The 43714-nt window shown below is 60.9% G+C and carries 32 protein-coding genes (1 of these 32 only partly in view); 12 read left to right on the top strand and 20 right to left on the bottom strand.

Annotation, left to right across the window (positions count from 1 at the left end; all coding sequences use genetic code 11):
• The first annotated feature begins 311 nt into the window (after positions 1 to 311).
• From M2447_RS09125 to M2447_RS09105, 5 genes are all read left to right on the top strand, one after another.
• Positions 312 to 14003: an autotransporter-associated beta strand repeat-containing protein gene (locus tag M2447_RS09125; protein WP_277558355.1), complete on the top strand. Its 13692-nt coding sequence runs from the start codon at positions 312 to 314 to the stop codon at positions 14001 to 14003.
• Between the two features lie 185 nt (positions 14004 to 14188).
• Positions 14189 to 14971, top strand: coding sequence for an ATP-binding cassette domain-containing protein (locus tag M2447_RS09120; protein WP_277558354.1), 783 nt, complete (start codon positions 14189 to 14191; stop codon positions 14969 to 14971).
• Positions 14968 to 16197 (top strand): ABC transporter permease, encoded by a 1230-nt coding sequence (locus M2447_RS09115; RefSeq protein WP_277558353.1) that lies wholly within the window; start codon positions 14968 to 14970, stop codon positions 16195 to 16197. The genes M2447_RS09120 and M2447_RS09115 overlap by 4 nt, the downstream gene beginning before the upstream one ends.
• 124 nt (positions 16198 to 16321) lie before the next feature.
• Positions 16322 to 16639: a hypothetical protein gene (locus tag M2447_RS09110; RefSeq protein ID WP_277558352.1), complete on the top strand. Its 318-nt coding sequence runs from the start codon at positions 16322 to 16324 to the stop codon at positions 16637 to 16639.
• Positions 16640 to 17256: 617 nt separating this feature from the next.
• Positions 17257 to 18171, top strand: coding sequence for a diaminopimelate dehydrogenase (locus tag M2447_RS09105; protein ID WP_277558351.1), 915 nt, complete (start codon positions 17257 to 17259; stop codon positions 18169 to 18171).
• Between the two features lie 50 nt (positions 18172 to 18221).
• Here the strand turns inward: M2447_RS09105 and M2447_RS09100 are convergent, their stop codons facing one another.
• Complete coding sequence (locus M2447_RS09100; protein ID WP_277509229.1) at positions 18222 to 18665, bottom strand: hypothetical protein; 444 nt, start codon at positions 18663 to 18665, stop codon at positions 18222 to 18224.
• Between the two features lie 340 nt (positions 18666 to 19005).
• Here M2447_RS09100 and M2447_RS09095 point away from each other — a divergent pair, with 340 nt between their 5' ends.
• A complete protein-coding gene (locus tag M2447_RS09095) occupies positions 19006 to 20034 on the top strand; it encodes an outer membrane beta-barrel protein (protein WP_277558350.1) in 1029 nt (342 codons plus the stop codon).
• 264 nt (positions 20035 to 20298) lie between these two features.
• Complete coding sequence (locus M2447_RS09090; protein ID WP_277558349.1) at positions 20299 to 23184, top strand: DUF748 domain-containing protein; 2886 nt, start codon at positions 20299 to 20301, stop codon at positions 23182 to 23184.
• A gap of 6 nt (positions 23185 to 23190) precedes the next feature.
• Here M2447_RS09090 and M2447_RS09085 read toward each other — a convergent pair whose 3' ends face one another.
• Positions 23191 to 23886 carry an NAD-dependent deacylase gene (locus M2447_RS09085; protein ID WP_277558348.1) on the bottom strand — a complete coding sequence of 232 codons (696 nt, stop codon included), beginning with the start codon at positions 23884 to 23886 and terminating at the stop codon, positions 23191 to 23193.
• 117 nt (positions 23887 to 24003) lie between these two features.
• Positions 24004 to 24540, bottom strand: coding sequence for an NAD(P)H-dependent oxidoreductase (locus tag M2447_RS09080; RefSeq protein WP_277558347.1), 537 nt, complete (start codon positions 24538 to 24540; stop codon positions 24004 to 24006).
• Between the two features lie 246 nt (positions 24541 to 24786).
• Here M2447_RS09080 and M2447_RS09075 point away from each other — a divergent pair, with 246 nt between their 5' ends.
• On the top strand, positions 24787 to 25011 hold the full coding sequence (locus M2447_RS09075) for a hypothetical protein (protein ID WP_277509223.1): 225 nt from the start codon (positions 24787 to 24789) through the stop codon (positions 25009 to 25011).
• Between the two features lie 24 nt (positions 25012 to 25035).
• Here the strand turns inward: M2447_RS09075 and M2447_RS09070 are convergent, their stop codons facing one another.
• Positions 25036 to 25659: a plasmid pRiA4b ORF-3 family protein gene (locus M2447_RS09070; RefSeq protein WP_277509222.1), complete on the bottom strand. Its 624-nt coding sequence runs from the start codon at positions 25657 to 25659 to the stop codon at positions 25036 to 25038.
• Positions 25660 to 25869: 210 nt separating this feature from the next.
• Positions 25870 to 25992 carry a hypothetical protein gene (locus M2447_RS09065; RefSeq protein WP_277558346.1) on the bottom strand — a complete coding sequence of 41 codons (123 nt, stop codon included), beginning with the start codon at positions 25990 to 25992 and terminating at the stop codon, positions 25870 to 25872.
• Between M2447_RS09065 and M2447_RS09060 the strand changes: the two genes are divergently transcribed.
• Both M2447_RS09060 and M2447_RS09055 read left to right on the top strand, forming a co-directional pair.
• The gene (locus M2447_RS09060; RefSeq protein ID WP_277558345.1) at positions 25991 to 26212 is read left to right on the top strand and encodes an addiction module protein; all 222 of its coding nucleotides are present in this window, start codon (positions 25991 to 25993) and stop codon (positions 26210 to 26212) included. The genes M2447_RS09065 and M2447_RS09060 overlap by 2 nt on opposite strands.
• Positions 26209 to 26505, top strand: coding sequence for a type II toxin-antitoxin system RelE/ParE family toxin (locus M2447_RS09055; protein ID WP_277558344.1), 297 nt, complete (start codon positions 26209 to 26211; stop codon positions 26503 to 26505). The genes M2447_RS09060 and M2447_RS09055 overlap by 4 nt, the downstream gene beginning before the upstream one ends.
• A 12-nt stretch (positions 26506 to 26517) precedes the next feature.
• Here M2447_RS09055 and M2447_RS09050 read toward each other — a convergent pair whose 3' ends face one another.
• From M2447_RS09050 to M2447_RS08980, 15 genes are all read right to left on the bottom strand, one after another.
• On the bottom strand, positions 26518 to 28044 hold the full coding sequence (locus M2447_RS09050; RefSeq protein WP_277558343.1) for an NADH-quinone oxidoreductase subunit N: 1527 nt from the start codon (positions 28042 to 28044) through the stop codon (positions 26518 to 26520).
• Between the two features lies 1 nt (position 28045).
• On the bottom strand, positions 28046 to 29587 hold the full coding sequence (locus M2447_RS09045; protein WP_277558342.1) for an NADH-quinone oxidoreductase subunit M: 1542 nt from the start codon (positions 29585 to 29587) through the stop codon (positions 28046 to 28048).
• Between the two features lie 40 nt (positions 29588 to 29627).
• The gene (locus tag M2447_RS09040) at positions 29628 to 31199 is read right to left on the bottom strand and encodes an NADH-quinone oxidoreductase subunit M (RefSeq protein WP_277558341.1); all 1572 of its coding nucleotides are present in this window, start codon (positions 31197 to 31199) and stop codon (positions 29628 to 29630) included.
• 142 nt (positions 31200 to 31341) lie between these two features.
• Positions 31342 to 33432: a proton-conducting transporter membrane subunit gene (locus M2447_RS09035; protein WP_277558340.1), complete on the bottom strand. Its 2091-nt coding sequence runs from the start codon at positions 33430 to 33432 to the stop codon at positions 31342 to 31344.
• Between the two features lie 157 nt (positions 33433 to 33589).
• The gene (gene nuoK / locus M2447_RS09030; protein WP_277558339.1) at positions 33590 to 33907 is read right to left on the bottom strand and encodes an NADH-quinone oxidoreductase subunit NuoK; all 318 of its coding nucleotides are present in this window, start codon (positions 33905 to 33907) and stop codon (positions 33590 to 33592) included.
• A gap of 93 nt (positions 33908 to 34000) precedes the next feature.
• The gene (locus M2447_RS09025) at positions 34001 to 34531 is read right to left on the bottom strand and encodes an NADH-quinone oxidoreductase subunit J (RefSeq protein ID WP_277558338.1); all 531 of its coding nucleotides are present in this window, start codon (positions 34529 to 34531) and stop codon (positions 34001 to 34003) included.
• A 306-nt stretch (positions 34532 to 34837) separates the two neighbouring features.
• Positions 34838 to 36070 (bottom strand): NADH-quinone oxidoreductase subunit NuoH, encoded by a 1233-nt coding sequence (gene nuoH / locus M2447_RS09020; RefSeq protein WP_277558337.1) that lies wholly within the window; start codon positions 36068 to 36070, stop codon positions 34838 to 34840.
• A gap of 234 nt (positions 36071 to 36304) precedes the next feature.
• A complete protein-coding gene (tnpA, locus tag M2447_RS09015) occupies positions 36305 to 36760 on the bottom strand; it encodes an IS200/IS605 family transposase (protein WP_277558336.1) in 456 nt (151 codons plus the stop codon).
• Between the two features lie 314 nt (positions 36761 to 37074).
• On the bottom strand, positions 37075 to 37839 hold the full coding sequence (locus M2447_RS09010; protein WP_277558335.1) for a 4Fe-4S dicluster domain-containing protein: 765 nt from the start codon (positions 37837 to 37839) through the stop codon (positions 37075 to 37077).
• Between the two features lie 151 nt (positions 37840 to 37990).
• Positions 37991 to 39085, bottom strand: coding sequence for an NADH-quinone oxidoreductase subunit D (locus M2447_RS09005; RefSeq protein WP_343215389.1), 1095 nt, complete (start codon positions 39083 to 39085; stop codon positions 37991 to 37993).
• Positions 39086 to 39264: 179 nt separating this feature from the next.
• Positions 39265 to 39930, bottom strand: a complete 666-nt coding sequence (locus tag M2447_RS09000; RefSeq protein WP_277558333.1) for an NADH-quinone oxidoreductase subunit C — start codon at positions 39928 to 39930, stop codon at positions 39265 to 39267.
• A 37-nt stretch (positions 39931 to 39967) separates the two neighbouring features.
• The gene (locus M2447_RS08995; protein WP_277558332.1) at positions 39968 to 40855 is read right to left on the bottom strand and encodes a hypothetical protein; all 888 of its coding nucleotides are present in this window, start codon (positions 40853 to 40855) and stop codon (positions 39968 to 39970) included.
• Positions 40856 to 40876: 21 nt separating this feature from the next.
• Positions 40877 to 41476, bottom strand: a complete 600-nt coding sequence (locus tag M2447_RS08990) for an NADH-quinone oxidoreductase subunit B (RefSeq protein WP_277558357.1) — start codon at positions 41474 to 41476, stop codon at positions 40877 to 40879.
• A gap of 235 nt (positions 41477 to 41711) precedes the next feature.
• Positions 41712 to 42089, bottom strand: a complete 378-nt coding sequence (locus tag M2447_RS08985; protein ID WP_277558331.1) for an NADH-quinone oxidoreductase subunit A — start codon at positions 42087 to 42089, stop codon at positions 41712 to 41714.
• 162 nt (positions 42090 to 42251) lie between these two features.
• Positions 42252 to 42818, bottom strand: a complete 567-nt coding sequence (locus tag M2447_RS08980; RefSeq protein ID WP_277558330.1) for a hypothetical protein — start codon at positions 42816 to 42818, stop codon at positions 42252 to 42254.
• 84 nt (positions 42819 to 42902) lie between these two features.
• Here M2447_RS08980 and M2447_RS08975 point away from each other — a divergent pair, with 84 nt between their 5' ends.
• Both M2447_RS08975 and M2447_RS08970 read left to right on the top strand, forming a co-directional pair.
• The gene (locus tag M2447_RS08975) at positions 42903 to 43262 is read left to right on the top strand and encodes a hypothetical protein (RefSeq protein ID WP_277558329.1); all 360 of its coding nucleotides are present in this window, start codon (positions 42903 to 42905) and stop codon (positions 43260 to 43262) included.
• Positions 43263 to 43382: 120 nt separating this feature from the next.
• Positions 43383 to 43714 carry the 5' portion of a CsgG/HfaB family protein gene (locus tag M2447_RS08970; RefSeq protein WP_277558328.1) on the top strand. It continues 322 nt past the right edge of the window, so only the first 332 of its 654 coding nucleotides appear in the window; the start codon lies at positions 43383 to 43385; its stop codon lies off the right edge, out of view.

The raw sequence follows: 43714 nt of genomic DNA, 5'->3' as shown, positions 1-43714 counted from the left end.
GTGAATGTTGTTTTTCATCACCCAACATCTTGACGAAGTTTTCCTTAGGGCGAAACAGTGCTCTTTCCCCCTCCTTCAATCGCTGTTTTCAGGTTTAAAGGCGGCCTATAACCATTTGTGGAAACGCCACTTCCTAAACGGCACCTTCAAATTATTGAATAAAATTGACAATAATAATGCCAATTATGTGCTTTTGCGCAAACGCGCAACCATGGTTCCCATAATACTGTGGCCGCGCGGATTAAAATAGCGGGGCTTGGCCCCTTTCACGGACGAATTTTTCATCAAGACACAACTTTCATAAACAAACTATGAGTAACAAATCCTCTGCAATTCTCACTGCCTGTATTTTGGCCCTTTGGGGCTTCTCCAGTGCCGTGTTTGCGCAAACCACATCCGGCACATTCACCGGCCCCGGCACCAATTGGAGCGACCCGGCTAACTGGACATCCCCCGACGCACCCGGGGCGGTGGCCGGTGACGCGGCTTCGTTCAGCACAATATCGCCTTCGCTGCTAAACGGCCGTGTCATCCTGCTCGATGCGGGGAATGTCACACTTGGCGAGCTCAACGTCACCGGGCCGAGCTCGTCCGCGTCGCGCACCACGCTCGGGTTTGACGCGGCGGCGGGGAAGTCCTTCATCTTTGATTCCGGCATCGCGGGCACGCCGGCCGAGCTCAATCTTTCGGGCAATGTCAACCTGACCATCAATCCCGCGGTCAGCCTGGGCTCCGACCTTGAGGTCAATAATTTGGGCAATTACGTCAACACGCTCGCGTTCACCAACACCGTCGCAATTGGTGGCAACACACTTTATGTGAACCCCGTGGCGATCGCCTCGACCGTCCGCCTCGGCGGCGCGCTCGCCGGTTCGGGCACGCTGGTCAAGACCGGCGGCGGCACGCTCGTCCTCGCGAATGCCAACACCGCGTTCGCCGGCAAGGTCCGCTTCGAGGCCGGCACGATTTCGCTTGAGGCCAACAACGCCCTCGGCGCGTCGCCCATCGTGGTGACCACCGGCAACGCGAAGGCGTTCGCCGTCATCGGCGCGCGCACGCTTGCCAACACCCTCGCATTCGATGCGTCCGCCGCCAGCCTTGCCGTCAACGGCGGCTCGGGTTCCTCGCTCACGCTTGGCGCGTCCGGCGCGACCACGCTCGGCGCGGCGGCCACGACCTTCAACATCGACGCGAACACCTCGCTCATTTTCGGCGCCTCGCACGCCATCACGGGCGCGGGCTCGCTGGTGAAGGACGGCTACGGCACGCTCACGCTTTCCAGCGGCAACAGCACCTTCGACGGCCTCATCGTGCGCCAGGGTTACGTCAACACGTCGGCGTTCACGGGCGAGCTCGTCCTTGGCGCGGCCTCGGCGGGTAAAAATATTCTCGGCAGCGGCAACATCACGGTCATGGGCGACGACACTCCCGGCGACGAAACCATGCTCACCTTGACCGGCGCCAACGCCAGCGCGCTCGTCACGTTTGGCGGCGGGCTCGTTACCATTTCCAACAACGCCAAGCTGCGAATTGAAAACGCGGGCGTGGCGCTCACCTCCGGCACCATCGATTTCGGCACCGGCGCGCTCAAGGGCAACCTCTTCTTTAACGGCGACGTGACGCTCGGCGACACGGTCATGCTCAACACCACCTCCGCCGTCATCAACCTCGGCAAAAACGTCGCCATCAACGCCGGTTCGCTCGTCGCGGCGGGCACCCCGCTTGTCATGCGTTCCGAGACGGGCGCCGCCCGCGGCCTTACCGTCAACGGCGTCGCCACCATCGCCGATCTCACCGTGTCGGGCACGGGGCTCGTCACGCACACCAACAGCGTCGGCGGCGCCACGACCACGTTTGCGAAACTTTCGTTCATCGACTCCGGCTCGCTCTCGCTTGGCGGTGGTAGCGTCGGCATCGGCTCGCTGTATTTTGACACCGGCGCGCTTGTCGCCGGAGCCGCGACCCAGCTCGACGGCGCGGCGGTCTCCACGCTTGGCGGCGTGAGCAACACGCTCTCGCTCGGCGGTCACGACCAGGCGTTTGGCTCCCTTGCGCTCGCCGCGAACACGCAGTTCCTCATCGACTTTGGCAGCGACGGCGGCTCGACGGCGACAGCCCTCGGACTCGGCAACACCACGCTCGGCGCCAACTCGATCCTGAAGTTTAGAAACTACAGCGCCGGCGGTTCGTTGACGGACGATCTCATTACCACGCTCAACACGCTTTCGTCCGGGGAGCTTTCGCAAGTGTGGTTCTACGGTTACAACAAGGGCGCGGAGTATGACTCGGGCAACCTCGTCCCCATCGCGGGCAATTACCTTGAGTCTGTGTTCGACAACAAAACCGACGGCCTCGCCACGACGGGCAACTGGAACTGGTTTGCACCCACCAACTGGGTCGGCGACGACGAGTTCAACATCCCAAACTTCGCCGGCGCCAAGGCCACGATCAGCGCCGCGGCGATCGGATCCACCCTCGGCGCCAAAACCGTCAATCTGGGCGGTGGCACGGTCACACTCGGCTCCCTGAGCGTCGATCCCACTGCCCATGCCGGCGGCTATTTTGTTATCAACTCGGGCACCTTTATTTTCGATAATCACGGCGCCGGCGGCACGCTTAAGCAGATAACAGGCGTCAATCTTCAGGTTCCCGCGACCATCGTGCTCAAGGACGACTTGACGATTCACGCCGACAACTACGTCTTGCTCAATGGAATCGTGGCGGGTGACAAAAACATAACCAAGACCGGCGCGGGCACCCTGTATATTTGGAGCAATGCGAAGACGGCGTTTTCCGGGACGTTGTTCTTGGAACAGGGCATCCTGACCTCAAACATGTCGAACCCTTTTGGTCCTGGCGGCGCCGGCGACTGGCTCGGCGCTGGAAGTGTCGTGCTTCGCGCCGGCGTGTTCTACGGCTATAATGGTTACGAAAGGCTGAATTACTCCGGTGCCTTCGGAATCGAGGGAAATGTCGCGCTGCAGCGCCTGAACTTCAACGGCATCGGCGTCGTCAACTTGGATTCGGTTTACTCCCTCAATGTAAACGGGGCCACCACGAACTCCGCTGATTACGCCTCCGTCACCTTTGGCGAGGGAATCGATTTTACGGGCGTCGGTGGTCTGACCAAGATAGGCGGCTACGGCTTGGAAATGCTCGGCGACAACAGCACGTTCTCCGGCGGACTCACGATTAACGCGGGCATACTCTACACGACCATCGGCAGCGATGGTCTGCGCTTGGGCGCGGTTGAGGCCGGCAAGAATTATCTCGGCTCCGGAAACCTTTCTCTTTCGGGCGCCAACTCCATTGCCAGTGTCAATACCGACGGCAACAACGCCCTGTTCCAGGGCGCGGACACCCTGCACACGGCGACCATCGCCTTGAACAACGGTTCCTCATTGCGCTTCACCGGCGACGGCGCTGTCACGCTCGGCGGGGACATGCAGATCATTTCGACCTCGGGCGCGGGCATATTGTCCGTCGCGGGCGACGTCATCTTTGCGGGAGCCACCTACGGCAACGGCACCGACGCCACCCGCTCGCCGACCCTGCGCCTCGACACCAGCACCAACACCACCGGCCAGTCCTACGTGAAGGCCGGCGGCGCGGCCCATGCTGATATCACGAATCTCTCAAACATCGCCAAATACGGCAACGGCATCAGCACCTTCTACCACAACGGCGCCGACGCGGCCAACGTGAACACCATCAAGGCAAATGGTGTTTACGCATACGGCGGCATCCTGCAGCTCGGCAAAAGCGACCAGCTCATCGCCGGCTCCCTCGTGCTGCAAGGCGGCGCGTTCGATGCCAACGACTATTCAAACACAATCTCGACCCTTTACTTGCGCGACAACGGCTCGTTGATACTTGGCGGCACGGGCCGCCTGTCCTTCAGTTCCGCAAACACGAGCTCTAACACGCACTGGAACAGGTCCAAGGTGCTGCTCATCCAAAATGCCGACGGTGTTTGGAACTCCGATGGCACCGGCGCCTATGTCCGGCTGAACTCGAACAATTTCACCGGCGACAACGCCAGCCTGTTGGGCAATATCGCCTTCACCGGATGGGAAGCCGGGGCAAAGATAGAGCAGGGCGCGGACGGTAAATGGTATCTCCTGCCCGACACGGTGGCCGCCCTCCCCACCATTGAGTGGGCGGGTGGCGCGGGCGACGCGAAATGGAGCACCGCCTCCAACTGGCGCGCCAGCCAGATTCCCAACTCCACCACGGCCAGCGTCTCCATCCGGGACATCGACACGAACCTCACGGCCAAAACCATCGACGTGGACGGGAACTACGACCTCAACCACCTCAATATCGAGGCATTCCAGGCCGGCGTGAACTTCGGCGGCTCCGGCACGCTCACCTTCCACGGCACCGGTGCGCTTGAGGACGCCGCCTTCGCCCGCATCAAACACGCCGGCTCCTCCATTCTCACAATCGACAGCGACGTGCGTCTCGCCGCCGACACGGAGCTTGTCGCAAACGTGACGCCCTCGGAAAACACCACGGTGTATTCCGGCTATGTCGTCTGGAACGGCCGGGTTTTCGGAAACAGCAAACTCGTCAAAACCGGCGGCGGCATGCTCCGAATCACCGGTGACAACAAAACCACGTGGACCGGCGGCGTGGAATTGCGCGACAGTAACTTTGTCCAGATTGGCGCCAGCCACGCGTTTGGCTCGGGCGCCCTCGTCATAGGTGGCGCGCTCGAGGACACGCAAACCCTCGAGGCATGGTGGGGCGGTGGCGCGTCCGTCAAGCTGCCCACGGCGGGCGGTGACATCGCCGCCAACCTTGCTGACGCGACCCGCGTCCTTGAAAATGATTGGACGCTCAATGGCAGTCTCAAGCTCCAGCGCGAAACGGACAATGGCACGGGCACGGAAGCCGGCGCCATCACCCACTTGCGCATGACGGGCGACGGCGTTCTTTCCAGCGGCACGCACAACATTAGCGTCTGGGGCGCGAACGGCACCTATTATGGAGGTATCACAGCCGCCGCCGAGGCAAACGACCGCAACAGCTACCAGATGCTCATGCTCGACGGCAACATCAGCGGCGAGGGCGGCATTGCCTTCAACGGTTACGGCGCGCTCATGCTCGGCGGCGCGAACACCTTCACGGGCGGCGTCAGGCTCAACGGCGGGGAAATCAATGTGGCGCACGACCGGGCTCTCGGCGCCTCCTCGGGAACAATTTCATTTGGGAACATGCATAATTCACTTCGCGCATGGAACCCGGACACCAATTCATTGCTCACCGCCGCCGGCAGCACCCGCACCATCTCCAATCCGCTCAACTTTAACGGCAGCAACCAAACCTTCCGCGGTAACTTCACCTTTGACCATTCCGGCACATCGACCTTGGCCGCAACAACGGCGCTTTTTGTTTTCAACGAAATGATCTTCGGCAAGGATCACATAATAGAGGGCGCGGGCAAGCTTCGCAAAGTTTCCTATGGCGGCGGCACGATTCGCCTGCAGGCGCCCAACACCTACTCGGGGGGCACCGACCTCAATGTGGGCATCTTGGAAATCGGCACCGACAGCGTGCTCAACCCCGACGGCACCGTGCAAAGCGGCGCGCTCGGCACGGGCGAGCTTATGTTCTATGACACAAGCGGCATCCTCGCCGCCTATGCCGACGATGGCTCGACTTCGCGAACCCTCTCAAACGCCATCGCCTTTGCCTCCGGCAACAGCGGCTTTATCGTCAGGAAATCGGCTTTCGCCAGCAACACCGCCAGCACCCTCATTCTCGACACGCCGACCATCACGCTCAAGGGCGGCAATTCCTACGCCATCAGCGTGCAGACCGGCGCCACACTCGCCATCAAGTCGCATCTGCTCGACACCAACGATACCAGCGGCTTCACCTCCAGCGGCGCCGGCGGCATCATCGAGCTCTCCAACGCCGCCAACAAAATTACCGGCGGCATCAACATCACCAACTCCGGCACCGTGCGCGCCGTCGCCGACATCACGAGCGACGGCCATGTCACCATCGGCGCCGTGGACGACACCGCCAATTACCTCGGCACCGGCGTCCTCTCCGTTTCCAACGCCAACGGCGCGTTCGAAATCATCACGGAGGGCGTCGACGCCGACAACCCCGCCATTGTCTCCATTGCGAGTTGCGCGGACGGCCAGTCGTCAATCGTCCTCAACAACGGCGGCAAATTCAAGGTCCTCGGCTCCGATGTCGTCACGTTCCTCGGCGACGGCGCGACCCTTGGCAGCACCACCGCGGCCAACCGGGGCACGCTTGTTTCCGCCGGCCTCATTCGGGCGTCCAACGCCACCGTCGGAGTGAAACTCTCCGCGCCCTCCCTCGAAATCAACGGCGGCGTCTTTGCCTTGACGGCTGCCGGCCTCGTCGGCGGCGTGCAGGCGCTCACCCTCGACGACGGCACGCTCCACCTCGGCGGCCACACCCAGGCGCTTGGCGGCGGCATTCAAGTTTCCGGCAACTCCATCATCGACTTCGGCGCCAACACCAGCCTCACCAAGTTCACCACCGGCGACATCTTCTTTGATGCCGGCGGCCAGCTCACTTTCTCCAGCTGGAAGGGCAATGCCATCACCGGCGGCGGCCTCAACCAGATCATCGTCAGTGGCGTGAGTTCCGAGCAGCGTTACGCCGATGTCAGCTTCGGCTCCCAATACGCGCTTGGCGGCAAAACCATAAAGGTTGGCGGCGACTGGGTGCTCGTGCCTTTCGGCATCGCCTATGCGTGGGACGGGCGCTCCGGCTCCGACTGGGGCGACGCGAGCTGGCAAAGCTACGATTCGCTCAGCGGCAACTATTATAACACCAACGCCACGCCAAACCACAAGGGCATGGGCGCGACATTCGGCGCGCTCGACAGTTCGCTCAACGGCAAGACGATCGGCGGCGTCAGCAACATGACGATTGCCGGCATCGGCCTGAGTGTAGTTTCCCCGCACTCATTCACCATCGGCACGGCCGGCGAAGTTATCAATCTCGATAGCGACGGTGGCAACACCTACATCCTCAGCGACGCGCTCTCGCAGGCCTCCATGACCATTGACGCCGGGCTCAACCTCGAACTCGATCGCGGCATTGGGCTAAACAACTTTGTCGTTACTCACGACGGCTCCGGCACCATCACGCTCAACGGCGTTATCGAAGGCAACCAGGCCATGATCAAGCGCGGCGCGGGCACGCTTGTTCTCGCCGGCGCAAACACATTCACGGAGGGCTTCGCGCTCGAATCCGGCCTCGTGCGCATCGCCGCCGACGGCACCGCCATCAACGGCCCCCTTGGCGCGGGCAAAGTCATCCTCAAGGGCGGCGCGCTCGAGGCGCTCGGCGCGGATCGCACCCTTCTGGCCAATCCGCTCGAAATCGCGGGCAGCTTCAGCGTCCTCGGCGACCACCGGCTCACATTCGCCAATGTCGCGACATCCACCGTTTCCACCAGCGCCACCGTGACGATCGACACCAACGCCGCGCTCAACCTCGCCGGCGCGCTCGCCGGCACCGGCACCTTCGCCAAGGCGGGGCAGGGCGTTCTCATCCTCGCGGGCGACAACTCCGCCCACACCGCCGGCATCGAGCTCGCCGCCGGCAAAATCGAGGCGGCCACCAACACCGCCCTCGGCGCCGGCGCCCTCAACGTCACCGGCGATGCGATTCTCTCCAACACCACCGCCGCATCCGTTGCGCTCTCCAACACCATCGTGCTCGCAACCGGCAAGACACTCTCGCTCGAAAACACCGCCACCACCGCGCTCGCCCTCGGCGGCCTCGTCACCGGCGACGGCGCGCTCGCGAAAACCGGCGCCGGCGCGCTCCGCGTCACCGGCTCGAACGACTACGCCGGCGGCACGCAAATCACCAGCGGCAGCCTCGTCGCCCAAAACGCCGCCGCGCTCGGCAGCGGCTCCGTCACCATTGGCGCAACCGGAAACCTCGCGCTCGATTTCAGCGGCACATTTGCAAACATCCTCGCGGGCGGCGGCACCACGCATGTCCAGCAAACCGCTGTCACGCTCACGGCCGACAACAGCGACTATACTGGCGACTGGTTCGTGCACGGCTCGTCGGCGATGACTGTGAGCGCGACTGAAAATATCGGCACGGGCGACCTCCTCCTCGCCGGTTCCCTGTATGTCGCATCATCCGGCAATTTTGTTCTCGGTAACAAAATTGACAGCGCATCCCCTTATACTGGCAACATTTCGCTGTATCTCACCGAGGGCGGCACGCTTTCGTTCGCATCCACTGCGCAGGGCGGCAACTTCAACGGCATCGTCAATATCCACTCCGGCGTCCTCAACCTCGATTCCGTGGCGGGTAATGCGACCAATGGTGTTCTCAGGGACGCCGCGATCTCGCTTGTCAGCGGCACCCTCAACCTCGACGGCGACCAGACTGTGCGCTCCCTGGTCCTCTTTGGTTCTGGCGTGACGGCGGTCGATTTCGGCCAGGAAAAACTCAGCGCAACCGACATCAACATCGTCGGCCCCGCCACGATTGACAGCAACCCGGCCGGCGCGGGCGGACTCCTCTCGCTCGACGACGGCGTCTCCGCCACCATCGCCCAAAGCGCCAATGCCGTGACCGGCGACATCTCCAGCCTCAGGCTCAAAGGCGCGTTGGACAGCACGACCATGCTGAGTAACATCATCCAAGGCTCCGACACCGCTCTCGATCCGACCGCAAAGGCCGTGCACAACTACGCCTTCTCCGCCATGCACGGAGGCACCCACGGCATCTTCCTCAGCAGCACGCTCACCGCCATCGAAATCCAGTCCGGCAAAACCTTCACCCTCGGGCAAACCGACGGCGACGGCGCGCAAGACTTCAAGGCCCTCATCACCCAAGCCGCCGGCTCGCCCGCCAATCTCGCCATTGCCGCGGGCGCCACCGCGGGCGACCTCATCACCCTCGCGCCCGCCGCCGCCTACACCCACACCGGCACCACCACGATCGCCAGCGGCTCCGTCGCGATTGCGGCGAGCGCGCCCCACGCGCTTTTCGCCAGCAGCACCGCGTTCCAAGTTGACTCAGGCGCGACACTCGTCGTCACCAATTCCGTCGCGCTCAACCATCTCGGCGGCGCGGGCAAAATCGCGCTGACCGGCGGCGGCATCACGCTCAACAACACCATCGCCAGCCAATACGACGGCGTCTTTGAGGGCGCCGCGCGCATCGAAAAAACCGGCGCGAGCACGCTCACGCTCACCGCCGCGAGCACCGCCTTCACCGGCACGACCCTCGTCACCGGCGGCACATTGCGCCTCGAAAACCTCGCCGCCACCGGCACCGGCAGAGTCACCGTGGCCTCCTCCGCCGTCCTCGACCTCGCCGACGGCGGCAATTTTGCCAATAACATCGTCGGCAACGGCGCCGCCGTCGTTTCCGAAAACGGCGTCAACCTCATCGGCGCCAACACCATCGCCGCGTGGAATATCACCGGCTCGGGCACCGTCAGCGGCACGCAAAATCTCGGCGTCGGCAGCGTCAACCTCGCGGGCGGACAGCTCGCGCTCGCGCCCGCCGCCGGAGGCTGGACCTTCACCAACACACTTGGCGGCGACGGCACGCTCACGGCAAACTTCGCCGACGCCACCGGCACGCTCGCCTTCGCATCCGGCCTCAACAACGCCTTCACCGGCACGCTCGCCATGCGCGGCGGCCACCTCGCCCTCGACGCCAACGCCGGCTCGCTTCTCGTCAACGCCGCGCTCGTCCTCGGGCAAAACGGCTCCACCGAAATCAACGCCAACCGCACCATCGGCGCGTTGGAAATGGACGGCGGCACGCTCATGGTCGAAACCACGGGCGCGCAAGTCAGCCCGACCGGCACGCTCACCGTCACCGACCTCGTCGCCGGCAGCGGCACCATCAAAATGTCGAAACCCGTCACCGTGGTTGACGACACCGACGTGATCAACGCCCCCTCGTTCTTTGCGCAAACCGGCACCGTCCAGCAAATGATCGTCAACGCCACCGGCAGCGTCACCGGCACGGGCGTGCAACTCGACATCGTCCAATACGACGGCACGCCCGTCTCCGGCAATGCCATCGCCACCGGCATCCGCGACGCATCCAACGCCGTCACCGGCACCGCGCGTTACGACTTCCACGCCGCCGTCACCGGCAGCGGTATCGGCTGGGCCTACGGCCTCGTCGAACTCAGCGCCAACGCCGGCGCGAGCATCACCCTCTCGAATTCCAACGCCTCCCAATCCACGCTCGGCGTGAAACTCACCGGCTCCGGCGGCTACACCATGAGCGGCACCGGCGTGTATTCCATCGGCAACGCCGCCAGCGATTACGAAGGCGCGACCCTCGTCACCGGCGGCACCGTGCGCATGCTCACCGACAACGCCTTTGGCGGCACCCCGCTCCTCGACCTCGCCGCCAACACCGGCGTTGACATGAACGGCAAGACCCAGGCCACCGGCACGCTCAACACCGCCGCCGGCAGCACGCTCGATCTCAACGCCGGCGTGCTCACCCTCGCCAACGGCGGCACCTCGCTCGGCGCGCTCACCGGCTCCGGCACGCTCAACACCGCCGGCCACCTCGACATCCGCGGCGCGAACACCGGCCTCTCCGCCGATATCGCGAACACCGGCACCATCCGCATCGACAACACCGACGGCCTAGGCCGCTCCGGCACGCTCGCCAACGGCAACCTCCTCTCAATCGACACCGCGAGCGGCACCTTCGCCAAGTCCGTCACGGGCGCGGGCAACATCGCGCTCGCCAGCAGCACCGTCACACTGGGAGGCAACAACGCCGCCTTCACCGGCACCTTCGACATCGCCGCCGGCTCGCGCCTCGCCGCCTCCGCCAACGAAAACCTCGGCGCGGCAAACCTCGTCGGCGCGGGTGTTTTTGAAAAACAAAACACCGCGACCACGATCACGCTCACCCACGCCAACAACGCCTTCACCGGCACGACCCTCGTCACCGGCGGCACGCTGCGCCTCGAAAACCTCGCAGCCACCGGCACCGGCGCCATGGTCAACAACGCCGCGCTCGACCTCGCCGCCACGGGCGACTACGCCAGCAACATCACCGGCTCCGGCACCACCTTTGTCACCGCCAACGGCGTCAACATCACCGGCGTCAACACCGGCTCCGCCTGGAACATCACCGGCTCCGGCACCGTTTCCTCGACCGCCAATCTCGGCGCGGGCGACACGCACATCGACGGTCTCCTCGTGGTCAAAACCGGCGACTCATGGCTTTGGGGCAACACCCTCACCGGCTCCGGCACGCTTTCGGTAAACCTCTCCGGCTCGACCTTCTCCTTCGGCTCTTCAGCCGTCAGCCCTTCAGACTATTTCGAGGGCACCGTCACTCTTGCCAACACCACAATGAACCTCGGCGACGACTCCAACGTCACCGCCCTCAAAAACGCCACCCTTCAACTCGACGCCGGCTCCGCGCTCCACACCAACGCGGTCACCGGAACAATCGGCGGCCTCACGCTCAACTCCGGCAAACTCTGGATTCCGAAAAACGGCGTCGATCCCGCCGAAGTCCTCAACGTCGGCACGCTCTCCATCACCGACGCCTCCAGCCTGATCGTGTTTGAAAACTACACCTCCGGCACGCACGCCGCCGTCGAGGTCGGCAAAAACTTCCTCGACCAGGACGGCCCCGACTCCAACGCCACGCTCCTCGTCAAGGCCGGCACGCTCGCCGAGCACGCCTCCCACCAACTCGACATCGTCAAGGCCGACGGCACCGCCCTCTCCGAGGGCCAGGTCATCGACTACGGCAATGTCGAGGCCACCTACGGCTACGCCGCCATCACCGCCAGCGCCACCACCAGCACGGGACACGAAGGCGGCCTCTACTACGATTACGTGCTGCGCCAGCTCAATGTGAAGGACGGCGAAACCCTCGTGCTCACCAGCACCGGCGCGACCGACAACACTCTCAGCGCCGACATTACCGGCCTCGGCGGCGTCACCTACACCACCGGCTCGCTCATCGTGCTCACCGGCTCCAACAGCTACACCGGCACAAGCACGCTCGTCAGCGGCACCGTTCGCGCCGACGCGGACAACGCCCTCGGCAACACCAAGCTCGTCATCGTCGAAATCCCCGCCACCTTCGACCTCAACGGCAACGCGCAAACCATCGCCGAAGGCGGCCAAATCGACGGCCATATCACCGGCACCGGCGCGCTCACCCTCGCCGGCGGCACGTTGACCATCACCAGCGCCAACACCGATTACACCGCGCAAACAGCCATCGGGGCCGCCGCCACCGCGCGCCTCACCGACGCCGAAGGCCTCGGCTCCGCCGACATCCTCCTCGACGGCATGCTCACCTTTGAAACCACCGGCACGGCTCGCAACACGCTCTCCGGCGCCGGCACGCTCCACGTCGCCGGCGGCGAAGTCACGCTTGTCAACTCCAGCACCGATTTCCACGGCACGGGCACCGTCGCCGCCGGACGCCTCGTTGCCGCGCAAATCGACGCGCTCGGCGATGCCGACATCGGCGTCGCATCCGGCGCGGCCTTCGAGCAAACCGGCGTGACCGGCACGCTGCAAAACAACATCACCGGCGAGGGCGCGCACTACGTGACCGGCGGCACCGTCACCATCGCGAACACCGCCTACGACATCGCCGTCACGACGCTCGACCAAAACGCGCAACTCAAACTCGCGCGCGACGCCGTCAACTTCGGCACCCTCAACATGCGCGGCGGCACGCTCCTCTTTGCCAATCCCACCGACACCGCGACGATCGCGACCCTCGGCGACACGTCGGGCCTCTTTGTAATGAACGCCGACCTCGCCGCGCAAACCGCCAACCGACTCGACCTCGTCAACGCCGGCTCCGCCACGCACGCCGTTTACATCCTCGACGCCGGCATCGAGCCGACCGCGCACAACATCTCCATTGAAATCATCACCGCGCAAACCCCCGGCGCCGCCGATTTCGTGATGGCCAACCCCGGCGGCAAACTCGAATACGCCCTCACCTCCATCGAGCTCGTTCGCGGCGACAGCAGCATCTACGCGCCCAATCCGGACAGCTGGTATCTCCTCGACCAGGGCCTCTCGCATTCCGCCGACGCGATCATCAACACCGCCTCGGCCCTCGCCCTCGACTGGGCCAGCTCCCTCGACGCCATCCACACGCGCCTCGGCGACATCCGCTCCGAAACCCTCGGCTCCAAACCTTCCGCCGGCGGCATGTGGTTCCGCTCCCGCGGCTACCGCCTCAACGCCGCCAACGAACTCTCCGGCATGAGCTTCAAGCAATACGGCTGGGGCGTCACCGGCGGCGCGGACAAAGCCTTCGCAACCCAAGCCGGCGTGAACTTCATCGGCGGCTTCATCGACATGGGCAATGTTGACCGACGCCTCGACAACGCCGGCGACGGCAAAACCCGCTCCGTGGGCGCGGGCGTTTACCTGACCATGCTCGGGAACAACGGCTGGTTCCTCGACGGCACCGCGCGCTTCGACCGCTACAACAACGAATTCGACGCCAAGTCCGTGAGCGGCCGCGTCACCCACGGCAAATACAACACCAACGGCCAAAGCCTCTCGCTCGAGGCGGGCCGCCGCCTGCAACGCGCCGACGGCTGGTGGATCGAACCCGGCGTGCAAATGGCGGTCCTCTGGCTCAAGGGCTCCGATTACTCGACGCGGGCCACCGTCGGCCAGCGCGCAATCGACGTGAGCGTTGGCGATTCCGACACCTGGCAATATCGCGCGATGGTTCGCGCGGGCCGCCAGATCCGCGACAGCAAGTGGCACCCCTACGGCAAGTTCGCCGTGGTCGCGGTCGATTCCAACGGAGGCAGAATCACCGCCCACGACAAAACCTTCAAGGCCGACTACGACGGCAGGCGCGTCGAAATCGGCTTCGGCACGAGCTACCGCCTCAGCGACATCAGCCAGTTGTATTTGGATTATGAATACGCCAAGGCCGCCTACTACGACCGCCCCTGGTCCCTAAACCTCGGCTACCGCCGCCTGTGGTGATTTTTGACGCGCGGGCGCGCGCCTTCGCGTGCGCCCGCCGCGCTTGGTTCCAAAGTCTAAATTTGCTCGCAAATGGCATTATGACTTGAACTCTGGGGTTCCCCCGGCGCAGCGTGTGTCAGGATGCCTTGGCTTTTGCTGATCGCGCTTGTCGCATCCGCGCCGCCACCCAATATTTTTCCCCAATGATTGCCGTCCAAAATCTCACAAAGGTATTTCGCGACAAAAAGCGCGGCGAGATTCGGGCGGTCGATGATGTCAGTTTCTCCGTCGGGTCGGGGCGCATCTACGGGTTGCTCGGCGCGAACGGCGCGGGAAAGACAACGACGCTGCGCATGCTCGCCACCCTGCTCAAACCCACCGGTGGCACGGCGATCGTCAACGGGTTCGATGTCACGCGCGAACCGGAAAAAGTCCGCGCAAACGTCGGTTTCATGGCGGCAAGCACCGCGCTCTACGGACGTCTCACGGCGCGCGAAACGCTCGTGTATTTCGGGCGGCTCAACGGTTTGGCGGACGCGGAGATTGGCGCGCGCATCGGGCGGCTTTCGGGCGAGCTCGACATGGATGAATTTCTCGACCGGCGCGTGGATAAATTTTCCACGGGCATGAAACAAAAGGTGTCCATCGCGCGCACGCTCATCCACGACCCGGCGGTCATGATTTTTGATGAACCCACGATCGGGCTCGACGTGATGGCGGCGCGCACAATCGTGCAATTTATCCGCGGTTGTCGCGAGCGCGGCAAGACGGTCGTTTATTCGACGCACGTGATGAGCGAGGTTGAAAAACTGTGCGACTGCGTGGGCATTGTGCACGGCGGCAAATTGCTCGCCGAGGGAAGCGTGCCGGAGTTGCGCGCGCGCCACGGCGAGCAGGACATGGAGGAAATTTTCGTGCGCGTGGTTGGCGGGGCGGACGGGAATCCGGCTTCGGGCGACTTGCGATTGAAGGAGGGCGCGCAATGAACTGGCGGCAAATCTCCACCGTGTATTGCAAGGAGCTGATCGACACGCTGCGCGACCGGCGTTCGCTGATCTCGATGTTTGTCGTGCCAATCGTCGTCATTCCCGTGCTCATGTTTGGCGCGGCGGCGGTCAGCTACAAAAGCGTGCGCAAGGCCTACGAGGAAATCCCGACCGTGATGCTGATCGGCGGCGCGGACTCGCCGCGGCTGCGCGCGGCGTTCGCCGCCGACAAACGCATAAAACTGGTGCCCTTCGCGGATGATTACGCGGCGCGGATCGAGAACAAACAACTGCGCGCGGCGGTTGAGGTGCCGGACGACTTTGACGCGACCGTGGCGCGATTGGGAAAAGCGCCTGTGGTGATGATTTATAATTACGCGGGCGACGTGCATTCCGGCGCGGCGGTGTCGGAGCTGACGCGTTTTTTCTCCGCGTATGGGGACAAGATGGTGCGCTCGCGCCTGGCCGCGAAAAATTTGCCCGCAGATTTTCACCGCCCGTTCACCGTAAAAAGGCAAAACGTCGCCCCGCCCGAAAAAGTGGGCGGCGCGCAACTCGGCGGGCTGATTCCATATTTGCTCATTTTGCTGTGCTTCACCGGCGCGATGTATTCGGCGCTGGACCTGACGGCGGGCGAGAAGGAGCGCGGCACGATGGAGACGATCCTGTGCAGCCCGGTCGGGCGCACGGAACTGGTGCTGGGCAAATTCCTGCTCGTGCTGACGGCGTCGCTGGTGACGGTGGTGTGCACGCTTGCGTCGCTTTCGTTGACGGCGCTTGGCGCGGTGCGCCTGCTCGCGGGCGACGCGGCGGTGCAAGGCGCGAAGGTCGTGGGGGAGGGCGGGCTGGAGATATCGGTGAGCCTGCCGGGATTGTTCGGCGTGTGCGTGCTGGTGGTGCCGCTGGCGGTGTTGTTTTCCGCGGTGCTGTTTTCGGTGGCGCTGTGCGCGAAGAATTACAAGGAGGCGCAGAGTTATGTGTCGCCGCTCATTTTCGTGATCATATTGCCGGCGGCGCTTGCGATGCTCCCCGGCGTGGAGTTGAACGCGAAATACGCCCTCGTGCCGCTCCTGAACGTGGCACTTGTGAGCAAGGAAATGGTCTCGGGAAATTTCCCGATTGGCATGATCGCGCTGATCTTCGGCTCAACCTGCGTATACGCCGCCGCCGCCCTGGCAATCGCCGTGCGGATGTTTAAAAAAGAGAGTGTCATTTTCCGGGCGTGAGGGGTGATCAAGGAATCAATAAATCCTTCTCAGGCGGTTTTTGCCCTTACTCGGGTGAGCGATTGTCAGACGTATCAACGCCATTGACTCCACATGTCTCATTGGCAGCGTTATCTGAAAGAAAATGAAGCGTATATCATTCAAAGCGCGAAAGCCGACATTTGCTACAATCTTTCTATTCACATTTGTATCAGCAGTTGGTGCAGTTTTTTTTACATTCTTAATTCTCTTACCGTTTGCCGAGATTGACCCGAGTCTCACACCATTAACTATTATCGGTGGTATACTTTTAATGATCATTGTTTGGCCACTTATCGTTACCGTCTGGTTTTCGTTCGGCGGCGTGCTCATCTTTGCGCTCATCGGAAAGAAGTGGCGATTGCGATATACTTTTATAGTCGATGACGAGACGGCGATTCAGGAAGAAAAAGAGACTAACTAACAGGAATGAGAAAGTGTGGGGGCTGATAACAAAAGGTAGGGAGAAGGACGGGCCTTTTGACGTTAACGATTATGCGCAATAAATGACTAGGATTCGAGGATGACCCTCGCATTATCCGGCTGCACTTTGTTCGTGACGAAGTGTTTGCGCGATGAAACTGCCGCGCGATGTTTCGGCTTGGACTTGGTCAAGGCGTTGAAAGAATAGTGGCAAGCATGACGCCAAAGGCGTCACACAACTTAGCCCGGGGTGCGCGTAAAGCGCGCAACCCCGGGTTGCCAATAACACGCAGACCGGTGCCCTGTAAGGAGCGCGACAATGTTGCGGGGTTCGTGACGATTTGTTGCGCCCATTCAGGGCGCTGAATTTTAAAAACAAAGCCCCCAGGGTGTCGCAGCCTCCACCCTGGGCTAAGTTGTGGCACGCTTTTGGCGTGCAAAGGCGGCTCATACCCATGCCTCGACGCTAATCCCATGTCTCGACCGGCAAAATCCCACAAATACTCGCCCTTGGCTTCGCTTCTTCTTCGCGCGCGCGGTATTTTGAAAAATAATTGTCGACCGGGTTTTGGTTTTCCCGCGTGACGGCGCGGGCGGTTTTTTGTATGCGTGCGATTTGTGAAAACTCTCAATATCGCTGTCGTGGGTTATGGAAACATCGGTCGTTTTGCGGTCGATGCGGTGCGCGAGGCGCCGGATATGAAGCTGGCGGGCGTCGTGCGCCGCGCCGCATCGGTCAAAAAATCCGCCGTGCCGCCGGAGCTCGCGGGCGTAAAGGTCGTGTCCGACGTGGACGAGCTGGGCAAGGTTGACGCGGCGATTCTTTGCGGGCCGACGCGGAGCATTCCGGAAACCGCGCCGCAGTATTTGAAGCGCGGCATCCACACGGTGGACAGTTTCGACATCCACGGCGAGGCGTTGTGGAAATTGCGCCAGTCGCTCGACAAGGCGGGCAAGGCATCGGGGTGCGCGGCGGTGATCTCCGCCGGCTGGGACCCGGGCAGCGACTCGATGGTGCGCACGTTGATGCTCGCGATGGCGCCGCGCGGGATCACCTACACGAATTTCGGCCCCGGCATGAGCATGGGGCACTCGGTTTGCGCGAAGTCGAAGAAGGGCGTGCGCGACGCGCTTTCGATGACGATCCCCACCGGCACGGGCGTGCACCGCCGCATGGTTTACGTCGAGCTTGAGAAGGGCGCGAAACTCGCCGCCGTCGAAAAGGCGATCAAGACGGACGACTATTTTGCAAAGGACGACACGCGGGTGTTTCAAGTCGAGAGCGTCGATGCGCTCAAGGACATGGGGCACGGCGTGAACATGGTGCGCAAGGGCGTGAGCGGCAGCACGCACAACCAGTTGCTCGAATTCAACATGCGGATCAACAACCCCGCGCTGACCGCGCAAATCATGGTGGCGTGCGCGCGCGCGGCGGCCACGCGGTTGCGTCCCGGCGCCTACACGATGCCGGAAATCGCGCCGATGGATTTGCTTCCGGGCGACCGCGAGACGCTCGTAAAAACGCTGGTCTGAGGCCGCGCTTTTGGGGCGACCTTTGCCGAATTAAATCGACATAAGTCGATTCACGTCGAGCCCCGCACCGATTTCAACTCCGGCAATGCGCAAAGCCACGCGGCGTCCTCGGGCGCGAGCGCTTTCAGCTTCAGGGCGACCACGGGGTCTTGCGCATTTTTTGTGTGGATCTGTGCGAGGACGGGCCGGTCGCGTCCGGCGGGCTGGTCGATTTCCGTGCGGATGATTTCAGAGAAGCGGATAAAGCGGCGAAATCGAAACAGGGTGACGGTTTCGATGCCGTCGGGACGGATTGTAATGCGCTGCGAAAAAACAATGATGATGACGGCGGCGTAAAGAACGACCGGTATGAGCGCGAGAAAGAGGATTATGGGTTGAAAGCCGCGCTGGTTAAAAAGAACCGCCGCGAGCACGAGCAAGGGTGCCAGCGCCACCGCAAAGGATGCAAGCGGCCGCCGGGAAATTTTTAGTGTGCGCGGGAGATCGGTGGTCATGTGGTAAAGGTTGTCTTGAGGGAGGGAAGGGGCGAGGGCGAATTATTTTGGCTCGGTTTTTTGCGAATGGGCGGGCGCATTTAGGGAGATTTTTAAGAAAACATTTTTTGCAAAAAGATTTCAGTTCGTTCTGTGTGTGCGCATTGTGTTGTTGTATAGAGGATTATAAATTTTAAAAAAATCATGCTAAATTTTGAACCCAACTTAATTTTTTGTAACATTTCCTCGACACCTGCTGTCTGAGTTGGCTGTCTCAATGCATCTTGACTTGTTGAGGCAGCAGCGGCGGCTCACCCCGCCAGATTCTCCCTTAATCACTGAAAGAACACCTAACCAAACTATGAACAAGAACATCATCAAAGTTGCCGGTCTGGCTCTCGCCGCCGCTTTTGCTCTCTCGGCCCGCGCCGACGTTGCCATTCACCAGAATGTGAGCGTCTACGGCTACGCCGCAGGTTCCGTCCAATACACGAAGCCCGACAAGGGCAACTCGGATACCGAAATGGATCTCGACGCCGCCAAGCTTGGTCTCGCGTTTAATTTCGCTCCCGTCACCGCCAAGATCAGCGTTTATGCCGATGCCGGTGCCAAGGATCTCTACGTCCTCGAAGCCAACGCCACCTACGATATCGGAAACGGTTTCAGCATCACCGGCGGCCGCTTCCAGAGCTGGATCGGTTATGAAGCGTTCGATATTCCGAACTGCAACTTCATCACCTACGGCACGGACGAGATGGGATGGATCATTCCGAACTTCCACGAAGGCATCCGTTTCGACTACGCCCTCGACAAGATGAGCTTCGGCGTCGCGGTTGTTAACTCCGTCTATAATATCGAAGGCGGATACCGCGGTGATGGCAGCCTCAGCGACGGCTACGGCGTTGAAGGCCACTTCGGCTACAATGACGGCGCTCTCTCCATCGGCGCCACGCTCGCCTACCAGAACACCCGCGATGACCGTGACTATAATTACAATCCGATCCTCTACAGCGATACCTACATCGCCGATGTCTGGGCGCAATATGTCATCAACAACAAAACCACGATCGGTGCGGAACTCTTCTACAGCAAGAGCCGTGAAAACTCCAACTACAACGTCGAGGACTACTACGGCCTTGTGATGGTCAAGCAGCAGTTCACCGAAAAGCTCAGCCTCGCTGGCCGTGTAAGCATGGGACAGGAGAAGATCAAGCTGGGCGGTTCCGGCAAAGGACAATTCTGGAAGCTTTCCGCGCAGCCCTCCTACGCTGTTACCCAAAACCTCAGCGTCGGCGCCGAGGTCAGCTACACCAAGTATGAGAAGATCGCGAAGGATCTTTACGGCAAGAGCAAGTGGTTCGCCGGTGTCCAGGCCGTCTTCAAATTCTAATATAATCCCGAAACGGATTAATATTATTCAGCTTTAAGCAGCGAAACCCCGGTGGCGAAAATGCCATCGGGGTTTTGTTTTATGATATATTGACTCCCCGAGAGTTGCGCGGTTCGCACAACAAGATTAAAGTTGCATTCAATTATGACAGCCCCGGCAAACAGTAACAAAACTCCACGCACCACAGACAAAAACACGCGCCGCCGCTGGCCGCGATGGGCGCGCATAGTTCGCGCCGTTGCAATCGTTGTGGCCGTTCTCATCTTGGCCGGCTTTTTTGTCGCGCCGCCCATCGCCAAAAACATCCTCGAAGAACAGCTCACCAAGCATCTTTCCACGCCACGGGTCACGCGCGTCGCGCAAATCGAGCGCGTCCGCATCAATCCCCTCGCGCTCTCCTGCTCCATCGAGGGCCTTTCCATAACCGCCAGCGGTCGCGATCCGCTCGTCAGTTGGGACAGCCTTCAGGCAAGCCTCGACTTGCGAACGCTAATCTCTCGCGAATGGCGTCTGCGCAAAATTGCGCTCGACGGTTTCGCCGGTCGCATTGCGATCCTGCCCGATGGCAAACCCAACTTTGCCGACCTGATCTCGGACGAAAAAACCGAGCCGGTTGCGTCCGATGAAAACAAAAAATCCGCGCCCCTCCACATCAACGAACTCTCGATTACCAACGCGCGCGTCGACTACTCCGACGCCTCCCTGCCGCAACCCTTCTCCACGCAACTCGGCCCGGTCAATTTCACCGTGCGCGATTTCCAAACCGGCCGCCCCGACCTCGCGCCGGGCGAGTTTTCCGCAACCACCGAGTCCGGCGAAACGCTTTCGTGGCGCGGCAGTCTTGCCGTCGCCCCGGTTTCCTCGCGCGGCGAAATCCGCGTCGGAAACCTCGCCATTAAAAAATACACGCCCTTTTACGGGCACCTCGTTCGCTTCGACGTGACCGACGGCAAGCTCGATATCAACCTGCGCTACGAAGTCGCAGCCGATGCGGACGGCGTCGCCATCCGAACCGCCCAAAGCGACATCGCGCTCCGCGATCTCCAGATATCCGAGCGCGGCAAACCCGTCCCCGCCGTCGGCATCGGTGCGATCGCACTCTCCGAAATCACCGCCGAAATCCACACCGCGCGACCCGCCGCGCCCGTGCTGCGCATCGGGCGCATCGCGTTCGACAACGGCGCCGTCGCGCTGCGCCACGACGCGCGCGGAATCAACCTCGCCGAACTTTTCTCCCCCGCGGCCACCGATTCGCCCGCCTCCGCCACAAGCGCACCCGCCCCCGCCGCGGCACCCGCCCCCGCGCCTGACATAACCGTGGGCGAAGTCGCCGTGCGCGATTTCACCATCAACATCGAGGACGCCACGCTCGACGCGCCGTTGCTCACCAAGGCCGTCATCGACACGATGAGCGCCAAGAATTTCTCACTCGCAAAACTCGACTCGCCCCTCGCGATCGAACTCGCCATGCGCATCGCCGACGAAGGCGAACTCCGCGCCGGCGGCGAACTTGCCATTTCGCCAATGCGCGGAAAAATTTCCGCCGAACTGGGCAACCTTCCCCTCACGCTCGCCGACGCCCACGTCAGCCAGTTCCTCAACGCGCGCATCGAGAAAGGCCGCCTCGCCGTCAAGGCCGCCGCGACCATTGATCCCGAAAGCGGCCTCGCCGTCGCGGGCAGCACGAGTGTCACGGACTTTGCGGTAAAAGACGCCTCCGGCGGCCCGCTTCAATCGTGGAAGACGCTCGCCGTGCGCGAAATCGCCTACGCCGAAAAGCCCGCCGCAAAAATTGCGATCACTGAAATCGCGCTCGACGGCTCCAACACGCAAATAAACATCTCGCCGGACGGCCTGCTCAACATCGCCGCCCTCGCCAAGCAAAGCGAGCCACCGCAACCCGCACCGTCCGCTGAAAACCAAACACTCGCGCCGGCGGCGTCGGCATCCACGGCAAGCGAGCCGCGCCTGCTCGTCACCATTGGCAAAGTCACGCTCAACGGAGGTCGCGTCGCGTTTTCCGACCAGTCAATCGCGCCCGTTGTCAAAATGTCGCTCGACGAAATCAACGGCGCGGTTTCCGGACTCTCCTCGGAAAACATCGCCCACGCCGACGTGGATGTCCGCGCAAAAATCAACGGCGCCGCGCCCGTTTCGCTCACCGGCCAGGTCAACCCGCTCAGCAATGATGTTTATTCCGACCTGCGTTTCGCGATCGACAGCGCCGCGCTTGCGCCGCTCAGCCCCTACGCCGGAAAATACGCCGGGCGCACGCTCGCCGGCGGCACGCTCAATGTCGATGTGAGCACAAAAGTTTCGAAGCGTTTTCTCGACAGCGCGAATGTCATCACGCTCGACCAATTCGAGTTTGGCGAGCACACCGGCAGCCCCGACGCAACCAGCCTGCCGGTCGGCCTCGCCGTGTCGCTCCTGCGCGATCGCAACGGAAAAATCATCCTCGACGTGCCAATCAAGGGCAGCCTCGACGACCCCGAATTCAAATACGGCCGCGCCGTCCGTCACGCGCTCGCCAACATCATCATGAAGGCCGCCACCGCGCCCTTCTCCCTGCTCACCTCCGTGCTCGGCATCGGCGGCAAATCGGACGGCGGCGCGGAGCTCGACCTTTCCCGCGCCGAGTTCCACGCGGGTGCGAACACGTTGAACGAAGCCAGCCAAAAGAAACTCACCCTGCTCGCCAAGGCGCTTGGCGAACGCCCCGCGCTGCACCTCGCAATCTCCGGCGGCTTCGATGCCGACACCGACAGCGCCGCGCTTCGCAGCATCCGCTTTTCAGCCGACCTGAAACAGGAATACCTGAACGAAAACAGCGGTGGACAAGTCTCCGCCGGTTCCACCGACGCATTGCAACTCGCGCCCGCCATCGAAGCCCGCCTTGTTGAAATCCTTTACCGGAAAAAAATCCCCGCGGCGGAACAAGCCCGCGCCGAAACGCCGCCGACACCCGAGGCGATGCGGGCGCAACTGCTCGAAACGATTCGAATCGACGATGATCAGTTGAGCCAACTGGCCGCCGCGCGCGCGGAATCGGTGAGGAGTTTCCTTGTTGATAAAGGAGTCGCGGAATCCCGCGTCACACTTTCCGGCAAACCCGCCACCGGCGCGCTCGCGAGCCTGGAATTGCAGTGAGGCGCGCTACGATACCAATTCCGTCATAAGCTGGCGCACGCCTTCGCTGGCGCCGGTTGTGATGTGACGCACGTTCGGGCGTCCCGATGTTGTTGCCGGATCAATCAGGTAAACCGGCGCTCCGGGCGGCACATGGTCGATGAGACTCGCGGCCGGATACACGACAAGCGACGTGCCTATGATTGCAAATAGATCGGCGCGTCCCGCGAGTTCGATGGCGGGGTCGATCATTGGGACATCCTCGCCGAACCACACAATATGCGGACGCAGTTGGGAGCCTCGCGGGCATTTGTCGCCGATCGCAATATCACGATATCCGATGTCGATGATTGTGTTGCCTTGTTCGCCGGGACCCGCCTGCGTGCCGCGCGCCTGCGTGAGCAAGCCATGCAAATGAAGCACGCTTTTCGAACCCGCGCGCTCGTGCAGGTCGTCCACATTTTGCGTGATTATATGCACGTCAAAATGCTCCTGCAGCGATGCGAGTCCGATGTGGCCCGCGTTGGGCTCGACCTGTTCGAGTTTGCGGCGGCGCTGGTTGTAGAAATCGAGCACGAGCGCGGGATTGCGCATCCATGCTTCGGGCGTCGCGACATCCTCGACGCGATGTCCCTCCCACAAGCCGCCGGCGTCGCGAAACGTCGGTATTCCGCTTTCCGCGCTCATGCCGGCGCCGGTGAGGACAACAAGGGTTTTCTTCATGCGGCCAAAATGGCCGCGCGTGGCGCGGACTGCCAAGTCTGCTTCCGCAAAGCGCGCGATTTTTATTGAAGACAGACTTGGCAGTCTGCGCCAAAACGCGCGATGAAACGGGAAAAATTACCCGATGCGTTTCACAAAATCGACGAAACCACCCGCCTGTTTTTCGAGTCGTTGCACGAGTTCGGCGGACTTGATTTTTCCGGATTCGTTGAGTTCGTTAAAAATGCCCGGAATGAATACGCGCGCGGGAAAAATATGCGCGTCGCGATAGCCGAAAATCGGCTCCAGTTGCTCGACGGCGCGGAGCGCTCCCCACATGCCCGCCGAGATGCCGGTGAACGCGACGGGCTTGTGCTCGAAGCTCTCGGGGAATGGCAGCATGTCGATGAAGTATTTCAGCACGCCGGGAAACGAGCCGTTGTATTCCGGCGTGATGATGTGCAGGCCTTTCGCATCAAGGATGCGTTGTGAAAACGGAGCAAACGAGGCGGGTTTTTCGGTGTAGGAGGCGGGCGAAAAAATCTCCGCAGGAATCTCCGCGATGTCAAAAATCCGCGCGGCTGCATTGTGTCTTTTATAAATTTCCAAAATTTGCGCGGCAACTTTGCGACTATTACTGCCGGGGCGATTGGTTCCACTAATTATTTCGATCATGCTGTATGTATTGCACAGAAAATCGTGATAATCAATTTCGGCACGAAGATAATGCCCGCTGTCCGGACTGGCGGCGCGATACTAATCGCCGGATTGGATTGCGCGGGCGGAGATTACAAAATTTCCCAACATTTGTAATGACAAGGGGATTTACTTTTTGGCGCGCTGAAAGGCAGCATTTACGCGATCAATCTTATCGCGCAAAAATTCACCTGATTTTCACAATAACATTAACCGTAATATACAATGACCACACGCAACCTCGTTCGTATTATTATTTCCACATTCGCGCTCGCGGGCGCCATTTTCGCATTTGCGGGCTGCTCAACCCCGGCGGGTCAGACCGCGCAGCGTGGGCAAAAGGAAACCGACCGGGTTGCCGACGGCATCAACGCCGCCGACAGCACCGTGAACAAAGCTGCGGACACCACCGAGAAAGTTTCCAAGACCGCCAGGCGGTTGTTCAAGTAAACCCGCGGTCGCCCCGGCGCCGCCCTATTCCCCGTCCTTTTTGCCCTCATGCTTGGCGCGTTCCTTTAGCGCCTTGTTGATCGCGTTGATATCGAATCTTTCGGCGTCGTATTCGGGGCCGAGCCATTCGATCCACTCCTGGCCGATCTCGGTGTGCGGTTCCTTGATGCACGCGAGCATGTCGTTGTAAGCCTCCACACCGCCGCAATCCTCCGGCGGACCCGCGCGCTCGCCCGCGACGCACGTCGGAGGGGAGAAATTCTTTTTGCAGGGTTCCGTCTTCTCAACCTGCAACTCCACCGTCCATCCCTCGCCGAAATGATAGCGGTAAAGCGCCATCCCCGCCGTTGCCAGGCCGACGTCCGCAAGCGTCACATCGCGGTCATCCTCAATGACAATATTGTCACGCTTGAACGGGTTTCCATAACGTGTGTTTCCAATGGCAAACTCATGCGTTTGGTAATCGAACCAGTCGAACGCGATCTGGATGGCATCGTGCAACTGGTGCAGCCACATCGATTCGCGCACGGTCAGGCACCGCCAAATGAGCGGCTCGCACCCCGCCACGCGGGCAAGCAGAACCAGCGCCCGGTCGTTGGGTTTCTTTTCGGCTGGCGCGCCGTGTTGGCCGTCAAGGGTTGAGATCATTGAGTTCGGAAAAAATACTCCCGTTAGAAAACCAGCCTCGCGCCGCCGGGCAAATCACAAATCGACGCAATCAAGTTTTGGGACTTGGGGAAAACGCCGCTCCTGATCGCATGCATGATTTCGGGGTGTCACGTTGCATCGCACCCGGCCGGCCGCAAAAAAGCGCGGCCGTGTGGTGCCGCGCTTTTTATTTTTGTCCTTGGGAATATCTTACTTGAACAATCCCAGCACCACGTCCGGCCAGATGCCGAGGGCGATTGTCAGGGCGGCGGCGGTGGCGAGGGCGATGAGCGCGCTTGCAAAGCCGCAAATTACACCCGATGTTGCCCGCATGAACGCGACACTTTCCTCCGAAATAGCACGCCTCACCGCCGGGGAAAAGCTCGCCCTCATGGAAGAGTTGTGGGACGAGCTTTCCGCAAACGAAAACGTCATTCCCATTCCAGCATGGCACAAAAACGCGCTCGCCGAGGATCAGGCGCGTTATGACGCAAATCCGACGGAAGGCGCGGAATGGGATGAGGTGAAAGCGCGCATTACCCGCAAGCCGTGAAACGCATTGTCCGCATAGCCCCCAATGCGGAAGCCGACCTGCGCGCCGCGTTTGGCTGGTATGAGCAGTGCGACGCCGGCCTCGGTTTTGCATTTCTACAAACCATTGAAACGAAACTCGCCGAGCTTGCCCGCGCGCCGCAACTCTTTCGCAAGCGTGCGGGCGCATACCGGCTCGCGACAACGAGGCGCTTTCCCTACGGCATTTATTTTATCTGGGACGAGACCTCGGACACGATTTCGGTAAGGCGGGTGCTGCATTTCAGGCAAAATCCCCGCGCCGCTGATTTGTAAGGCATCTGTTTCTTACTTGAACAATCCCAGCACCACGTCCGGCCAGATGCCGAGGGCGATTGTCAGGGCGGCAGAGGTGGCGAGGGCGATAACTGTGCCTAGCGGGACGCGAATTTTTTCCGTTGAGGCGGATGTGCCGGCGGTGGCGTTTGTCACGAGCGCGGCTTTCAGGATGACGAGATAATAGTAGAGTCCGACGGCGCTCATGGCGATGGCGAGGAAGGCCAGCCAGCCGGCGGGGGACATCAGGCCGTTCAAATAGAGCGCGGCGGCGAAGAGATAAAATTTTCCGAAGAAGCCCGCGAGCGGCGGGATGCCGGCGAGCGAGAGCACGCAGACAAAGAGCACGAGAGCCAGAAACGGACTGCGTTTCCACAGGCCGGCGAGGTCGCTGATGCGCTGGCAGGGCGCCGTGCGTTCGATCGCGGCGAACACGCCAAACACGCCGATGGTCGCGATGCCGTAGGTGAGCGCGTAATAAAACAGCGGGCCCGCCCCTTCGGCGCGCACCGCGATCACGCCGAGGAGCATGATGCCGGCGTGCGCGATCGCCGAATACGCAATCAGGCGGCGCGCGTTTGTCTGCGCGAGCGCGGCGATGTTGCCGAGGAGCATCGAGGCGGCGGATATGATTATGACCGCCATTATCCATCCGGCGGGGCCGCCGAAATTGATCGCGTCGCCTGACACGGTTCCGAGTCCGCTGAAGAGCAGGCGCGCGAAAAACGCGAAGCCCGCCAGCTTCGACGCGGAGGCGATGAGCGCGGCGGCGGGCGCGGGCGCGCCTTGATAGACGTCTGGCGCCCATTGGTGGAAGGGCGCGGCGGCGGCCTTGTAACCGAAGCCGACGAGCACCATCACGAGTGCGACGAGGAGCAGCGGGCTCGGGCCTTGCACGGCGAGAGCGCGCGCGATTTCGGGCAGCACAATCGTGCCGGTCATTCCGTAGATGAGCGAGAAGCCGAAGAGCATGAACGCCGCCGCCATGCCGCCGAAGAGGAAATACTTGAGGCTGGCCTCGGCGGAGGCGCGGCTGGTTTTGTCGAAGCCGGCCATCACGTAGAGCGAGAGGCTCGCGAGTTCGAAGCCGAGAAACGCGATGAGCAGGTTGTTCGACACCGCCATGAGCGAGAAGCCCATCGTGGCGAGGAGCTGGATGGCAACGTATTCGGCGGGGTGTTTGAAATGCGGAGTGCGGAGTGCGGAATGCGGAATGGAACCGGCGATGAGCAGCAGCGTGAGCGCGGACAGGCCGAAGACGCCCAGCCGCACGCCGTGCGCGAGCGTGTCGTAAACAAACGCGCCGTGAAACCAATACGCCGCGTGGCCGACGGGCGGCACGTTTGTGTGGAGCGTTTGGAAAACGGCGGAGGCAAGCGTCACGATTCCGATGAGCACGGCGACGCCGCGTCGCGCGCAATCGGACATGCGGCGCCCGAAGGCCATGTCGTAGCCAAGCGCCAGCAGCAGCCCGAGCGTGAGCGCGATTTCGGGGCGCAGGGCGTAAACGAGTTCGGCGTAGTTGATCGTCGCGTTCATATTACAGGCCTCCTTTCAGTGCGTTCATCGCGGCTTGGAAGGCGGGCGATTCGAGTGCGGGATTTATCCAGTTCAAAAGCAGTCCGGGTTTGACGCCGATGATGATCATCGAGGCGACGAGGATGAGCGCGCCGATTTTTTCGGGCCAGGTTATGGGAGGAAAATCATGCGCGGCGCGCGCCTTCTCCTGACTCCCTTCAAAAACATTCGCTTTTCCGAAGAACGAAACGTGCACGACTTTTAGCGTGAACGCGCCGGCGATGAGCACGCCGCACGCGGCGACGAGCGTCCAGATGTGCGAGGTTTTCCACGCGCCGACGAGGATGCTGAGCTCGGCGGGGAAACCGCTGAAGCCGGGCATGCCCATCGAGGCGAGTCCGGCGAGCACAAAGACGACCGCGGCGAAGGGCATCAATTTGTGCAACGGCATCGCGGTGAGGTCGGCGAGGTTGCGCGTGTGCGTGCGCTCGTAAACCATGCGTCCGACGACGGCGAAGAGCAGTCCAGCGATGATGCCGTGCGAGAACATTTGCAGCACCGCGCCGCCGAGCGAGGCGAGGTTTCCGGCGGCGAGGCCGAGCAGCACGAAACCCATGTGGCTGACCGACGAGTAACCGATGACAAATTTGAAATCCTCCTGCACGAGCGCGACCAGCCCGGCGTAAACAATGCCGATCACCGCGAGCCATCCGATGACGGGCGCGAACGCGGCGTAGCCTTCCGTGAAGAGCGGGATGGCCACGCGCAGGCATCCGTAGGCCCCCAGTTTCATGACGACGCCGGCGAGCAGCATCGACGCCGCCGTGGGCGCGGCGACGTGGCCGGTGGGCGCCCAAGTGTGAAACGGAAACATGCCCGCGAGCACCGCAAAGCCGGTGAACACGAGCGCGAACATGCCGAGTTGTTGCGCGTGCGAAAATTGCGCGGCCACTTGCGCGATCACGGAAAGCGAGAACGAGGGCGCGTAGCCGTTTGCCTTGAGGATCGTCGCCGCCGAGGCGAACGCCCACAGCAGCCCGGCCATGACGAGCGCGCTGCCGATGAACGAATAGAGCACGAGCTTCATCGCGCCGTATTCGCGGTTGGTGGAGCCCCACTTTGCGATGAGGAAGTATTTCGGCACGATGGCGATTTCGTAGAAGACAAAAAGCACGAACGCGTCGGCGCTCAGGAACACGCCGTAAACGCCGCCGATGAGCGCGAGGTAGAGCGCGAAAAACTCGCCGACGTTTTCCTCGATGTTCCACGAAAACAAAATGCCCGCCACGGACGCGATGCCGGTGAGGACGACGAGTGTGAGGCTGATGCCGTCGGCCGCGAGGTGGTAGCTGACGCCGAGCTGCGGAATCCACGGCACGTTGACGAGGGTTTGCAGCGCGGGGCCGGGTGTGAAGTCGAAAGCCGCGAACGCGGTGACGCCGAGCGCGGCGAGCGAGAACACAAGCGCGGTGACGCGCGCGGCGCATTTGCAGCGCGCGCCCGCGACCAGCGCGACAAACGCGCCGGCAAACGACAGGTAAATGGTCCAGGGAAGAAGCGACATGAGTCGAAGAGTGAAAGGTGAAGTGTGAAGAGTGAAAAAATTAAGGCAGGCTGGAGATGCTGGTTGTCCATTGGGCGACCAGCGGGTTGAAGAGCGCGGCGAGCACTTGCGGGACGATGCCGAGCACGAACATCAGCGCGATGGCGGGCACGAGCGGCGCGATTTCGCAGCAGGAAAGATCTTTCATCCCCATCCCCTTGACGTTTTCGCCGACCGGGCCGTGGAAAACTTTTTGCCAGAAGGTCAGCAGGAAAAGAGCGGTCACGAGCAGGCCGAGCGTCGCGGCGGCGGCAAACCACGGCGCGAGTCCGAACACGCCGCGGAAGATCAGGAACTCGCCCGCGAAGCCGTTGAGGCCGGGCAGGCCGAGCGAGGAGAACATCGCCACGCCGCACAGGCCCGCGAAGACCGGGGCGACTGCGCGCATGCCGCCGAAATCGCCGATGCCGCGCAAGCCGCCCGAGCGTTTTTCGAGCAGCCCGACGCAATAGAAGAGCGCGGCGGCGGAGAGGCCGTGGTTGAACATTTGCAGAATCGTGCCGCCGAGCGCGGACGACACCGCGGCGTCGTGGGTTGTTTGCCCCGCCACGCGCGCGACGGCGAAGAGCGCGAGCAGGCAGTAGCTGAGGTGGTTGACCGACGAATACGCGATCATGCGCTTGAGGTCGCGCTGGCGCATCGCGGCGAACGCGCCGAGCACCACGCCCGCGAGCGCGAGCACCATCAGGCAAGGCGCGGCGGCGGCGAGTTGCGCGGGAAAGATCGGCCAGAGGATTCGGATGAATCCGTAAACGCCCATTTTTGAAAGCACGGCGGTGAGAAACATCGACGTGCCGGCGGGCGCCTCCGCGTAGGCCGAGGGCAGCCATGTGTGGAAGGGGAACAGCGGCACTTTTACCGCGAGGCCGAGGAGCACGCCGCCAAACACGACGCCGGGCCAGATGCCGCCGATCTCGGCGAGTTTCGCGACGAGCGTGCCGTCGGCGCCGAGTTGCGCGAGCGCGGTGAAATCGAGCGTGCCGGTGGTGGCGTAGAGCGCGGCGAAACCGAACAGCATGAACGCGCTGCCGCCCATCGTGTAGATGACAAATTGATACGCCGCGCGCGTGGCCTTGGCGGCGTTTGCACCGAACATTTTGATAAGGAAAAACGCCGGGAAAAGGCTCAGCTCCCAGAACAGGAACCAGAGGAAAAAGTCCTGCGCGAGAAACACGCCGAGCGACGCGCCTTGGAGGAGGAGGAAGAGGACGGGGTAGAGATTTGACTCGCGCGTGGCGGGCGCGACGCGCCAGGAGGCGACGAGCGCGGTGGGGCCGATGATGCCGGTGAGGAGCACGAGCACGAGCGAGAGTCCGTCGAGGCCGAGCGAGTAGCGGACGTTGAGCGAGTCGATCCACGAGTGCGTTTCGGTGAGCTGGAGGCCGACGGCGTCGGGGTTGAATCCGCCGGGGAGCACGATCGCGGCGATGGCGTAGATGATCGTCGAGAGCGAGAAGACGACGGCGCCGGCGCGCGAGATGGCGTTGGGTTTGCGCGGATGATGCAGCGCGACCAAAAGCGCGCCGACCCACGGCGTAAAAATGATGAGAGAAAGAAGCGGAATGGAGTTCACGGAAAATGCGGAATGCGGATTTCGGAGTGCGGAATTAATTAACCACGGAGAGCGCGGAGGAGCGCGGAGAGGCGGAAAAGGAGACAGGTTGCATGAGTTAAATTCTTCATTGGTTTGGCTCTGTGTTCTCCGTGGTTAAAAATCAGATGGCGACGATGAGGATTACGATTGCGATGAGACCGGCGAAGCCGAGGGCCATGGTGCGGAGGTAGCCGTGGGCGTCGCCGGTTTGGGCGCGGCTGTATGCCTTGCCGGTTTTGCGGAGGTCCTCGCTCACGGTGTCGAAACCGCCGTTGAGGGTGTTTTCGTCAAACTCGCGGTTCACGCCGCCGGCGAACAGGCCGAGGCCGCCGATCAGGTTTATGAGGCCGCCCCAAACGTGGCGGTCGAACGCGTCGGAGAGCCACGCGATTGCGTCGAAGAGGCGTCCGAAGGTCGCGGCGTAGAGTTCGTCGAAGTAGAGGCGGTTGGCGAGCGCGGTCCAGAGCGCGGGCGCGGCTTTTTCGAGCGGGTCGAGTTCGCCGGTGGTGTTGCGTTTGCGCAAGAAATAATAGAGCGCGCAACCAACGCCGATGCCGAGCGCGACGAGCACAATCGACGTGATCATGAGGCCGGGTTCGGAGAAGATGGAGTGACCGTGGATTTTGTCGGCGGGGATGCCCTCGAGCATCGACTGGAGCCAGGGCCACGCGGGCGTGCCGAGGAAACCGAGGCCGATTGCGCAGACGGCGAGGAGCACGAGCGGCAGGGTCATCGCGGGGCTGTTTTCATGCGCGTGCTCGGAGGCGTGCGAACGGGCCTTGCCGAGGAAAACTTCGCAGACGAGGCGCGTCATGTAGAACGCGGTAAGCACGACGGCGACGAGCGCGACGTAGAATGGCAGTTGCGAGACCGTCCAGCCGTGCGCGGCGTGGAGGATGCCTTCCTTCGACCAGAAACCGGAGAAGAGGAACGGCACGCCGGCGAGCGCCATCATGCCGATGGCAAAGGTGGCGAAGGTGATCTTCATGCGCGGGGCGAGTCCGCCGAGATAACGGATGTCCTGCTCGTGATGCGCGGCGTGGATGACGCTGCCCGCGCCGAGGAAGAGCAGCGCCTTGAAAAATGCGTGCGTGAGAAGATGGAAGATCGCCACGGGCCACGCGCCGACACCGATGGCGAGCATCATGTAGCCGAGTTGGGAGACGGTCGAAAACGCGAGGATGCGTTTGATGTCGTTTTGCGCCACGGCGACGACCGCGCCGAAGAGCGCGGTGATCGCGCCGATGATGGCGACGACGGTGAGAGCCTTGATACCGGTGGAGGAATAAATTTCGAGAGGCGCTCCACTGAGCACGGCATCAAATCCATCACGTAAAATGTTGGCCTGATCCAACGCCATGAGCGGATAAACGCGGGCAATGAGAAACACGCCAGCCGCGACCATTGTTGCGGCGTGGATGAGCGCGGAGACGGGTGTCGGGCCTTCCATCGCGTCGGGGAGCCAGACATGCAGCGGGAACTGGCCTGATTTGCCAACCGCGCCGCAAAAGATGAGGAGGCCGATTGCGGTCGAGACGGCAAGTCCGCAAGGCAGCACGACGGTGAGTGCCCCGAGGACGCTGGTTTCGAGAAACCCGTTGCCGCCGTCATAGAATAGCAGCGTGCCCCCGGCGTTGTAGAGCCAGCAGATGCCGATGAGCAGGCCGAGGTCGCCGATGCGCGTGGTGATGAAGGCTTTTTTCGCGGCGGCCGCGGCGGCGGGTTTTGTGAACCAGAAACCGATGAGCAGATACGAGGCGAGCCCGACGAGTTCCCAGCACACGAAGAGGAGAAGCAGGCTGTTGGAAACGACGAGGCCGAGCATCGCGGCGGCGAAGAACGAGAGGTAGCAGAAAAACTTCGCGGCGTTGGCGTCCTCCTTCATGTAGCCGGTGCTGAAAATAAAAATGAGCGAGCCTACAAACGTAACCATCACGAGCATGAACGCGGTGAGCGGGTCGTTGATGAAACCGAGTTCGAGCGTGGTGGCGCCGAAATCGAGCCAGCGGAAATTCCAAGTGTCGTGCGCGGCGGGATTGGCGAGCGCGCCGCGGAGCGCGAGGCACGAGAGCACGAACCCGGCGGCCATCGAGAGGATCGCGGAGGCGGAGGCGATTTTGCGCGAGCTGCCGCCGCGCGGAAGGAATGTCCCGATTGCCGCGGCGATGAGCGGAAGCAACGGAATGAGCCAGATGTATTTTGCGGAAAGCATGAAGAGTGTTTTGGAAATTTTTCTCGGAGTTAATTAACCACGGAGGGCACGGAGGAGCACGGAGAGGCGGAAAAGGAGACAGGTTGCATGAGTTAAATTCTTCATGGGTTTGGCTCTGTGTTTCTCCGTGTTCTCCGTGGTTGATTGGTTTGAAAAATCAGCCTTTGAGCTGATCGGCGTCTTGCAGGCGCACGTTTTTGTAGTGGCGGTAGACGGCGATGATGAGCGCGAGGCCGACCGCGGCCTCGGCGGCGGCGACCGCGATCGAGAAGATCGCGAAGATGACGCCGGCGTGCGGGTTGCTCGCGAATTGCGGCGAGAAACGCCAGAAGGCGATGAAGTTGATGTTGGCCGCGTTGAGCATCAGCTCGACGCCGAGGAGCACGAGGATGGCGTTGCTGCGGGAGAGCGCGGCGGCGAGGCCCAGCGCAAATAGCAGCGTCGAAAAAATCAGGCAGAGGTGAAGGGCGCTCATGAGGAAAATGTATAATTTAAAATGTATAATGGATAATGGCGCATGCGTCGTCGGTTGCTTTTTCGGATTAGCCGGAGGCCTTCTCCTGATTCTTCATTTTTCATTTTTCATTAGCTTCTCTTCATGAGAAGCGACCACGACGGAGCCGAGGAGCGCGACGGTGAGGAGCGCGCCGACGATGAGGATGGCGGCGGCGTATTGGCCCATGAGTTCGAGGCCGAGCGCGCGCATGTTCACGACGGGCGCGGCGGCGCGCGATGATGTTTGCGGCAGCTCGGTGCCGAGGATTCCCCAGACGACGGCGAGCGCGACGAGCCCGGCGGAGGCGACCCCGGCGACCGCGCGCATCGAGGGCGTGACGGTGGTGTCAACAACGCTGACGGGCGCGCGGCGCGTGAGCACCACGCCGAAGAGAACGACCATCGAGATGGCGCCGACATAAACGAGCACTTGCGCGAAGGCCACGAATTGCGCGTCGGCCCACAGGTAAAACGCCGCGATGCCGACCCAGCTCACGACAAGCAGGAGCGCCGCGCGGATGATGTTTTTCAACGCGAGCGCGACCGCCGCCGAGCCAAGCGTGGCAATGGCGATGAGGATGAAGATGAGAAGCGAGAGGGACATGGAGGAATTTTCGATTTTGGATTCTCGATTTTTGATTGCGCGCTACCGCGCGGGTTTGAATGCGAAGCAGAACAGTGGTTTTAAAATCCAGAATTTCATAAGCGCGTTAGATCTTACTTGGGGGTCGGTTGGCTGGTGTTTAGGTTTCGCGGCGGTGGGCGCCTCTTTGGGGGCTCGATATGGACGAATGCCTCGGCAGGCCCAGCCCAACATCCATTACCCCACCTTCGGGCGGGGTTCCTTTTTCGGATGTGTTGCGGAGCGGTAGCTCCACAATCGAAAATCGAGAATCGAAAATCGAAAATTTCATTGCGCGTATTTGTATTTTCTCGGGCCGAGGCCCTTGCTCATGTGGCGGCCGATGAGGATGAAGGGGACGAGTTCGAGGAGGATGGCGACGGCCCAGCGGACGAGTTGCAGCGGGCCGGCCCAGTCGCCCGTGCGCAGCCAGAACGCGACGACGACGAGGTTGATGAGCGCGAGCGGCACGAGGAGTTTCCACGCGAGGCGCATGAGCTGGTCGATGCGCAGGCGCAAAAGCGTGGCGCGTATCCAGATGAACATGAACATCATCATGAAGAGTTTTATCGTGAACCAGCAGTAGGAGGGGATGAATTGCAGGAATTCGCAGGGGGCGTTCCAGCCGCCGAAGAAGAGCGTCACGCCGAGGCCGGAGAGCGCGAGCATGCCGAAATACTCGCCCATGAAAAAGAGCGCGTATTTGAATCCTGAATACTCGGTGAGGTGCCCGGCGATGATTTCGGACTCGCCCTCGGGAAGGTCAAACGGGCAGCGGTTCGTCTCGGCGAGCGCGGCGATGAAAAACACAATGAAGCCGAAGAAACCCCAGGGTGTGAAAAAATTCCACGCGGGGACGAGGCCGCCGAGCGTCCAGGCGCCTTGCTGGGCGATGATGCCGGGCAGCGAGAGCGTGCCGGCGACCATGACGACGGGCACCGTGACGAGGAGCAGCGGGAGTTCGAACGAGATGAGTTGCGCGAGCGCGCGCATGGCGGAGAGGAGCGAGTATTTGTTGTGCGACGACCAGCCGGCCATGAAGATGGCGAGCTCGGAGGCGGCGCCGGCGGCGAAGAAATAAAGGAGTCCGGCGTCGAGGTTGAGCGCGGTGAAGTGGCGTCCGGCGGGGATGATGGCGAGCGTGAGCAGGCCGAAAAAAACGGTGGCGCAGGGCGCGATGAAGTGCAGGACCTTGTCGGCGGCGGCGGGCACGATGTCCTCCTTGCAGATGGCCTTGACGGCGTCGGCAAAGGGTTGGATCAGCCCGAAGGGTCCGGTGCGGTTGGGGCCGGGGCGGTTTTGAAAACGTCCCAAGCCCTTGCGCTCGGTGACGGTGATCATCGCAAAGAAGAGTCCGTAAAATGTGAGGATGAGCACGATGGCGAGCAGCGCGGTGGTGAGCCAGTGCAGCCAGGGCCATGCGGGAAGGAGGCCGAGTATCCAATCGTGGATGCGGACGGGGAGGTTTTCGGCCCAGTCGGCAAAGGATTTGAACCAGATTGTGGCGGTGAAAGGGTTCATGGGTGCGTGTAAAAAGGTGAAATTTTGCGGGAAAGCGGGCGGGGTGAAAACGAACGGCAAAGTCGCACTCCAGCGTCCGGCGTTTTTGAACGGCAACGCCGTTCTGTCACATAGCCCAAGGTTGCCGCGGCGAAGCGGAGGCTACCTTGGGTAACGGAAAAAATGCCGGCAACCCCAACGGGGTTGTGTCCGGCGCGGGCGCGAGGCGCGGACGCGGAATAATGCGCATGTTGATTATTCCCAAACATAGCGTTCATCCCATTCTATTTTGTGTTTCTGGAGCAGCGCGCGATACTCCTCCTGAAACGTCGTTTTGCGGTGGTGCGCCTCTTGGTTCGCGATGTATTCCTCGACGGCGCCGGTGTTGGATTGGCTGACGGAAAAAACACCGTAGCCCGACTGCCATGAAAAATCATGAAGCGCGGGAAACCGTTCCTTAATCCATAGCGTTGATACGCGCTTCAACTCTTTTACCCAATCGGCAATCGTCATGGTGCGGGCTAATTGCGCCAGCATGTGCGCGTGGTCTTCGACTCCGCCGGTGATGAGCGGCACGCAATCCAGTTGTTTTGAAATGCCGCCGAGGTAGGCGTGGATTTCCGCGCGCGCGCCTTTGTCGCGCAACAATGGCGCGCGGTCTTTTGTCGAAAAGACGAGGTGCGGATATGTGGCGGAAAACGATTGCGACATGGCGGGAGATCAGGCGGCGATGGGCGCGGCGAGAGCGGAGGGACACAACCCCGTTGGGGTTGATGTATTCAATAATCGGATACCCAGGGTAGCCTCCGCTTCGCTGCGGCAACCCTGGGCAAGGGGACGGAAGCCCTTCGGGCTTCCCGTGCGCGAGGGCGGAACGGACGGTTCGGATGCGGCCAGCGCGGGCGTTCCAGGTGCGGCCGGCGAAAGTGTTCCAAGTGCGGTTGGTGAAAGTGTTCCGGGTGTGGCCGACGAAAGTGTTCCGGGGGCGGCCGACGAAAGTGTTCCGGGGGCGGTTGGTGAAATGCTCATTGCGCGGCGGGTGGGTTGAGGGTGGATGGCGCGGCGGGCTTGTCGGCGGTCGGCGCGGACTCGTCGGGTTTGGCGGGAGCCGGAGCCGGAGCGGAAGTGGGGGCAGGCGGCTGGGCGGATTCGGGCGCGGGCGCGGGGGCAGACTTGGCAGTCTGCGCTGCGTCGGCGGGGGCGGCGGGTGTTGCTGCTGCGGCGGCTTTCGCGGCGGCGGACGCTTTTGCAGCAGCGGCGGCCTTGGCGCGCGCCTCGGCTTTGCGTTTTTCCTCGGCGAGGCGGGTGTCCACTTCGGTCGCGTCGACCGGGTTGATTTCGTGGAAGTAGGTGTTGGGTTTTGAGAGTTGCTCGCGGTGCATGAGGAGCGGCTCGTAACGGTCGCGCACGGCGATTTCGTAAATGTTGTCCATCTTGATCGAGTCGAAGGGGCACGCCTCGACGCAGATCTGGCAGCCCATGCACACGCTGTAATCGATGTCGAAGATGCGCGGCTTTTTCATGACCTTGCCCTTTTCGTCGCGCTCGGGGACAATGTAGATGCACTGCGGCGGGCACTCCTTTTCGCAGATGCGGCAGGCGACACAGCGCAGTCCGTCAACCGGATTGTCGCCGTCGTAAACAAGGAACGGGAACGTGCGCGACGCGGGCGGGAGCTTGGCGCGCACTTCCGGATACTCGAGGGTCGTCAACCGCTCGGTCGTGAAATAGCTGCCGACGAGATTTTTCGTCGTTATATAAAAACCTTTGAGTATGCCTAAGCCGAGCATGGGAGGAAAAGGGCTGAAGGGCTGAAGGACTGAAGGGCTGAATCAGCCGTCCTTGAGCGATTGGTTGTAATGGTGGTGATTTTAAAAAGAGTCATGTTTGCCGTGGTTTGATTTCAGTCTTCAGGCTTTCAGGTCTTCAGGTTTTTCCGCGTCAGCGGTCCACTTCCCCGAGCACGATGTCGATGCTGCCGAGCGTGATGATGGCGTCGGCCAGCGTGCCGCCGACGCACATGTCCTCAAGGACGGTGAGGTTGATGAACGAGGGCGGGCGCACGCGGTAACGATACGGGTTGGGCGTGCCGTCGCTGATGAGATAGAAACCGAGTTCGCCTTTCGGGCATTCGATGCGTCCGTAGGCTTCGCCGGCTTTCGGGCGGAGGCCGCGCGACTTGGCCTTGGGGTCGTTGACGGGGCCGTCGGGCAGGTCGCGCATGGCTTGCAGGATGATTTTCACCGACTCGCGCATTTCGAGCATGCGCATCATGTAGCGGTCGTAGGTGTCGCCGTGCTCGCCGAGGGGGACGCGGAAATCGAAGCGGTCGTAGATGGAGTATTTGTCAACTTTGCGGATGTCGTAATCGACGCCGCTGGCGCGGAGGCCGGGGCCGGTGATGCCGGCGGAGATGGCGAGGCCGGGCTTGAGGATGCCGGTGCCCTGGGTGCGCGCGAGGAGGATTTCGTTGCCGGTGAGGAGCGCGTCCTGCTCGTCCATGTAGCGCGCGAAGAGGCCTTCGAGGTAGTGCTTGAGGCGGGCGAGCCAGTCGGCGGGGACGTCGGTGCGGAGTCCGCCGAAGCGGAAGAAATTATACATCATGCGCGCGCCGGTGAGTTCCTCGAGCAGGTCGAGCATGCGTTCGCGTTCGCGCAGGGAGTAGAGGAGCGGGGTGAAGGAGGTGCCGAGGTCGTTGAGGAGAAAGCCGACGAGGCAGACGTGGTTGATGATGCGGCCGAGTTCGCCGAGGATGACGCGGAGGTATTCGCAGCGTTCGGTGGGGGTGATGCCGGCGAGTTTTTCGACGGCGTGCACGTAGGCCCAGTTGTTGGTGAGCGAGGCGAGGTAGTCGAGGCGGTCGGTGTAGGGGACGTTGGCGAGGTAGGAGTTCGTCTCGCCGAGTTTCTCGTGGTTGCGGTGCAGGTAGCCGAAAACGGGCTTGAGCTTGGTGACGATCTCGCCGTCGAGCGAGGCGTTCATGCGGAACACGCCGTGGGTCGAGGGGTGGTGCGGGCCGAGGGAGATTTCGAGCAGGTCGCCGTGGAATTCGTCGTTCACCGCCCGGACAGTTGCTCCGCTTGCGGACGACGGCCCGGCGAAAGGTGAAGTGTGAAAGGTGAAAGGTGAAACCGGACATCCGGTTTCGGGAGCGCTCGTTGTTTTGGGCACGGATGGAGTGGAAAAATTATTCATGCGATGCGTGTGTCTGTTTTTCACATTTCACCTTTCGGCGAGGTGCTGGCTGGAGGTGTCGGATAATGGGCTTTGGCGCGCTCCAGCACCTCGCCGTGAGGCGTGGGTTCCCATTCGTAGTCGTCGGGGCCGGTGTAGTCTTTGCGCATAGGGTGGTCCTTAAATTCGTCCCACATGAGGATGCGGCGGAGGTCGGGGTGGCCGGTGAAAACGATGCCGTAGAGGTCGTAGATTTCGCGTTCCTGAAACTCGCACGAGCGCCAGACGGGCGTGAGCGAGGGAAGGGTGACGTCGTCGGTGCGGTTGGCCGTGCGCATGCGGATGATGACGGGCGCGGCGCTTTTCAACGCGATTGAGTAAAGGTGGTAAACGGCTTCGAGGCAACCGGGCTGGACGCGCTTGATTTTTGTTTCGACGACTTTGTCGGGGCCGCCGGCGGGGTCGGGCTGGGTGGTCTTTACGGTTTCGACGATTTCCTTGTCGGGCCAGTCAACGCCGGTGGCGTTGGAGCAGTAGTCGAGGCGGAGCGCGGGATCGTCGTGCAGGAAGCGGGCGATGTCGCGCGCGGCGTGCGCCACGAGCAGGAGCGAGTGTTGCGCGGAGGGGCCTGGGTTTGTGATGAGCGTGACGGTGCCGGCGCCGAACTTGGCGGCGATGCGGTCACGGATTTGTTCGAGGGTTTCCACGGGAGAAATTGAAAATATTTATGAAACAGGTCAGTTATTAAAACTCACCTTTATGTATATTGTTATTATTTAATAATATTTCCGCGCTATTTTGTTCATTAGCCAATGGAAGTATTGGCACAAACCAATAAAGTTGTTCATCCCATTTTTTTGCATTACAAACCAATACATATTGCTCATTTCTTTTTAGAACAACTTTATATGAACCATTCGAGTTTGTCTGAGTTGTTATTTTGGGAGCGGGTAGGTTTTGGTAATAAAAATCGCCAGAAATAACTAAAGCAATGGACTTTTCAATGCGCTTAATTTCTGTTTTTTTACGCTCTAATACCCCGCCAAGAGGGCTTCCTAACTCATCTAGTCGTTTTTTCCTTTTATTATAATCATCCTTTAATGATTGAGGCCATGATTCCTGTTTCACTAATTTTAAAATTGGATACTTTTCGTTTGTATCTTCCTGTAAGGCATCATATTCAGCGAGTGTTTTTTTGTGAGAATCGTCCGCCGACTTTAATCGGACATACAAACTCCTTAGAGTTTTCTCTTTTTCTCCGCGGACCCTTTTTATATAATCATCAAATTCTTTTTTGGAATATACGCTCAGGCAAACGCCTCCTAATTGAAATGATTCATCGGCTCGATTTACAATAAAAACTTCTCCCTTTAAGGTGTAGAAATCGGAAATCATAGTTGCTTTTCGGTGATTTTTCTCAAGCTCAATAATTGCGGCCCTCGCCTTTAATGCTTCATCCTGTGTGGCTCTAAGTGACTTCGTGATAGCGGTCATCTCTATCTGTGTTTGGGTTAGCATTGCCTCAACCTTGTCAAGACGCTCAGCCATATCGCGCTCAGTTTTAGTTGGGCCACAACCACAAACTATCAAAATAAAAAACATATAAAAGGCGATGCTTATAAAGCGGTTCATATTGATGAAAATTAATTAAAATTATGCCTTTCCCTCGCGCACGATGGGCGCGGGCGGTTTCCAGAGTTCGGAATTGTATGGTGGCACGAGGTCGTGCTCGCCGAACTCGGGGATCGGATATTCGCAGGTGGTGTCCTTGCGGAAGTAGCGCGGGGCGTCCGGGCCGGTGAGGGGTTCCTCGCGCATTTTTTTCTGGAGCTCCATGAGACCGTGGAGCAACGCCTCGGGGCGCGGCGGACAGCCGGGCACATACACATCGACGGGGATGAAACGGTCGATGCCCTTGACGACATTATAACCTTCCTTGAACGGGCCGCCGGAGCTGGCGCACGCGCCCATGACGATGCAAAACTTCGGCTCGCCCATCTGGTTCCAGAGGCGGACGACTTGCGGGAGCATTTTTTTCGTGACGGTGCCGTTCACGATCATGAGGTCGGCCTGGCGGGGCGAGGCGCGGAAAATCTCGGCGCCGAAACGCGCGATGTCGAAACGCGCCGCGGCCACGCAGATCATCTCAATCGCGCAGCAGGCGAGGCCGAACTGGAGCGGCCAGATGGAGTTGGTGCGCCCCCAGTTGTAGATTTCGTTGAAACTCGTGAGCAGGACGCCCTGCCTGCGCATGCTTTCGCGATCCTCCACCGAAATGCCCGCCGGCGGCGGCGTGGGAAGGTGCGACGATGTTGGCGTGGTGGCGGGATTGCTCATGAGCGGGGGAAAATTAGAAATTAGGATTTGGAAATTAAAAAGTATCGGACTTCGGCGCGTGCTGGTCTGTGGAAATTATGAATGAAAAAGATGCGGGTGCGGTTTAGTTGCGTCTGTTTGGAATTTCCAATTCCTGCCTCTTGCTTTTCCTTTATTTCCATTCGAGGTGTCCGCGGTTCCACGCCCAGACGAGCCCCTCGGCGAGCAGGAAAATAAACGCGAGCATCACAAAAAGCGCGCCCCAGGACAGCACGTTGAACGCCGCCGCGAACGGCAGCAGGAACAGCACCTCGACGTCAAAAATCAGAAACAAAATCGCATACAGATAATAGTGCGCCTTGAACTGAATCCACGAGTCGCCCTTCGCCTCGAGGCCGCATTCGTAAATCCCGTTTTTGACCGGACTGGGTTTTGGCGGCTGGAAAGCCCAGACCCACAAACGGCACACCAACAGCAGTCCGAGCGGAAACGCGGCAGCGACGGCAACAAAAAGGGCAATAAATGCGTAGGGATGCGAAGCGATTGTCATGATGCGGTGCGGCGAAAAATACTGGAATTAGATAAGATTAAGAAAAAAGATGATTAATAAAGCCTTGTGTGGGTGCGCATTCAACGGGAAAGGGCATCCATTTTTTGGCGAGAACTAGCTGTTTATTGATTAAATATTCGCTTTGCGATACTGGGGATTTATTCATCCAGTCAAATTATGAAATGTGAAACATGTTGATTGATAATAGGTTATTGTGCGTGCTGTTTCGGGCTGTCGGGGTTCGATCGCCTGTTGCGAGGTGCGCGAGGGCGGCGACTTCAGGATCGCCACACGAACCCAGAGAAATTGTTCACCAAGTGCAATATTCGCGCAAACCGTATCCAAAAAACGCGCATATTTGTGATGTGTGTTGTTGTTTTCACCTATTTGCCCTGAAATCTCCAGATATTCCCTCCCTGGGTGCAATTTAGCGGCACCTTTCTTGCAAAATTGGCGTCTAAGCAAAAGACACTCATTCGCACAACCGCGCGGACAACCGATAACAGACGAGACCCAAAATCGCTTATGAAAAACACAATAACACCACTTCTTGTCCTTGGGCTGATTTTTGCATTTGCAGGAGCCGATACGGCCAGTGCGCAACCCAATCGCCGTCCGGCGGCGCAGGGCTCGCATCATTATAACAAGCATCCGGGCCACTCGTCGCGCCCTGCCGTCGCGCACCGCTCCCACCACGGTCGCACGCACGGCCATTACCAGTATCGTCATGGTTATTATGGATGGCCCTATTATGTGACAAGTTCTTATCCATATTATTATGGTTCATACGGATACGCCTATCCGGGTGTGAGCGTGAACTATACGACTTATGCCGATTCTGACGCGCCCGGCTACGCACTCGGCGGCGCGCTCGCCGGAGGTATTCTCGGGGGCATTATTGGAAACAATTCCGGCAGGCACGGCAACACATGGGCGGGCGCGGCCATCGGCAGCACCATCGGCCTCCTGGCCGGAAGCGCGGCCGACAATGCCGCCGTGCGCCAACAACGCGCCGAGCGGCAAGCCGCCCAAATCGAAGCCGACAACATGCGCTACCTCCAACGGCAGCCGGCCGTCCAGCAGCCCTCCACGCCGGCGCCCCAACAACCGCGCCGCCAAATTGCGCCCGCCAGCACGCCGATGAGCCAGGCCAACGCGCTTTTTGGACGCTGAACCGCGCGCCCTTGCCCGCCGCCGCATTGCCTCAAAAAACGAACGCGAAAGTTGTTTTATTGAACTCCCGCGCGTTCTTTGCTGTCTCGAGACCTCACCCGCACCAAGCTAATCTCTAATATGAACACACGCAAACCAACCGCCGCCCAAAGGCTTTTACTCGCGGCCTCGCTACTCTCCGCACTCGTTCTCATCAGCGCCTGCTCCTCGACGAGCAAGGGCGTGCAATATCCATCCGGCGTTCCCGTCGTCGAAGTCAACCCCGACGAACGCGGCTCCGTCGCCGGCACCGGCATCGAATCGCAGGACCTCGTTGCCGTGACCGACAAGATGGCGCGCAGCATCCTCGGCATCCCGCAAATCGCCAACGCCGTCACGCAGCCCGTGATCGTCCTCGATCCCGTCGTCAACGACACGCGCTTTGCGATCCAGAAGGACATGTTCCTCGACCG

This window comes from Ereboglobus sp. PH5-10 (genome assembly GCF_029504735.1).
Lineage (GTDB): Bacteria > Verrucomicrobiota > Verrucomicrobiia > Opitutales > Opitutaceae > Ereboglobus.
Note: the sequence above shows the minus strand (reverse complement) of the source record. Positions and strands in the feature narration are given on the sequence as shown.

Excerpts from the sequence above, each read along its gene's own strand:
- M2447_RS09125 (WP_277558355.1), top strand. The coding sequence starts at position 312 with ATGAGTAACAAATCCTCTGCAATTCTCACTGCCTGTATTTTGGCCCTT.
- M2447_RS09120 (WP_277558354.1), top strand. The coding sequence starts at position 14,189 with ATGATTGCCGTCCAAAATCTCACAAAGGTATTTCGCGACAAAAAGCGC.
- M2447_RS09115 (WP_277558353.1), top strand. The coding sequence starts at position 14,968 with ATGAACTGGCGGCAAATCTCCACCGTGTATTGCAAGGAGCTGATCGAC.
- M2447_RS09110 (WP_277558352.1), top strand. The coding sequence starts at position 16,322 with ATGAAGCGTATATCATTCAAAGCGCGAAAGCCGACATTTGCTACAATC.
- M2447_RS09100 (WP_277509229.1), bottom strand. The coding sequence starts at position 18,665 with ATGACCACCGATCTCCCGCGCACACTAAAAATTTCCCGGCGGCCGCTT.
- M2447_RS09095 (WP_277558350.1), top strand. The coding sequence starts at position 19,006 with ATGAACAAGAACATCATCAAAGTTGCCGGTCTGGCTCTCGCCGCCGCT.
- M2447_RS09085 (WP_277558348.1), bottom strand. The coding sequence starts at position 23,886 with ATGAAGAAAACCCTTGTTGTCCTCACCGGCGCCGGCATGAGCGCGGAA.
- M2447_RS09080 (WP_277558347.1), bottom strand. The coding sequence starts at position 24,540 with ATGATCGAAATAATTAGTGGAACCAATCGCCCCGGCAGTAATAGTCGC.
- M2447_RS09075 (WP_277509223.1), top strand. The coding sequence starts at position 24,787 with ATGACCACACGCAACCTCGTTCGTATTATTATTTCCACATTCGCGCTC.
- M2447_RS09070 (WP_277509222.1), bottom strand. The coding sequence starts at position 25,659 with ATGATCTCAACCCTTGACGGCCAACACGGCGCGCCAGCCGAAAAGAAA.
- M2447_RS09060 (WP_277558345.1), top strand. The coding sequence starts at position 25,991 with ATGAACGCGACACTTTCCTCCGAAATAGCACGCCTCACCGCCGGGGAA.
- M2447_RS09065 (WP_277558346.1), bottom strand. The coding sequence starts at position 25,992 with ATGCGGGCAACATCGGGTGTAATTTGCGGCTTTGCAAGCGCGCTCATC.
- M2447_RS09050 (WP_277558343.1), bottom strand. The coding sequence starts at position 28,044 with ATGAACGCGACGATCAACTACGCCGAACTCGTTTACGCCCTGCGCCCC.
- M2447_RS09045 (WP_277558342.1), bottom strand. The coding sequence starts at position 29,587 with ATGTCGCTTCTTCCCTGGACCATTTACCTGTCGTTTGCCGGCGCGTTT.
- M2447_RS09035 (WP_277558340.1), bottom strand. The coding sequence starts at position 33,432 with ATGCTTTCCGCAAAATACATCTGGCTCATTCCGTTGCTTCCGCTCATC.
- nuoK (WP_277558339.1), bottom strand. The coding sequence starts at position 33,907 with ATGAGCGCCCTTCACCTCTGCCTGATTTTTTCGACGCTGCTATTTGCG.
- M2447_RS09025 (WP_277558338.1), bottom strand. The coding sequence starts at position 34,531 with ATGTCCCTCTCGCTTCTCATCTTCATCCTCATCGCCATTGCCACGCTT.
- nuoH (WP_277558337.1), bottom strand. The coding sequence starts at position 36,070 with ATGAACCCTTTCACCGCCACAATCTGGTTCAAATCCTTTGCCGACTGG.
- tnpA (WP_277558336.1), bottom strand. The coding sequence starts at position 36,760 with ATGTCGCAATCGTTTTCCGCCACATATCCGCACCTCGTCTTTTCGACA.
- M2447_RS09010 (WP_277558335.1), bottom strand. The coding sequence starts at position 37,839 with ATGCTCGGCTTAGGCATACTCAAAGGTTTTTATATAACGACGAAAAAT.
- M2447_RS08995 (WP_277558332.1), bottom strand. The coding sequence starts at position 40,855 with ATGAACCGCTTTATAAGCATCGCCTTTTATATGTTTTTTATTTTGATA.
- M2447_RS08990 (WP_277558357.1), bottom strand. The coding sequence starts at position 41,476 with ATGCGCAGGCAGGGCGTCCTGCTCACGAGTTTCAACGAAATCTACAAC.
- M2447_RS08985 (WP_277558331.1), bottom strand. The coding sequence starts at position 42,089 with ATGACAATCGCTTCGCATCCCTACGCATTTATTGCCCTTTTTGTTGCC.
- M2447_RS08980 (WP_277558330.1), bottom strand. The coding sequence starts at position 42,818 with ATGACGATACTGGTAATGGCCGTGCGTGCGACCGTGGTGGGAGCGGTG.